Annotated in this window: 44 protein-coding genes, 1 tRNA gene, 2 pseudogenes and 1 other annotated feature (1 of these 48 running past the window's edge); of the genes and pseudogenes, 20 read left to right on the forward strand and 27 right to left on the reverse strand. The window is 55.6% G+C overall.

All coding sequences use genetic code 11. The features are described 5' to 3' along the window. Positions 1 to 1002 precede the first annotated feature (1002 nt). From OE750_RS15450 to OE750_RS15495, 10 genes are all read right to left on the reverse strand, one after another. A complete protein-coding gene (locus tag OE750_RS15450; protein WP_263765212.1) occupies positions 1003 to 1512 on the reverse strand; it encodes a hypothetical protein in 510 nt (169 codons plus the stop codon). Next, a complete protein-coding gene (locus OE750_RS15455) occupies positions 1509 to 2618 on the reverse strand; it encodes an ankyrin repeat domain-containing protein (protein ID WP_263765213.1) in 1110 nt (369 codons plus the stop codon). Before OE750_RS15455 ends, OE750_RS15450 begins: the two co-directional genes overlap by 4 nt. Before the next feature lie 98 nt (positions 2619 to 2716). After that, positions 2717 to 5413 carry an ATP-binding domain-containing protein gene (locus tag OE750_RS15460; protein ID WP_263765214.1) on the reverse strand — a complete coding sequence of 899 codons (2697 nt, stop codon included), beginning with the start codon at positions 5411 to 5413 and terminating at the stop codon, positions 2717 to 2719. Positions 5414 to 5567: 154 nt separating this feature from the next. Beyond that, positions 5568 to 7649: a BREX system Lon protease-like protein BrxL gene (brxL, locus tag OE750_RS15465; RefSeq protein WP_412176235.1), complete on the reverse strand. Its 2082-nt coding sequence runs from the start codon at positions 7647 to 7649 to the stop codon at positions 5568 to 5570. Positions 7650 to 7656: 7 nt separating this feature from the next. Continuing rightward, positions 7657 to 10167 carry a BREX-1 system phosphatase PglZ type A gene (gene pglZ, locus OE750_RS15470; RefSeq protein WP_263765216.1) on the reverse strand — a complete coding sequence of 837 codons (2511 nt, stop codon included), beginning with the start codon at positions 10165 to 10167 and terminating at the stop codon, positions 7657 to 7659. Continuing rightward, positions 10167 to 13619 (reverse strand): BREX-1 system adenine-specific DNA-methyltransferase PglX, encoded by a 3453-nt coding sequence (pglX, locus tag OE750_RS15475; protein ID WP_263765217.1) that lies wholly within the window; start codon positions 13617 to 13619, stop codon positions 10167 to 10169. Before pglX ends, pglZ begins: the two co-directional genes overlap by 1 nt. Continuing rightward, positions 13619 to 17122: a BREX system P-loop protein BrxC gene (gene brxC, locus OE750_RS15480; protein WP_263765218.1), complete on the reverse strand. Its 3504-nt coding sequence runs from the start codon at positions 17120 to 17122 to the stop codon at positions 13619 to 13621. The genes pglX and brxC overlap by 1 nt, the downstream gene beginning before the upstream one ends. A 3-nt stretch (positions 17123 to 17125) precedes the next feature. Next, the gene (locus OE750_RS15485; protein ID WP_263765219.1) at positions 17126 to 17728 is read right to left on the reverse strand and encodes a DUF1788 domain-containing protein; all 603 of its coding nucleotides are present in this window, start codon (positions 17726 to 17728) and stop codon (positions 17126 to 17128) included. Continuing rightward, the gene (locus tag OE750_RS15490; protein WP_263765220.1) at positions 17725 to 18345 is read right to left on the reverse strand and encodes a DUF1819 family protein; all 621 of its coding nucleotides are present in this window, start codon (positions 18343 to 18345) and stop codon (positions 17725 to 17727) included. The genes OE750_RS15485 and OE750_RS15490 overlap by 4 nt, the downstream gene beginning before the upstream one ends. A gap of 124 nt (positions 18346 to 18469) precedes the next feature. Beyond that, positions 18470 to 19390 carry a helix-turn-helix transcriptional regulator gene (locus OE750_RS15495; RefSeq protein ID WP_263765221.1) on the reverse strand — a complete coding sequence of 307 codons (921 nt, stop codon included), beginning with the start codon at positions 19388 to 19390 and terminating at the stop codon, positions 18470 to 18472. A gap of 127 nt (positions 19391 to 19517) precedes the next feature. Here OE750_RS15495 and OE750_RS15500 point away from each other — a divergent pair, with 127 nt between their 5' ends. From OE750_RS15500 to OE750_RS15515, 4 genes are all read left to right on the forward strand, one after another. After that, positions 19518 to 20735 (forward strand): exonuclease SbcCD subunit D, encoded by a 1218-nt coding sequence (locus tag OE750_RS15500; protein ID WP_263765222.1) that lies wholly within the window; start codon positions 19518 to 19520, stop codon positions 20733 to 20735. Positions 20736 to 20739: 4 nt separating this feature from the next. Then, positions 20740 to 24489, forward strand: a complete 3750-nt coding sequence (locus tag OE750_RS15505; RefSeq protein ID WP_263765223.1) for an AAA family ATPase — start codon at positions 20740 to 20742, stop codon at positions 24487 to 24489. A gap of 834 nt (positions 24490 to 25323) precedes the next feature. Continuing rightward, the gene (locus OE750_RS15510) at positions 25324 to 25677 is read left to right on the forward strand and encodes a hypothetical protein (protein WP_263765224.1); all 354 of its coding nucleotides are present in this window, start codon (positions 25324 to 25326) and stop codon (positions 25675 to 25677) included. 338 nt (positions 25678 to 26015) lie between these two features. Further along, a complete protein-coding gene (locus OE750_RS15515) occupies positions 26016 to 28322 on the forward strand; it encodes a DUF927 domain-containing protein (RefSeq protein WP_263765225.1) in 2307 nt (768 codons plus the stop codon). A gap of 296 nt (positions 28323 to 28618) precedes the next feature. Here OE750_RS15515 and OE750_RS15520 read toward each other — a convergent pair whose 3' ends face one another. After that, the gene (locus OE750_RS15520) at positions 28619 to 29701 is read right to left on the reverse strand and encodes a plasmid recombination protein (protein WP_263765226.1); all 1083 of its coding nucleotides are present in this window, start codon (positions 29699 to 29701) and stop codon (positions 28619 to 28621) included. A 415-nt stretch (positions 29702 to 30116) separates the two neighbouring features. On the opposite strand from OE750_RS15520, the gene OE750_RS15525 reads away from it, so the two are divergent. Continuing rightward, positions 30117 to 31250, forward strand: coding sequence for an AAA family ATPase (locus OE750_RS15525; RefSeq protein WP_263765227.1), 1134 nt, complete (start codon positions 30117 to 30119; stop codon positions 31248 to 31250). Between the two features lie 136 nt (positions 31251 to 31386). Here OE750_RS15525 and OE750_RS18210 read toward each other — a convergent pair whose 3' ends face one another. Next, complete coding sequence (locus OE750_RS18210) at positions 31387 to 31758, reverse strand: HNH endonuclease family protein (protein ID WP_412176234.1); 372 nt, start codon at positions 31756 to 31758, stop codon at positions 31387 to 31389. Here OE750_RS18210 and OE750_RS15530 point away from each other — a divergent pair. Both OE750_RS15530 and OE750_RS15535 read left to right on the forward strand, forming a co-directional pair. Further along, positions 31672 to 32981: pseudogene (locus OE750_RS15530) on the forward strand (IS3 family transposase). The gene OE750_RS18210 and the pseudogene OE750_RS15530 overlap by 87 nt on opposite strands. Then, positions 31959 to 32075: a sequence feature (AL1L pseudoknot), on the forward strand. Its footprint overlaps the pseudogene before it by 117 nt. A 531-nt stretch (positions 32982 to 33512) precedes the next feature. Beyond that, positions 33513 to 33785, forward strand: a complete 273-nt coding sequence (locus OE750_RS15535) for a hypothetical protein (protein WP_263765228.1) — start codon at positions 33513 to 33515, stop codon at positions 33783 to 33785. A 6-nt stretch (positions 33786 to 33791) separates the two neighbouring features. Here OE750_RS15535 and OE750_RS15540 read toward each other — a convergent pair whose 3' ends face one another. From OE750_RS15540 to ychF, 6 genes and pseudogenes are all read right to left on the reverse strand, one after another. Continuing rightward, on the reverse strand, positions 33792 to 34946 hold the full coding sequence (locus OE750_RS15540) for a hypothetical protein (protein ID WP_263765229.1): 1155 nt from the start codon (positions 34944 to 34946) through the stop codon (positions 33792 to 33794). Between the two features lie 12 nt (positions 34947 to 34958). Next, positions 34959 to 35126: pseudogene (locus tag OE750_RS18215) on the reverse strand (DUF6538 domain-containing protein); the annotation flags it as partial. Positions 35127 to 35273: 147 nt separating this feature from the next. After that, positions 35274 to 35363: transfer RNA gene (locus tag OE750_RS15545), tRNA-Ser, on the reverse strand. Between the two features lie 151 nt (positions 35364 to 35514). Next, a complete protein-coding gene (locus OE750_RS15550; RefSeq protein WP_263765230.1) occupies positions 35515 to 35760 on the reverse strand; it encodes a helix-turn-helix domain-containing protein in 246 nt (81 codons plus the stop codon). A 250-nt stretch (positions 35761 to 36010) separates the two neighbouring features. After that, positions 36011 to 36406, reverse strand: a complete 396-nt coding sequence (locus OE750_RS15555; protein WP_263765231.1) for a hypothetical protein — start codon at positions 36404 to 36406, stop codon at positions 36011 to 36013. A gap of 9 nt (positions 36407 to 36415) precedes the next feature. After that, entirely contained in the window at positions 36416 to 37513 is a 1098-nt protein-coding gene (ychF, locus tag OE750_RS15560; protein ID WP_263765232.1) for a redox-regulated ATPase YchF, read from the reverse strand. A gap of 262 nt (positions 37514 to 37775) precedes the next feature. Between ychF and trpA the strand changes: the two genes are divergently transcribed. From trpA to OE750_RS15580, 4 genes are all read left to right on the forward strand, one after another. Further along, positions 37776 to 38567 (forward strand): tryptophan synthase subunit alpha, encoded by a 792-nt coding sequence (gene trpA, locus OE750_RS15565; RefSeq protein WP_263765233.1) that lies wholly within the window; start codon positions 37776 to 37778, stop codon positions 38565 to 38567. Positions 38568 to 38679: 112 nt separating this feature from the next. Then, complete coding sequence (locus OE750_RS15570; RefSeq protein WP_263765234.1) at positions 38680 to 39846, forward strand: alpha-hydroxy acid oxidase; 1167 nt, start codon at positions 38680 to 38682, stop codon at positions 39844 to 39846. Positions 39847 to 39901: 55 nt separating this feature from the next. Next, positions 39902 to 40522: a hypothetical protein gene (locus OE750_RS15575; RefSeq protein WP_263765235.1), complete on the forward strand. Its 621-nt coding sequence runs from the start codon at positions 39902 to 39904 to the stop codon at positions 40520 to 40522. A gap of 107 nt (positions 40523 to 40629) precedes the next feature. After that, a complete protein-coding gene (locus tag OE750_RS15580; RefSeq protein ID WP_263765236.1) occupies positions 40630 to 41277 on the forward strand; it encodes a 50S ribosomal protein L25/general stress protein Ctc in 648 nt (215 codons plus the stop codon). Between the two features lie 60 nt (positions 41278 to 41337). Here the strand turns inward: OE750_RS15580 and OE750_RS15585 are convergent, their stop codons facing one another. Continuing rightward, complete coding sequence (locus tag OE750_RS15585) at positions 41338 to 42012, reverse strand: FkbM family methyltransferase (RefSeq protein WP_263765237.1); 675 nt, start codon at positions 42010 to 42012, stop codon at positions 41338 to 41340. A gap of 82 nt (positions 42013 to 42094) precedes the next feature. Here OE750_RS15585 and pth point away from each other — a divergent pair, with 82 nt between their 5' ends. The 6 genes from pth to OE750_RS15615 all read left to right on the forward strand — a co-directional run bounded on the left by pth (position 42095) and on the right by OE750_RS15615 (position 45982). Further along, on the forward strand, positions 42095 to 42775 hold the full coding sequence (pth, locus tag OE750_RS15590; protein WP_263765321.1) for an aminoacyl-tRNA hydrolase: 681 nt from the start codon (positions 42095 to 42097) through the stop codon (positions 42773 to 42775). Between the two features lie 60 nt (positions 42776 to 42835). After that, positions 42836 to 44002 (forward strand): serine hydrolase domain-containing protein, encoded by a 1167-nt coding sequence (locus tag OE750_RS15595; protein ID WP_263765238.1) that lies wholly within the window; start codon positions 42836 to 42838, stop codon positions 44000 to 44002. Beyond that, a complete protein-coding gene (locus OE750_RS15600; protein WP_263765239.1) occupies positions 43999 to 44370 on the forward strand; it encodes a DUF2237 family protein in 372 nt (123 codons plus the stop codon). The genes OE750_RS15595 and OE750_RS15600 overlap by 4 nt, the downstream gene beginning before the upstream one ends. Positions 44371 to 44579: 209 nt before the next feature. Further along, positions 44580 to 44819 (forward strand): hypothetical protein, encoded by a 240-nt coding sequence (locus OE750_RS15605; RefSeq protein WP_263765240.1) that lies wholly within the window; start codon positions 44580 to 44582, stop codon positions 44817 to 44819. A gap of 201 nt (positions 44820 to 45020) precedes the next feature. Then, entirely contained in the window at positions 45021 to 45536 is a 516-nt protein-coding gene (locus tag OE750_RS15610) for a helix-turn-helix transcriptional regulator (RefSeq protein WP_263765241.1), read from the forward strand. Positions 45537 to 45661: 125 nt separating this feature from the next. Next, positions 45662 to 45982, forward strand: a complete 321-nt coding sequence (locus OE750_RS15615) for an antibiotic biosynthesis monooxygenase family protein (protein ID WP_263765242.1) — start codon at positions 45662 to 45664, stop codon at positions 45980 to 45982. A gap of 17 nt (positions 45983 to 45999) precedes the next feature. Here the strand turns inward: OE750_RS15615 and trpB are convergent, their stop codons facing one another. The 5 genes from trpB to rpsA all read right to left on the reverse strand — a co-directional run bounded on the left by trpB (position 46000) and on the right by rpsA (position 50752). After that, positions 46000 to 47253: a tryptophan synthase subunit beta gene (gene trpB, locus OE750_RS15620; RefSeq protein ID WP_263765243.1), complete on the reverse strand. Its 1254-nt coding sequence runs from the start codon at positions 47251 to 47253 to the stop codon at positions 46000 to 46002. Positions 47254 to 47418: 165 nt separating this feature from the next. Continuing rightward, entirely contained in the window at positions 47419 to 48057 is a 639-nt protein-coding gene (locus tag OE750_RS15625) for a phosphoribosylanthranilate isomerase (protein ID WP_263765244.1), read from the reverse strand. A 72-nt stretch (positions 48058 to 48129) separates the two neighbouring features. Beyond that, positions 48130 to 48489 (reverse strand): LapA family protein, encoded by a 360-nt coding sequence (locus OE750_RS15630; RefSeq protein ID WP_263765245.1) that lies wholly within the window; start codon positions 48487 to 48489, stop codon positions 48130 to 48132. A gap of 3 nt (positions 48490 to 48492) precedes the next feature. Next, positions 48493 to 48774: an integration host factor subunit beta gene (gene ihfB, locus OE750_RS15635; RefSeq protein ID WP_263765246.1), complete on the reverse strand. Its 282-nt coding sequence runs from the start codon at positions 48772 to 48774 to the stop codon at positions 48493 to 48495. A 286-nt stretch (positions 48775 to 49060) separates the two neighbouring features. Further along, the gene (rpsA, locus tag OE750_RS15640) at positions 49061 to 50752 is read right to left on the reverse strand and encodes a 30S ribosomal protein S1 (protein WP_263765247.1); all 1692 of its coding nucleotides are present in this window, start codon (positions 50750 to 50752) and stop codon (positions 49061 to 49063) included. Positions 50753 to 51193: 441 nt separating this feature from the next. Here rpsA and OE750_RS15645 point away from each other — a divergent pair, with 441 nt between their 5' ends. Beyond that, on the forward strand, positions 51194 to 52918 hold the full coding sequence (locus OE750_RS15645; RefSeq protein WP_263765248.1) for a carbamoyltransferase: 1725 nt from the start codon (positions 51194 to 51196) through the stop codon (positions 52916 to 52918). Continuing rightward, a complete protein-coding gene (locus OE750_RS15650; RefSeq protein WP_263765249.1) occupies positions 52915 to 53775 on the forward strand; it encodes a polysaccharide deacetylase family protein in 861 nt (286 codons plus the stop codon). The genes OE750_RS15645 and OE750_RS15650 overlap by 4 nt, the downstream gene beginning before the upstream one ends. Before the next feature lie 47 nt (positions 53776 to 53822). Here the strand turns inward: OE750_RS15650 and cmk are convergent, their stop codons facing one another. The 3 genes from cmk to OE750_RS15665 all read right to left on the reverse strand — a co-directional run bounded on the left by cmk (position 53823) and on the right by OE750_RS15665 (position 56720). Further along, the gene (gene cmk / locus OE750_RS15655; protein ID WP_263765322.1) at positions 53823 to 54431 is read right to left on the reverse strand and encodes a (d)CMP kinase; all 609 of its coding nucleotides are present in this window, start codon (positions 54429 to 54431) and stop codon (positions 53823 to 53825) included. Between the two features lies 1 nt (position 54432). Then, positions 54433 to 55779 carry a 3-phosphoshikimate 1-carboxyvinyltransferase gene (gene aroA, locus OE750_RS15660; RefSeq protein WP_263765250.1) on the reverse strand — a complete coding sequence of 449 codons (1347 nt, stop codon included), beginning with the start codon at positions 55777 to 55779 and terminating at the stop codon, positions 54433 to 54435. 71 nt (positions 55780 to 55850) lie between these two features. Continuing rightward, positions 55851 to 56720 carry a hypothetical protein gene (locus tag OE750_RS15665; protein WP_412176236.1) on the reverse strand — a complete coding sequence of 290 codons (870 nt, stop codon included), beginning with the start codon at positions 56718 to 56720 and terminating at the stop codon, positions 55851 to 55853. Positions 56721 to 56835: 115 nt separating this feature from the next. Between OE750_RS15665 and miaB the strand changes: the two genes are divergently transcribed. Beyond that, positions 56836 to 57671, forward strand: the 5' portion of a protein-coding gene (gene miaB / locus OE750_RS15670; RefSeq protein ID WP_263765252.1) for a tRNA (N6-isopentenyl adenosine(37)-C2)-methylthiotransferase MiaB. 487 nt of this gene lie beyond the right edge of the window; 836 of the gene's 1323 nt are visible here — the first part of the coding sequence; its start codon is at positions 56836 to 56838; the stop codon falls past the right edge of the window.

A 57671-nucleotide genomic window follows, 5' to 3' on the forward strand; every position in this document is an offset into this window, starting at 1 on the left:
CGCCGCCGGTGAAGTGGGTTCTAAGGTTAGTAGCCAATACCCGCAACCCCTTTTTTCATAAATCTGTCTTTTTTTTAATAATCCCCGAATTGACCGGAGAGATACCTTTATTCACAAGGCACTTCCCCCTCTCAGCGCACACGAAAAAGGAGAGGCTCACACGCAATGATAAACGAAAATCGTTGCAGATATTGCGATACGAGAAAGGAATCGGCCCCGTGACCAGTATTTGTCGGTATTTCAGATTCGATCATACCAATCACCACATCTCATACAAAGCCTACATAGGGCGCGGCGAACCCGACAAAGCAACACCCCCATATCCATACATCTGGAACCGGCCACTCCAGCCGAAGAGGCCGCGCAATCCAATTATTCAGACATTAGGAGCGTCTGGTCTGTTCACGCGAGGCACTGCGCCAGAGCGAAGCCGATAAGAATTGCTCCCGCCGCAGAGCCTCCACTGATATGAGTTGCGCCCAGATACCCCCCTCGCCTTTTGCTCCCTCTCGGCGCTGCGGGTGCCCAGCGCAAACCCGCGCCTTCAGCGATCCATTGCAGGTGGTTGTAAAAATCTTGCGAGTTTCGGCCCAAAAATACGGTGACGGAGCACGCTTGCTCAAACGCTAAGTCTTCCCACATTTCATCACAGCCACCTAGCCCATCCAAAAAGCGCCGCTGTGTAGCGGAAGGCATAGCGATCCAGAAGAGCTATGGCTGAGCCTCACAACCACTCTCCAAGATTTGGCTCTAACAGCCATGTAACTTACTGTGCGGCTTTTGGTGGCGGAGACGAAGTCTGCCACCACTTAATCGGGTGCAGTATAATTTTGTTATAAATCAATAACTTAAGTTAAACCCACACGCCAGAATGTGTAGCGCAATGTGTAGCAAATTATCTCTTGAACTGTTGGTTGCGGGAGTGCGCAACCGCCGTTGTCCACCCCGACTTCGGTGCATGATTTAAAAGAACGCCTGCAGGCCATCTGCCTAACAAACCCTCTAAAACGGAATTCCGATGAGAAACCTCAGTAAGGAGAATGCACCAATTGGGTTAACAGTTTCGCCAAATAGTGTCTCCCCGACAGCCAGTTCGAGAGTGGCATTCTCGATACCGGCGTCGATTACCACGCCAGTTCCAAGCTCAGCGGCAATCTCTGATGTTACGGCGAAGAGAACTTCCGGATCTTCTGCCATTGCTGCCGTTACATAACTTAACGAATCCGTTGCTTTCAGCTGTATCTCGGAGACACCGTCAAGACCGCCGAACACCATGATGTCCGTGACCGGGTGGTTGGTTGCTTCAAACATCGCAGCCTCAATACCTTGGACTGCCAGAGCTTCAACATACTCCTGCTCGAACAGGATGCCTTTTATGTTGCTCATGTGGCCAACTGTCGAAGCCGGATCAACAGTAGCGAAATAGTCGATGATCTCGTCGTTCGAAGCGGTTTCGAGGGAGTTATACCCGCGACGCACCGCTTCAAAAACGTCGTGATCGACGATGTTCAAGAAACAGCTCCGTAGCGCTTCAAAAGTTCAGTGCAGTTTGTATTCACCCGCGTAATCCCCTGACGGTCATAAGAAAAATCGAGCGCCGATTTGCTTTCTGTATCGCTAAGGTTCGGGTCGGCACCGTTTTCAAGAAGTAACTCAACAACAGCCGTATGTTTCCGCTCCGACGCCTGCATCAACGCACTGCGTTTCTTAGCAGCCAGATGATCCACCGATGCATCTGCCTCTAGCAACGCTTTGCACAAGTCCACGCGGCCACGGTCTGCAGCTGCATGAATCGGTGCCCATTTTGGTCCTTTTACATTCACCGACGCACCACGTTCGATGAGGCGCATTGCGCATTCATCTTGGGCGACCATTATTGCGTTTAGAAGCGCTGGATTTCCTTCTTTGTCACGGATGTTGATGTCTGCTCCGGCATCAAGCATCAGATCTAGAATATCATCGTCACCCCTTCCGATCACCGAGATCAACAATGGCTGCGCGTCAGCAGCACCGACATTGACGTTCACGCCATCCGCGATCAGGAATCGAACAGTATCAAGCGAACCGTGCTCGTAAGCCGACAACAAGGCTGCTTCCTTAAATTTCCGGCCGAAGTTTGCGCCGTTCTCCGTCAAAAAGTCCACAATCGCGGTATGTTGTTTGAAAAACGCGCCAGTCACGGCGTTCCACCCGTCGTCTGAACAAATGTGAAGGTCTGCACCGTTTTCGATCAGATATTCTACGATATGCTTATAGCCCTTGATCGAAGCCCAAATTAATGGTGTCCAACCCCGATGATCTCGCGCGGAGATTTCAGCGCCATGCTGAAGCATCAGATCAGCAAGTTCAAAATGTTCGTTCTCAAGTGCAAGAACGAGTGCGCCCTTGCGGCAATCTGCACCAAGGTTCGGGTTCGCTCCCAAAGTGACAAGTCGGGTTGCAATACCTAGATATCCTAACTCGACAGCGACAGTGAGAGAAATTCCTGTTTGCGCATTAGGGTCGAACTCCGGATTGGCGGCTATCTTCGAGGCCTCGTTCGCAAATCCCTTCTTCAAGGCTTCGATAAATTGATCGGCCAGGCTCTCGCCGCCGTCGCTGTGTTTACCGTCTTTCATAGTCGCTAGACCCTCCGCAAATTTTCGTTTCAAATATTATGAAGTTTCTATAAGTGGCTGTTTTGGGTTCCACTGGAGCTGTTCTAATATTTCAGTTTTCAGACAACAAACCTGTTGCTAAACAGGGGTTCAATTGGTGCGAGTTTGGCAGGCAATGTTTCTCCATGACATGTCAGCCCTAAATAGGTAGCTGCCCTAGTGGTTCCAACGTAAAGGTATTTATCAAACAATTCAGGAAGTTGCTTGGCCAAGTCGTCAACACTAACAAAAAACACGGCTTCAAACTCCAAGCCTTTGATGTGTTGAACATCAAAAACTCGGATATCGTTATTTTGCCCCGCGAATTGGCCCTCATGGCACGGAACGACATTCATGTTATGTATTTCGACTCGTTCACGCAGCATCTCGGCAAGAGGGCCGACTTCTTGTTCGTTGTTGACCAGAATAGCAACAGAGGGAAGCGGTGCAGTAAGGCTTTCGATTTCCACCAAGCGTTTGGTAAGCCAATCTGCGATGGCAGTCCGGTCACTTAGATTCATGGCAAGCACTGGCTCAATACCGTCGCTATTGACGTCCTTGGGCAGGGTAACTTCCACCATTTGGCCGGAACACAGGCGCACGATTTCTGTCGCCAAGTGGCTGAGCTGCCGACTGTGGCGATAGGTAACCTCGATAGGTCGGACGTCAATACCGGGGACAGCCCAGTTTATGTCATCATTCGACCGACTACCCCATTCAGTAATGCGTTGATTGAAATCTCCGCAAGCGAAGAATGACTGGATTGCCGGGTTCGAAAGCGCGGCCATGCTACGCAACTGAAGCGGCGAGAAATCCGTCGCTTCATCAACCATAATCTGATTGCGGACAAGCTCAAGATATTGCCGGACTGGCTGAAGAGAGGCGTCATCTTGAAGCCGCGCCGCCGAGGGGTGCGCTACTACCTCTGCCAAAACGCTGAGTGCGCTCGCAAGCATCAGATCAACTTCCAAAGGATGCGCATCCGTCGCAGATGCGGCTCCGACATCATACCAATGAGACTCAGCCAATCTAGTCCGACGGAAACGCCTATATCTCGTGGGCAACCCATTGATATAGCGTCGTATAGGACTGACAAATCTCCGAAAAGCAGTTTGAAGTTGGAGGCTGCCGCCTATCTCGCTCAGTTCGCCTCGTTCCATTGTTCGATCGCCAATCCAAGCAGCGATTTTTCCAGTGCGTCCACCTTTTGGCACCTGCCGCCCAGACGCGGCAGCGAGTGCCTGGCTCCGGATATTCGCGGTAAATGCTACCAGTGCTTTTGCGACCGGTGTCGGTGCAGTCGCGAGTTCCTCATCCTCATCTCCGTCTCCCTCCTCAGAATCTTCCTCAGAAGCAAGCGTGTCGAGGAACCGCGCAAAATCTTTAAGGAGCTCGCGATCATGATTTAGACGTAAAGTGATGTGTCGACGAATTCGATCATCGGTTTCCGACCGCAAAGTAGCCAGAGGCACTTGCACGTCGTTGGAAAAGCGGACCAGCTCAAGAAGAGCGCTAGCTGTGGTCGATCGACGTAGCTTTTTTAATACTTTATCAGCGTCAACACCAAATCGCGAAATCTCTTTGCGCACAGATTTTTTTAAAGTTTCAGCAGCGGTGTTTAAGCCGGACCAGAAATCTTCAACCTGCCATTCATCAAAATCCTCAAACCAAATAGCTTGCCCAGTAATTGTGTCAGAAAGTAATATTTGGGCAGCACGTTGTTGGACGAAGGCACCACTTCCTCCGCTTGATTTCAGAATTCGGAAATGGTTGCGTGCAAGCTCCAGACGATATCGCTCCCAAGTAGATATCCTTTGGTCCGGGGCCGCTATGCCCTCGCGCGCAAAGGCCTCTTTCAGATACTGCTTCAACAGTTCTGTCGGAGTAAACATCATCCAACTGTCCCTATGCGGGAGCATGGTTTCAGCTTCCGTGCCTGACACAATGCGTCTCTCATCGTCTTCGAGGTAGACTACATCCAACTTCTGACCGAGTCGGCGAATAAGTGTTGTGGTCTTTCCAGTTCCTGGCGGGCCGATAATCAATAGTTGCTTCTGTAGTGGCAGACGAAATATTTCGTCTTGGTAGCGGTCTAGGATCGGCTGATCCCGCAGGCCCATTTTTGTGATGACGGTGCGCTTTATACCTTCGATGATTTTATCAGCGTGCTGAGCCTCTGAAAGGATATGGCTAAGAATATCCTCATCGATCAGGGATCCGGTGCCAGCATCATCCAAAAGTTGACGCATCGATGGAATCGTGATCGTGCCATAGGAGTCTGCCGACAATACTGAGTCACGCGAATCCCAAGTTTCGTGCGCAAAAAGCGGATACAGAATCCCTTTTTCCTGCACCGTTACGGAAAGTTCGCCGTTTGGGAGGCGCAATTCAAAGTCATCGCCGACAGCAAGAGACGCCAAGCGACCAGCGGGGGAATTGCGACCGGCAAGACGGTAATTCGAGTTGCCAAAGCTTTCGGCTGTATTTCTGCAGATGTAATAGGTAACCGTTTCACCATCATCACGTAGAACAACGACTCTTGCGATTGCAGGTTCTCGAGCGAATGAGATCAAGCTACGCATGCGCTCATCGTCGATGTTGTCGAGTGATCTTAATGCTCCACCCGAAGTGAATGTATTGATGCTTGCGAAAGCCTCCGCGCCCGATGAACGGTTTCCTTCAAGTCGCGTTCGAGCGGCTGCTGCCAATTCGGTCAATGTGCTTAAAGTATCGCTTGATATCCGAACAACATCATCTTTCTGGCTGGCATCGATCATTTATTTCTCTTTTTTCATTAAACTCTCAACGCCGAACGGTAATTTAGAGAAACCTGCAGCATTGACCAAATCTATTTACGTCATTTCAAAAGTATTGTTGGCGGGGTCTGTCAATTTCAGCAAGGCCGAATGGCGAGACAGTTTTCCATAAACACTAAGAACTGACATACGTCACATAAAACCCCTTGATCATCCTGTGTTCCTGCATCCTTTCGCCCAAAGAGAAGCCGTTCGTTTTGCGCGGGGTCGGTTGGAAGATGTCCAACCCGCGGTCAAGCACCATCTTCCAGCCAGTATCCGTGCTGATGTCACGAGCATGCATGGATCCCGTGCCATCAAAGGCCCAGGTAAAATCAACCCCTGTATCTGTGCAGGCTTCGGCAACACCGTCCAGACATTCACGTTGTTCCTGAATATTACCATCGTCCGGTGCAGTCATCAGATGCACGGCGACCTGATCTTCAGGTGCCTTGCGGCGGATTAGCATTTCGATGAACTCCATAACGTTCCGCGCTTGGTGGAACTTTCGGATATAGGGATCAGTGATCGTGATCCGGCTGGCGCCATCCGTCCATGGGCCAAATATCTTGTCGAAACTAATTCCCTTGCGATTTTCATTAAACACGATGTGTCCAGGTTTCGGGGCGAAGGCTTTGGGCTGTGCGTCAGGCGCCGTTACCGTATCGCCTTCTAAGCCTGTATCTGTTCGCTCTGTCGGCGCCTCGGCGTCCTCGTGCAAGATGACCTCTTCATCTTCACCAGTAGGCCTTCGATGATAGAACTGGGGATACTCTTCTTCCTCTAAGGTAGTGACTTTCCGCTTTGCACCATCCGCACCAACATAGTAAAAGTCTGCCTTCTCAAAGGTGTTATCGATACGAAGCAACTGGTCTTTCACCCGCTTGCGGCTTTCAATGGCCAAGCGCAGAAGCTCTTCGACCTCGTCTTCCGTTTCTCCGCCATTTGGAAAAATCAGCTTCAAAAGACCGGACATGGTCTTGTCGATCGCGGCACGGTCGCGGATATGGGTCTGGACTGGCACGGAAAAAAAGCGATTAGGCCTGTTTGAAAAGTCTTCGGCACGTAAATGACGTAGTATCTCGGCCAAGTAATCAACGATGAAGCCGTAGCCTGACGTGAACATTTGCCCTCGGATAATGTCGACTTCCCATCCCGGCAAATAGGCATGCAAGCGGTCGATAAATGCGCTGTCGTGGAACTGGGGCGGCAAGGCTTCGAACAGATCGCTGTTCTTGAGCATCCAAGGAACGTTGTGATCGGTATTGCCTACGAAGGCGAAACTGGCCTCGGCGCCCATGGGATTGACCCCACGTGAAAACTGCTTGTTCGCCATATAGTTCTTCATGATGTCGACCAGCGCCTTGTTGGCCGTCTTTTCACGTCCGGCAAACTCGTCAAAGGCCACAACATCCCAATATCCAACGAGACCTATCCGTCCGTTCGAATTGTTGACGAACAACTTCGGCACCGTGATTTCCCCGCCCGAGATCAGCTGACCATGAGGTGAGAATTCCGAATAGATGTGCGACTTACCCGTCCCCTTGGGGCCCAGCTCGATGATGTTGTAATTGCGCTCCACAAAAGGGATCAGGCGCATTAGCTGCAACAGCTTGGAGCGCCGGCCAAAGGCTTCCGGATCGAAACCGATGCTCTGCATCAGAAGATCAATCCATTCCTCGGTAGTGAATTGATCGCGCGTCTGACGGTAAGCGTCATAGTCGACACGCGCAATCTGGATCGGCTTCAACGTATCAACGATCCATGGTGAGATCCGGTTATCCTCGGAAAATTCATATTGCACATCGGCAATGCACCAGACGCCCGTAACCAGTAGCTTAGGATGTGCCTTAACAGTGGCAGCATCAATGGCGACACGCTTGACCCCAAGGCTTTCGAACACCGCCTCATAGGCGTCAGTCTTCTCATTCAAAGCCACGCTAACCTGATCAATAACTTTGTAGCGCCCTTTTTCCTTGATCGTAGACTGAACCAGCCCGGCCTCGGAACGGTGAACGTAATGCTTCCGCAGGATGTCTTTTACCGTCTCAATGCCGGTGGCGATGGAAGCTTCATCATCGGTCGCGCAATATTGACCAAGGAGATATTCCAGAACGTAGGTGGGCACGATTGCATTGCCCTTTACGGCTTTCACCAGATCCTTGCGGACCACATAGCCTGCGAAATGTTCATTGATTTTGTCATCTAATATGCTCATCGGGGCCTCAAAAATCCAGTTCAGCGCCACTCGCGCGCTTTAATTGCAAGGGTTGGCTGGCGTGGTCATCATAGTGGCTGGTCTTGCCGATACGCGCACGCAATTTTAAAAAGACCGTCTGGTTGTTATAGCCCTCGGCCTCGCGGGTCAGCAGGAAGCTGCGTGGCATTTCCCGTTCGCGGGAATTGTCCGATGTGAAATCAAAGTCGAGGTCGACCTCATCGGAAATCGCGGTGCCATCTGCCGCGTAGATGCCCGCGCGCAAAGTGCGCGCTTGCAACTTTTCAGTAACCGGATTGTCTTGCCAGAACGTAATCTGGATTTGCCCCGTGGTAATCTGCGCTTTTTGTGGGGGGATGATCTGAACCGAGACCTGCGCGACATCTTCTTTTCGCTGTTTTCCGACCCGCAAGATCGGAATAACAATTTCTTGCAGACTCGCCCCCCCATGCACAAAACGGCTGCCAGATCCTTTCACCCGCAGGCGATTGATTGAATTCGGGATCAGAATCTCCTGATCCCCGTCCATTCCCAATTGTTCGGCGGTGAAGGTTTTCATACCCGAACTCACCCCAAGACCACGCCCGATAACGAACCGCCGGTTACGGAAGGTAATGCTGTCTCCAGCAGGTTCCGCCAAAGAAAAATCACTCTCATCCAACGCACGGTGTTGCCAGAGGAAACCGTGATCGGCGGTAATCAGGATGTTCGAGAAATTGGCCGAAGTCAGCTTGCGAACCAGTTTTACCAAGTATTCAACAGTCGCTTGCGCTGCTGCGGGCACATTTTCTTCGGTGGCGATCTTGTCACCGACCGCGTCAATTTGGTTGTGGTAGAGGTAGACGATATCATGATCGCGAAACATATCTTTGGCGTCGCTACCAGGCATGTTCATGAACTCATCCGCCTTAATGACCTTCGCGCGGTCACCGGCACGCCCCGTGCTCAGCACCTTCTCGCGCGCAGCGGCCCCTTGCGTGCTTTCGCTGTCAGCCAGCACGAGATCGCTCTCGTCCTTGAAGGACAGCGACTTATGCGGCAACAGCGCCGCCATTCCCAACTGGGTGTAGCTGGGTAAGGATGAAATCATCGGTTTTAGATCCGCGTCGAACCGGTTTTGCTTGCGAATTTCGCGCAGCGTTTCCTCCGCCACCTCATATCGCAGAGCGTCCGAGATGATGACGACAACCTTCTGATCCTTGCGCCGATATTCGGCGGCTTGCTGGGTGTAGAACTCAGCTTGGCGCGGGAAACCGGGGATATTCCAATCGGTTAGTCGGTTCACCTGATCCTGCCACGCATCGTTGAGGGCCAAGACAAAATTAGTCGTGTAGCGGTTCTCGACGGCCTCGTAGAGCGCTGCCAACAGGCCCGCCTGGCCGCTCTTTTGCATGTGATAGATAAAGTTGCGGTAGAGTTGATCGATGCGGAACCAACTGGCGGCATATCGTTTCACGCCGTCCGATACGCTGGTGATCGTCAGGGTCGCCTCGGCCAGCGCCTGTTGAAACTCCGTGGCAAAGCCGATGGCCTGATAGATGTCGGCGTAACGGTCATACCAGTGGCTTTGCTTGCGTGCGCGGACCCATTTTAGCACATCGCCAGCCGGAACTGTCTGTTTTGCCATGGCGTCCACGATAGAGACGATGATCTGGCGGTCGATGGCCTCAAAGTGGTCATGCGGCATCAGGCTGCGGAAGTCGCGGGCGGTCAGATCATCTCTGATGCTCAACACGTCTTGATATTCAGCGGACAGCACCTCGAACGCCTCGCCGGACCGTCGCGCATTGGTCCAGCGTTTGAACATCAGGGCTGCGTGGGCGGTCAGCCGGGCGGGGTCGCCCATTGCGCGGGTCCAAGCGCTGTCGAACAAGGCGATGGCGAAGTCTTGGAAGTCCGGTTCAGACGCGGTGTAGCCATAGTGTGCGGCGACTTCCTTCCAGAAAAATTCAGTCAGATGAGCGCGCTCTATCAGGCGCAGGGTGTCGTCGGCCTTTTCAGCCAACTCCCCCAGCATCGCCTCGATCACCGTGTCCAGATCACCATCGGCCCCGGCGCAGACGGCCAGCATTTTCCGGCGGATCTCGTTGGCGCTTTGCGAGGGCTTCTCTTGCTCCAACGCACGCAGGGCGGCCAAACGCTTGCCGGATTTGTAGAAATCGGCGTGGTCGCGCACTGCGGCTTCGTATTGCGCGGGGATGCCCAGCTCGGCGACCCAAATCGCGGCCTGATCGGCGCGGAAGACAGCGGTGGCGAGTTGCAAATCAAGCAGCCAGTTGTCCGCCATTTCGGGTTCCGGCCCGTCGTGGAACACCAGAAACCGCGCCTTGGGTTCTTGGCGCAGCATCCGGTATTTCAACCCGAACTCATTGTTGGCGATCTCGACCTTCTCGACACCCTCCAACTCAACAGCCTCGAACGCCTCGCGCAACTCGCGCTGCGTGTCATACCAGAACACAATCCGGTGGCCCTGATCCTCATAGAGGCGCAGCAGGCCCGCTTTGATGCGGTCATTCATCATAGGCCCACGATCTTCTTCACAGCACCGGCGAACTTGGGGTAATTCGCCTTTACCCCGTCATCCAGATCAATGTCGATCTTGGCCTGCGCCATCGGGAACACCACATCGCGTTCCCAGTCGGTCAACTCGTCGATCTGCTTGATCACTGCGCCCACGGCCTTCATCGCCTTGGTGCGCTGGCTTTGCGTGGCGGTTGGATCATCGGCCAGCTTTTCCAGCGATGCGCGTTCTGCCGTCAGCTTGGTGATGAATTCGCGCAGGTATTCGTTCAGCACAACCGACACCGTGTCGGGACGATAGCGGTGCAGATAGACCAGTGCGTTGAAACTGCCCTTGGGCGAGGAGAACATCCAATAGATCGGGCGCTTCTTATAGCGCTTCACATGGTCGGTATAGAAATCCTTGGTGAAATACTTGCGGATGTCCTTGCCCAAGGCGTCTTCGATAAAGCTGAGGTTTTCGCGGAATTTGTCATCGCCAAACGTCACGCGCAGGAAGGTGCGGAAGCGTTCGGTGATGTCATCGGGGAACCAATCGCCATCCAGCACAGGGATCACGTTATCCTCGTCCGGCATGAATTGCGGTTCGGGCACGCGGGCGAGGTAGTCTTGCAGCGTCTCGCCTTGATTGGCGAGGATCAGGCCCGGCGCGTCGAGGCTGTAACGCCCGAACATGCAGCCCACCGCGTAGGAGAGGAACTCGGCCATGGTGTCGGCGCGCAGGCGGGTTTCACGGTCGTCCTCGGTGCCCTTCACGCCATAGCGATAGGCGGGGTTGCAGGTGAGGGTGATCTCGTTGAGCGGCACCTCTGGGGTCAGCTCGTCTTGCAGACCATAGGCGTCGATGAAGATGCGGTTGTTCTCTTCCTCCAGCCGCTGCATCTCGTCCGTCATGGATTGCCAATGGGTGCGGAGGGTGGCGTAACTGTCTTCCAGCGTCTCGCCCCGGTGATTGGGCGAGAGCAGCGGGAGCGTGGTGAAATCCCAGGAGGTTTCGTAGGCGTCCCAGTCCCCACGCGACAAACTGACAAGGCTTCGTGCTGTTTCCTCGGCGACTACGTCAATCAAAGGGATTCGACCAATATCACTTGTCTGAAAATTCAGCGTTGGGTTGAGAGAATTTAAGAAGTGAGTAGCAACCTTTGAGTTGGCAAGTGCAATCACGCGCTGACAATCCCCTTCTGCAAATATTCCAGGCCCTGCATCTGAAAACAAAACCCCAGTTGGATTAAACCTGAAGCCAACATTGCTCGATGTTATCCGCGACCAAGTCACGAAAGGGCGGAAGTAAAGCCGATCATCGCGTAAAGCAAAGTTCAACCCTGAAGATTTAATGTCTTCCGCATTGTTCCAAAGGTTGATGACGTGACTTTGATTTCCAAACCAACGACGGAAACTGCCTCCTTTGCTCATTGGGAAGAATCTTCTGGTCATCTGTGAGCTATGGCTCAAGCCAAACTCGATCTCCGATAGAGCCACTTCATGCCAAGTTCGAAGAAATTCGGAGTCGTTGCCGGTCATTATGCCCGAACGCACCTCATAAGAGGCTTTCAGGTCTGGTTGATCTCTGAATGCCGCGATTGTTTTGTCGCCAACCCAGTAAGCAACCGGAGCCCCAGGAATCGTTCGGATTTCACGAGAAGTTTTCGAGAAACGACCATCTTTCAAATGGCCCTTTTTTGCTTTCTTAAAGCGCTCAGGTTGCTCCGTCGCGTTTCCCAAATAGCCGAGATCGAAGTATGTTGCCTTGAAATCTGGAGAGTTCGATCTTTTGGCGATGTAAGCACAAATTGGCACGATAGCGGACTGAAAGAACGCTGTGTAGGATGGTCGCACCAGAGTCAGCAACGTATTCTCTTTATAAAGAAGATCTCTCAGCTTGGAGTGAGCGGAAATAAACATCCAGACAAAAGGTGTCATTTGCCCACAAATTCCCTTCTCCACCAGAAGCTCTGTTGAGCGCGAAACGAAAGCAGAAAAAAGATCGGACTTATAGTCAGAATACTCTTCGTAAACAAACCTCTTGAGCAGTTTGTTGGCACCAGTCACGCCCATATACGGCGGGTTGGCCACCACCACGTGATACTTCGACGACAGCGCCTCGGCCATGCGCAGCACGGCGACAACGCGCGCCTGCACCTCCTTCAGCAGCAGATCGCCGCCAAAGTCCCGTGCCTCGACCACCCGCAGAGTCTCTGCCGGGTCGCGCAGTTTAGGCACGATCAGCGAGCCGAAGTTCTTGGCCTGCTCGAACTGGCCCAGCGTCTCGCGCAGCTCATCGGTGAACAGATCCTTGCCCACCACGGCGGCAACGTCTTGCATCTCGGCAGGCGTAAAGCTCACGTTCTGCAACACGCAGATGTCGGGCTTGGCCGCCATCCGCAGGAACCGCCGCCGCCCCAACTTGGCCGCTGCCTTCATCGCCAGCGCAAAGGCCGCCAGCGCGCCCGCGCGGTCGTCAATCTCTACCCCCGTCAGGTTGTGCGTCAGGATCAGTTCGGGGATCGCGGCGGGTTCATAGCCTTCTTCGGCGTAAATCTCATACAGCAGATCAAAGGCATAGGTCAGCATATGCCCCGACCCGGCGGCGGGATCGCAGATGCGGATATCCTCGGGGCGCTCAATGCGCAGAAAATCCGTCTCGGGCTCTTCCGGCGCGATGTAATACTCCATCCTGGACGCAAGATCGCTATCGGGCCGGTTCAGCAGCCAGAGCCGCCCAAGCGAGTTCTCCACCAGATAGCGGACGATCCAATGAGGGGTGAACAGCTGCGTCGCGGCGGGGATATTCTCGGCCGTGATTTTGACGTTCTTCTTGAGGCCCGCGAAGACCTGGTCCTTCTTCTCAGAGATGTAGAACTGGTAGAGCCAGCCGATGATCTCGACATCCTCACAGGCTTCTTCGGTCATCACATCGCGCAGGCGGGCAAGGATAGAGGTTTGCGAAAGAAGATCATCGGGCATCAGCAGTTCGGTGTAGTCATCCAGCGTCTCGAACAGCCAAGGCATCACGTTGTGCCAGTCGTGGCAGGCGTGGATCAGCAGCAGGCGATATGCCTCGGCCTGTGGATCATGGGCCTGACGCGTGCCTTGCAGCAGTTCGGTGATGTGGGGCGTGGCATTGTCCGGCAGGTTGCCTGCCATCGCCTCAGACAAGATCTCGGGCCGTGTGGCGCCATCGGCGGGGGAGACAACGCGCGGATTGGTCAGCCCGCTGGCATCCATAAAGCGCAGCGCGGTAAAGCGGTTGAACCACGTATAGGCGACCTGTTCGATGACCTGCTGCTGGCTGCTGGTGGGAATGGCCCCTTCCAGCGCTTTGATCGCAGCGGGGTGTTCACGGCGCGCAGGGGCGGCCTCGTCCAGCACCAGATCCAGTTTGGCGGTGACCTGATCAATCAGCAGATTGCGAGCGCCTTGGGCGAACTTTTTGAGCGCGTTGGTATCCATCAGACAAGCACCTTTTTGCCCGAGCCGATTTCAGCCAGCAGGGTCTTTTTCATTTCATCGAGATAGCGATCCACGTCGGCGGCATCCTCAAGGTAGGATTTGTCGAAGGAGACGGGAATGGTCTGCGCCTTTATGAAGGTCGCAGCGGGCTCTTGCAGGTCGCCCTTGATCGAGTCGGGTTCAGGGTAAGGATCAGACGGATTTTGCAACGCACCGATCCGGTTCAGCGTATCGGCCAACAGATTGTTGCGCACACCAGTGCCACGATCCCTTAATACAGCAATATGGGTTTGGCTTTCCAGCCGCGCCTTATGCGCCTCAAGGCCTTGGCGGATGCTGTCCTGCTGTTCAGGAGTTAGGGCTGCGAATTCCGAGGTCTGGAAAACCTTTTTCGCCACATCGTCAATCGCCGTGATCACGCTATTGCGTTCGGTTAGGACGGCCTGTTCGATCCCCTCTTTCAGCGTATAGAAATCGGCCTTGAGGTTCTGGATGACCGTGCCTTTGTAGCAATCGGGATCAGTTAGGGCGGCATGAAGTTTTTCTGCGGCTTTCGGATCGGCATATGGCAGGTTCACCTCCTGCGCCGCTACGAAGCCGCGCACATCGTCATAAATCATACGCTGTTTGCCACCCATAAAGCTGCGAATTTTGTCGAGGATATCCTGTTTGGCATCCAGCAAAGCATCTTCCTGGTCCAACGGCCCGGTGATGAACCAAGTCGGCGATTGATCCCGCATCCCTGTGATTTTCTGGTGTAACGGCTCCAATGCCGCCACAAATGGGTATTGCGCGGTTTGACGTGTGAGGGTGTCGAGTTCAACAGCCAGCTTACGCACGGCTTGGATCCATTCTGCACCAAGCGTGCGGGCATCTGACCCCGATGACGGAATGTCGAACAGTTCCTGAAATATCTCGCGGGATTTGCGGATTTGAGGCGGCGTGAATTCAGCTTGCGGTGACAACAGGATGTTAGCGAGCTTATTACTGTTGCGCAGAGCTTGCAAAAGAGCGTCGCCTTCAAGCGGCGTGCTGTCAGCGCGGGCCTCGATTTTGCCACGAGCCGCAAGACTGGCCGTCAGGCAAAGCACTGCAATAGACGGCCAACCATAAGGTTTGCCACCGAACTTCTCGATCATGGCCTTGACGGACACCTTCAGCCCAAGCCGCATTTGGGACTGGGCGTGGCTGAACACTTCCTGCTCGGCCTCGGTTAGACCGTCACCCTCACCGCCGAACAATCCACCGTCCACGCGACCAGCCTTGGCAAGATCGGCTTCGGTATAAGCCACGCCGCGCAGCATCGGCAGGCTGGTGTAGACCTTGTCGACCAGAATCTGAAAACCTTTGACCAACCGTTCCTGTGGATCATCACCACCAATTTCCAACTCGCTGCCGCGCACGAACAGACGGGCCTGCGCCATTAGTGAGCGCATGCGAGATTCCAACTCCTTGCCTCGACGGCTGTTTTGTTCGCCTTTTTCCGCGATTATCCGGTCACGGCCGGGCTCTTCCGATCCACTGCGGGCCTGTTTTACGAATTTGATCGTCTGTATCCAGAGGTTCATATCCCGGGTAAATCGGGCATCCCGGACAAGCAGAACCGTCATTTCATCACGAGACATGCTGTTCATTCGCACGGTCTCCGGCGCGTCGGCCTCATCGTTAAAGGGCGAGATGATATTGACCGCCAGTTCATATTCGCGGTTCAGACTGTGGCCGTCCAGCTTACGGGTGAAGGCATAATCAAACCCTGTGCCGCCATGCCGGATCTTGGAGTGGCGCAGGATCGTGGAATAGGCGAGTTCATCAAGATGTTTCTCGATCTCGGAGGGATCAACCGGGATATTCTTGATTTCTGCCTCGACGTCTTTTTCCTCATTGGTAAGGAATTCATAGACCTCGCCGTTGCGCTGGATCAGCGTTTGGCGTTCCAAAAGCGAAAGAGCAGCCTCGATTTTGCGGCGCTGTTCGGTCTGGTCAGTATCGAAGCGCGACAACAGCAGGATCGAGATGTTTCTGACGGTCGGTTTGAATTCCTTGACGTATTTCACAAGAAATAGGGATTTCAGCACGCGAACGGCAAACTCATCGCCGAGATTGCGTTCTGCCATCTGGATGGATTGCTGAACCGTCGACTTTAGCGCGGTGCGAATGCCCTCAAACATCAGATCAAAGGTTGCCAGTCCGCCCACAGTTGCATCCGCCAGCTTTTTTGCGACCTCTTGGAACACGCCCAGCATAGAACGTTCCCCGACCGAACTATGCTTACCCTCAAACGCGTTATGCTGCGACAGCCCCATGATCGACCGCTGAAACAGATCATACTGATAGTTTGGAAAGGGGTAGCTATAGACGAATTGTTCTTTGCTGGAAAAATTCTTGAACCGGTATGAGCCATCGCCAAAATCAAACAAGGTGCGCAGGTTGTTCTCTTCTTGGTCATGCAGGTTGCCCAGCGTGATCTGCCCTGCGTCTGTTTTGGCCAACAGCCGTTTTTGGATCACCTCCGCCACATCTTGAGAATTCAGCGGCATCCGATGCGCAAACCGTGCCTGAATCTTGGAAAAGTCGTTCTCCTGCTGCGCGGTCATATCTCCGATGACCGATCCCATGTCCTGCTGTGCGGTCACGATAATCCATGCCTGACCTTTGCATTTGGTATTCAGGCTCTCTGCAATGGTCTGCATGTTGGTCATCAGTTTGACGTTGTCAGCAATATACTGACCCACCTCGTCTACAAAGAAATTCAAACGGAATTTCGGCCCCTGAGTGTCAATCCAGTCTTTGACCTTCGTCGCAAAGTCTTCGATCGAAATTTTCGTGTCCTTGCGATACTGCCCAAGGATATCCTGCGCCGCATCACCAGTAGCCTCGGCAAAAGCCGCCGATATGTGCTTGCCCTCCATCAGCGCCTGCTCGCGGCCTCGCTCCCATGCCTTGCCTGCCGAGGCCTCGAAGGACGCTTTGAACGCATCGAATTTGCCACGGCTGTCAAGATCACGTTCAAATTGCGCGATATGCGGCAGTTTTCCGTAGTAGCCGCACATGTCGTCGAAAACCTTCTGGAACACCGACAAAAGCGCATCGACATCCGTCTTGGAAATGACGTCCGCCTTTTGATCAATATTGAACAGGATCGATTTCGAAGGAATTGCCACGGCTTTGCGCAGCGCTCCAGAAAGCATTGGTCGGTCACCCAGCTTGCCTTCAAAGATATCGAACGGGCTTTTCCCCTCCACGGGATCATTTTCAAGCAGAAGCGCGAGCATCTTCAGGAGGTGAGATTTACCTGACCCAAAAAAACCAGAAATCCAGACGCCATTTGCAGTCTCATAGTTGTTGTAGGCCTCAAGGAATTGCTCAAGCCGTGCGCCGATTTCGTTGGTGATGACGTATTCATCCAATTCCGTCAGCAGGCTTGCCATGTCGTCCGCCTTGATAACCCCATCAATCGAGCGATCGACAGGCTTGGCAAAAATTTCACGCAGTTGAGTAGCCATGGGTCAAACCTCGTAGTTCATGATGTTAAAGGCGCGGTAGTATTTATCGTCGTGCAGGAGGCCAAACAGGTCCAAAGAGGCCCCGGTCGCCAGCGCATGGGTGTAATTACCTGGAAAAAACAGGACGGTCGGCTTGTCCTTTGCCGTGCTTTGCAGGTTATTCAGCACGTTATGCGATCGTAGAAATGGGTAAACTTCACCCACACCTGATAGAAAGATCACCTCATGGGCGGTCGCTGCGATCCGGTCACCAATCTTCGGTATGAGGTGATCTTGCGGGTCAAGCACCCCTTGTAGCATTTCCTTCAGTTCGGATTTGTCGGTTTCAGGTTCGACCTCAATCAACTGGTCGAGGACGTCACGTTCCGCGAGTATTTCCAGCGACAGGTCATACAGATCAACATCCAATACCCTGATGCCTTCATGCCCGAGGCGGGCTATCAGATCCTTGCGATCCTCAACCATCGCAAGGCCATCCTCTGCGCCGAAAGGGCAGATAAAAAACGGAACTTCGTTGCCAAGCCCTTCCTTGGCCAGAAACCGTTCACCGGAAACTACTTTGAAAAGATGTTCAGCGCGGGCACGGCGGTCCAGTTGTTGGTTCATGCCATTTTTCCAGGCAGTTTCGCCCCAGGGAACACCAGAAGGTCCTGTGGATCCACCTCCGAGATCAGTGTTTTCAATCCTGGCGATAGCCATATCGCCTGAATATTGTCATCTTCATTCAAAACGCCCGCCTCCCGCATGATCCGAAACATAACCTGGCGCAACTTCGCGCAGGTAGATGGCGATAATTGGGCAAGATGTTCATTCCATTCGGCCTTATCTGCGAGAAACCGGTCGAAGGTTTCATGTCCCAATTCCAGCCGCCAGGATTGATAGCGGTCTTGGATCACTTCGACAGCAAATTCTCGGATAAACCGATAGGTTCGACAAACGCCAAGCCAAAGGATTGCCTGTTGCTCCTGTCGGTCCGCCTTCTCCACAAGGAAAACGCGTTCCGCCTCAGACAGATAGGTAATGCGAGTGTAGATCTCCCTCAGGGAGCGGGCCTGTGAGGAGAGCTTTGGCAGTGCGGTGATGCCCATTTCAAGCAAGCGTTCTTGGGATTTAGCCCAACTTTCGCCAGATCGATAATGCTCAGCCAGCGCGATGCTTTCATTCACAAACAGGCCTCCGGTGGAGAACGACATGCGGTATTTTTCAGTTTTCGTCGTGCTCATCGCGATGCCTCATCGGCTCGCCAGAGCTTCAAACACTCTACAGCGACGACCAGCCTGACAACAGCATTCGGACCTCCAGCAAAGATGTGATCCGGAGCGATATCGTGTTGCTTGCAAGCCGCCATCATGCAGCACCTGCGGGTGTTGAATTGCCTTCGTCGATTTCAAACTCCAAACGCCGCAACGCCGTTTCGACTTCAGGCGCATTTACCGCGACAATATGCTGGGTCCGGGGGTCTTGCTGTGCGGCATCGCCAAGCAAACCAAGCCGTTTGAGGACATAGAACAGCATGGCGTAGCGCACGTTCAAAACAACCCGCCCGTCAACCATGCCGTAATCCTTGGCAACAACCGCCTGCTGTGATGCCGCGAGGTCGGGGTGCGGCGCGATTTGAAGTTCAAAAAAATCCTGCCACAGCACGTCCCGATCACCAGTGCTTTCGGGCAACCCCATCTCGCGCACGCCAAGAATCCGCGGCAAGAGGAAATCCTTGAAGCGCTCATTCAGATGACAAAACGCCCGAACATGCCAACGAAACCCGTCAAAGCCAAACGCATGTGGGGTTATTCGACGCCAGATCGGATCGGGACGGGCTTTGCTCATTGACTGATAATGAACCTCAAGTGACTTGTTTTCTCGCACCGCGTCTAGCACAGCCCGCAGCACACCGAGATCGACCTCACGCCTTGGCGTCAGCGCGATGTCCACCATCGGCGGCTTTGCAATCCAGGACTCCACTGGGCCAGATATCTCTTCCGCAAGAGACCTCAACCGAGAAAGGTAGCTATCAGGATCGGGCTTCAAGAACTTGGGCGAAAACTTCGGGCCGGCGACATAGCGTTTCGCACTCTTGTCATAGATCGCGTTCTTGGGTGCCCGCTCCTGATACAATGTGAGATCCTTGGACGCTTGCGGGACGGAAACAGCAAACATATCAATGATATCAGCGCGATTTACGCCACCTTCCCAGAACAACCTGAACTCAATGAACTCAAGCCTCTGCTCAACACCCCACTTCAATGCTGTAGTGCGATCCGCGTTCATCCTCACTTCACCTCAAATTAGTATATAAAGTATATGGACATCTATCAAGCATCCGTATATTAAGTATATCGGTATAAATTTAATGTCAATCACATCTTAAAAATGAATATCATCTAGGAGGATACCGATGCGCATCTTGCACACCGCCGATTGGCATCTTGGACAAACGCTGAATGGCTGGTCGCGCGAGCATGAGCATCGCACCTTCTTTAACGACCTGAACGGTGTGATCCAGAATGAGGCAGTCGATGTTTTGCTGGTCGCGGGCGATGTGTTTGACGGCATCAATCCCTCCGGTGATACACAGCAATTACTCTACTCCACACTCGCGCGTTTTCTAAAATCGCGCCCCGGGCTGCAAATCATTCTGATCGCTGGCAATCATGACCCGGCCCAGCGTTTGGAGGCGCCCGAGGCGGTTCTGCGCGAACTTGGCGTTCATGTCGTGGGCACGTTGCAACGCGATGGAAACGGCGTGGATATGGATCGTCACCTGATCCCGATGCGTGATGCGCAGGGTGTGGTCAAGGCCCACCTTTTGGCTGTGCCTTTCCTTCGGCAGGCAGATTTGCCCGGGCTGACATTAAGCGCGGAAAATGGCGCGGAACCTGCGATTGTTGCGGCCGCGCGGCGCCTGCATGCCGATATGACAAACGCCGCCGCCGCGCGTGCAGGCGGCCTGCCCATTGTCGCGATGGGGCATTTGACCTGCAATGGCGCGCTGGAAAGCGAAGGCGCAGAGCGGCGTATCATGATCGGCGGCGAACATGCCGTGCCCCCCGATATTTTCCCTGAAAAATTGGCCTATGTCGCGCTTGGTCACCTGCATCGCCCACAATCGCTGGACGGCGGGCGGGTGCGCTATTCCGGTTCACCCTTCCCACTGTCAGCGACAGAAATCCCCTATGATCATGGCGTCACGCTGCTGGACCTTAACGAAGGGCTGGTTCCGTGCCATATTCCCTTGCAGCGCCCGATTGAAGTTTTGCGCTTTCCAACCACCGGTGCCGCCCCCTTGCAAGCGGTAGAAGCCGCATTGAGCGCGTTAAACCTTGATCCCGAGGTGCCGCGCGATGCCCGACCATTCGTCTATATTACCTTGACCGCCGATCGGCCCGCATCCTCGCTCATGGCCGAAGCCGAAGCACTGATTGAACGGACTCCGGTGCGTTTGGCCGGTCTGTCCATTGCGCGCACAGAACTGGCCGCGCCCACGGCACCACCGCCTACGTTGGCCGAAACCTCGCCCGAGGATTTGTTCTTGACTGCCTTTCGTCAAGCGCACGCACTTGACGCAGACCCCCGCCACATCGCCGCATTCCGCGACGCATTCTCGGAGGTTTAATCCCATGCGCATCCTGTCCATATCGGGTCAAAATATCGCCAGCCTCGCCGATACTTTTGTCATTGATTTCACCGCACCGCCGCTACTTGGGGCCGGGCTTTTTGCCATTACGGGCGAAACCGGTGCGGGCAAATCCTCCATTCTTGATGCGATGTGTCTGGCGCTTTATGGCGATGCGCCCCGTCTTTCGGGCGGTGCTGCCTCCGATGAGGTGCCCGACCCTTCGGGTGATACGATCAAAGCCAAGGATTCCCGCGCCATTCTGCGCCGTGGCGCTGTGCAAGGGTGGGCCGAGGTGCGATTCACCGCGCTGGACGGCGAAGATTACATCGCCCGTTGGCAGGCCCGCCGCGCACGTGACAAGGTGGATGGGCGTTTGCAAAGCGTCGCCCGGTCCATCGCCCGCGCGGCTGATGACCAGATCCTTGCAGGGCAAACCAGCGCCGTCGCCGAACAGATGCAGCATTTGACCGGCCTGACCTATGACGAATTTCGCCGCACGGTCTTGCTGGCACAGGGGGATTTTGACGCTTTTTTGCGGGCCGACACCAATGATCGGGCTGGGCTATTGGAAAAGGTCACCGGGTCTGGCCTTTACCGCGCGATCTCAACCCGCGTTTATGAACGCACCCACGCGTCGCGCGATGCTCATAACGCGCTAATGCTGCGACACGCCGAACACAAACTGTTGAGCGACGAAGCACGAACTGAGTTGAAGGCCGAACAAGACGCATTGATTGCTGCAAATGTTACGGATCGCACCGAAGGCAAATCCCTGACTGCCAGCCTTGATCTGCACCGCCAGTTCGACGCCGCAAAGGTAAGATTAACCGAGGCCGAAACACAGGAAAAAATTGCAGCACAAGCGGTTCTTGATGCGGCCAAGGACAAGGCACTCCTTGCGCAGATTGATCGCGCAGAGCCTCTGCGTTTGCCGTGGCAAGCGAAAGTTTATGCCGAAAAACGCAAAGTAGACGCGACTTCCGCAGTAAAAGAGGCCGAAGAAGCCGCACGAAACGCCGCTGCAGCCGCTAAAAACTTACAAAATGACGCTGAGGACAAAAGCAAGGCCTTCGACGCCAAAGAAGTAGAGTTCAAGGCGTTTGGCCGTGTTTGGGACCAAGCAGCAAACCTCGACGCGCAGATCGAAACCGCGCATGCCGAGACCAAACGCGCAAGTGATGAAACGCAAACCAAAGCGCAAGCCGCTACAGATTTTAGAACTGCGCTCGACGCGTTGAAAAGAGCCGAGAGCGAGACCAAGGCGAACCAAACCACCGCAGAAAACGCACTATCCGCCCTCGCCGAGGCCATTCCAATTGCGGACCATTGGCCGCAGGTGTGCCAGAACCTTACCGACTATTCAGACGCAAATGCTTCGCTGGAAAAGGCGCAAAACCTTGTGTCGGGTTGTGCAAAGCAGCTTGGAGAAGTGACCACCCGTCAGACCGAGATTGACGAGAGTGACAAGGTTGACCGCACGTCCGAAACAGAACTGACGGCAGAACTGAAAGAGCTTGAGAAAGCGATCAACCGTTCGGAAACAGACCACCCGCCCGAAAAGGCCGAATCTCTATCATCATTGGCGCAAAGCCTGGCAAACCTGACCCGAATTCAGGAGGCCCATGCCGACGCAGAAACCGCGTTGGCAACCGCCACTGATGCCCAAGACAACGCAAAAACGCAGGCCCAAAAGGCAATCGACCAAAGAGCCGTGGCCGAGGCCGCTCTGCACAATGCAGAGGCGCAAATTACCGCACTTGTTGCACCAGTGGAACAGGCTGATCTGGCATTGTCTGACAAAGCCCGCGACCTGCGGTTGCGGCTGGAACCTGATCAACCCTGCCCCGTGTGCGGTGCCAAAGATCACCCCGTTCACGCCGATGAAGACCTGCTGAAGCTTGCCGAAACCCTGCGGAACAACCTCAGCACAGCAAAGGGCGGCGCAGAAACCGCGCGCAATCAGCGAACCACCGCAGAGGGGCAACTGGCCGCGGCCCAAGCACGCGAAAAACAAGCGCAGGGTGAAATTTTAATGGCAACACAGCGCAAATCAAAGGCTTTAACTCAATGGTCGGAAAACCTACGGGCCGCGCAGGCCAACCCGCTTTACCCGACATTGCCCGCGCAACCTGCCGATCCGGAAAAGACGCTTCTGGCGGCAGTCAAAACGCTCACCACCCAACAACGGGCAGAGCAAGCAGCGGCGCGCGAACTGGTCGCGCTCCGCAAAACGCTAACAGCGAAGAATACGAGCCGCGAAAGCTTGCGCGCGACCATTTCGACCCGCAGCACAGAACGCGACGCGTTGGCCACCACGGCGGCCGAGATACGGCAGGCGCAGGCCCTTGCGAAACAAGAGCTTTCAGGCACAACCACACGCATCGAAAAGCTGACCGCCGGCTTGCGCCCCACACTTACGGCGGCACAGGAACCGATGTCGGCCCTGAGCGATATCCCCGCCCTGCAGTCCCGTCTTGCCGCGCTGGTCGATCGCATCGCCAGCGCCCGTGCCGCACAACAATCCGCCAGCGATCAACTTGCCGCCCTTGGCCCGCAAATCGCAACGGCGACCAGCAAAGCAGAAAGCGCTGCGGATCAGGCAAAACATGCTGCCGAGACAGAGACGTCACGTAAAAAGGCTCTGTCAGACCTTCGCACGGCACGCGCACCGCTTTTGGATGGGGAAGACACGAAAGCCCATCGCTCACGGCATAACGAGGCCCGCAAAACTGCGCTCAAAACCAAAGAGGAAGCGCAGAACGCATTGGGCGTCAGCATGCAGAAATCTGCGACCGCCAAGGCCCGATATGACAACGCGCAGAATACCGAGAGCAACGCCGCCGCCGCATTGGAAAAGGCCACCATCGGGCTGGCGCAGGCCCTGACCGAAACAGGTTTGGAGACGGAGGAGCTTGCGCCGCTCTTTGCCACCTCACGCGATGACGTTGAAAAGCTCCGCCATCGCCTGCGGCAACTGGATGACACGGTAACAGCCGCACGGTCGGCCACTGCCTCGCGTCGCGCCGATCTGGACAAATTGCAATCGACAGGATTGCCCGAAACATCCGCTGCAGACCTGTCCGTGGCGCTAAACGTGATAGACGCGGCAATGGGCAAACGACAAGAACGTATCGGCACAATCAGTGGCGATCTGGCGCGTGACGATGCGACGCGTAAGACTCTGGTAGGGCTGGAGGCGGAAACCGCAAAGGCAAAGGCCGAACTCGAGGTTTGGCAGGCGGTCAACGATGCCATTGGCTCCAGAAACGGCGATCGTTTTGCGCGCGTTGCACAGTCCATCACGCTTGATGTCTTGGTCGATCGCGCCAACCATCATCTTGCCGACCTGAACCCGCGCTATCTTTTGCGCCGCGCCGACGATCTTGCGCTTCAGGTGGAGGATCGCGATATGGCGGGTGAGGCTCGCGCGACCCGTAGCCTGTCAGGCGGTGAGAGATTTTTAGTCTCTCTAGCACTTGCATTGGCGCTTTCGCGCATGGGCAGCCAAGGCGGGCTTGCGGCAACGCTATTCATCGACGAAGGCTTCGGGTCCCTGGATGCAACCAGTCTCGATCTTGCGATTGATGCGCTGGAAACCCTGCAATCCCAAGGCCGTCAGGTCGGTGTCATCAGCCATGTTGAAGCTATGAAGGACCGCATCCCGACCCGTATCGCCGTGCGTAAACAGGGTGGCGGGAAAAGTGCAGTCTCCATTTCGGGGCTATGTGGGCCTGGTGGCGCCACAGGTTGATTTGCATCTCAACATGCTTAGCGCGAGATTCAGGCTATAGTGCAATATATACTACCTAACTCTAATTGTCGTCGCGGTCGGGTAGCCTGGATGATGGACATCCCAAGTCCTCACTCAACAGGCCAAAAATCTTCGGCATTAATGCCTTACCAAAACATATTCCAATATCTCCGTAAATCGTGCCTTCATTTGTCCGACCTTTTTGTTGGGCGGAATCTACACAAATTTGGAGGAATTTTAGGGGCTCAGGTCACTATCAATCGCACCGACAACCGCCCTCTTCGCTATCCGGTTAGTTCTTGACGGTTTGCTTTGCTCCATCAGGCCTCGGATTCGCGCAGGCCCATTTTCATCAAAACCAACCGCGGCAATCAGCAGTGTTCCCATGTTCCCACTCATACAGCGGTTATATAGAGGACGAGAAATCATCGTAAGGAGCGGAGTGTCACGGTTTTCATTCAAAGATATTTGTAGCTACAGGAAGTGGGAACATGGGAACATGTTTCGTTACTTTTGAAAAATACGGATTTTTGCTGTCACGTCAATTTTCAGATTGAAGCCATTTCGCGTCTTGTCCAAAGGCGAAATGCTGACGCTCTCGAGTTGAAGAGCCGGTTATCCACAGAATAGCGACAACCCACTAATCAAACCCTATTGCGAATTTTCAGAGATTACCTGACGTTTATAGCACGATCCAAGCCGAGCCGACGCTGGAAGAAACGATCGGGTGGCGCAATGCCAATCACAACCACCCGATCATCAGGTCTTCTTCCTGAACCGTCTCACATCTTTGTCCCGCAGGCAATATCTGTCTGTGAATAATGGAGTATGTTCATGAAACATTCTTTGAACCAAAATACCAAGGCGCATGTGGCGAAAAAGCCCCGCATCTTCGATCGCAACATCTTTCAGGAGGTCAACGCCGCAGCTTTGCCCCAGCTGGAGAGCCTGTGCTCTCACTGGCTGGGACAAGGGCGCAAAGAAGGGCGCGAATATGTCGCCCTCAATCCCACCCGTGCCGACAACCGCTTGGGTTCATTCCGGATCAATCTGATCTCCGGAAAGTGGGCAGATTTTGCTACCGGCGATCGCGGCGGCGATGCAATCAGCTTTTATGCCTACATCGAGGGTATGTCGCAGATCGAAGCCGCCCGTGCGCTGGCAATTGATCTGGGGGTGGCGTCATGAACGATATGTCTCCCACCCGCCCCGCGCGCATTGTTAAGGAACTTGCCCCGGATGCGAAGATCGTAGCAAATATTCCGCCTGAAACCCCTTGGCCCGATATTTCCAACGAGCGCTCACTTGTGGCCCGCTACCCGTATTTTGGGGAAGACGGCACGAAAGCGTTTCTGATCGCGCGTTATGAGCGGCCTGACGACCAAAAGCCAGGCGAGATGAAGAAAAGCATGTTTCCTTACACATTCTGGCTGAATTCGGATGGCACCGCTGTCTGGGCGCGGAAGGGCGCCGAGGGGCTGCTGCCGGTTTATAATCTGCCCGAACTCATTCAGCGCCCCAAGGCTTTGGTCATCATTTCCGAGGGCGAAAAATGCGCCGATGCAGTGAAAGCTGCATTTCCTGAATGTGTCAGCATCACGTGGGCGGGCGGCACCAATGCTGTGAAGAAAACAGACTTTTCGTTCATGGAAGGCCGCGATGTTGTAATTTTCCCGGATAATGACGATCCGGGCCGTGCAGTTGTGAACTCATTGACGGACATCTTGATGGATAATGGCGCAAAAGGCGTCCGTGTCCTTGATATTGCGGCTATGGGTGTGTGTATTTCGGAAGATGTGCCGCAGGGCTACGACATCGCCGATGCAATCAACAACGGTCTTACCTTTGAGCGATTCAAGACCGTTTTGAAAGCGCATCCGGAAATGATGGTAGACGTGTTCAAGAGCGAACCCGTTACAGAGAAGCATGTCGATGGAATCGAGGAAGGATCCGCGCCGACTGAGCCAGAGACAGGCTCCGTTTCAGAACCGGACGGTGACGCCTCAACCGAAGAAGAACACTCCGCGTCGGATAAGCCTGAAACTAAGAATGACCGCTTTCTCGAGTATTTGAAAAAAGAATGGAGCTGGAAGCAGAATTTTCCTGACGGCTATGAACTGACCAGCAAGGGTCTTTATAAAAATGGTCAGAACGCGCGCGGAAATCCGGTCACGACCTTTGTCGGCTCACCCATTGCAGTAGTCGGCAAAAGCCGTGAGGCGAACGGCAAGGCTGGCTCGGGGCGCATCATCGTGTTCCCAGACGACAGCGGCGGCTATGTGACGCTCATTTTGCCTAACATCCTTTGGGTCGGTGACGGCAAGGAAGCACGCGCCTCGCTTGTCCCCTACGGGTTTATTTGCCCGAATGATCGCAGCGGCCGTCTCGCGCTGGCTGACTTTATCAATCAGTCTGATACACCCGACACTTTGGAGATTACCTCCCGCCCGGGATGGATTGGAGACAGTTTTGCGCTCCCGCAGGGTGTCATCTCGCCGCCAGGTGACACGCGTCACATCAAGATCGACATGAGCGATAAAGAGCATTTCTTTGCAACTGCCGGGTCCTTCGAAGACTGGCGCGCCCTTGCCGAATTGGTAGGCAAGTCCTCGCGCGCGGCATTTGCGCTTTCGGTTGCCTTTGCCGCCGTATTGCTGAAACCGATGGGCGAAAGTGGCGGCGGGTTTCATTTTTACGGCCCTTCGTCCCGCAGCAAGACAACATTCTTGGTCTGTGCCGGATCCACCTTCGGGGGTGGTGGCGTCGACGGGTTCGTCCAAAGCTGGCTAAGAACAACCAACAGCGCGGAAGCGGAAGCCAACAATCATAACGACTGTCCGTTCATGCTCGACGAGTTGGGCTTGTCCGACCCTGAGAAGGGCGCAGACCTTTTTTACATGCTGGCCAACGGTCAAGGCAAAGGTCGCGCAACAGTCCTGGGAACGGCCGCTCCGGGTGCTCAGTGGCGCTCCATCACGCTGTCTTCGGGTGAAGATTCCAGCGCTGTGCATATGCGCTCGTGCGTCCGGGGCGCCAAAAAACGTTCGGTGGGCGGCGCTGCCGTGCGAATGATCGATATTCCCATTCAGGTGTCTCCGGATCAGAGTTTCGAGGATATCGGAGAGTTCGAGAGTGAACGCATGATGGCCGAACACATCGGGCGCGAGGCGCGCCGTGTGTATGGTCATGCCGGTCCCGAATTCGTCAAACAGCTTGTTGCAGACCGCGAAACGCACTTGGCAACCGCGCAGGAGATCAAAGAGCGCTTCCTTGCAGCAGTGTTCGAGCCGGAGGATGACAAGCAAGTGGAACGCATCGCCGGCCGTTTCGGTGTGGTTGCAGCGGCGGGTGAGCTCGCTGTGCTGTGCGGGGTATTGCCTTGGGAAACGGATGACGCGTTTAACGCTGCGGTGACCTGCTACCGCGCGTGGAAAGATGCACGTGGGACGTCAAAATCCGAAGAAGAGCGTAACGCGTTGAGTGCCTTGCGGGTGTTTTTTGAGCTTTATGGCCGTTCCCGTTTCGAAGCGATTACGCCACCGCAAAACCTCACACCCGAACAAGAAGTCCAGCGAGAGGATGACAAGTTTGTTCGTGACCGGTGCGGCTATCGCACGGTGGATGATGATGGCAACGCGTTGGTCTATGTCACGCCCGAAGCATTTCGTTCCGAAGTCTGTGATGGGCATAGTCCTGACATCATGTTGCGTGTCGCCCGTGAATGTGGAGCGTTGATTGTGGGGGATGGCGCCCATCTTCAGAAAAACGTGCGCCTGCCGGATCGCAGCGGCACCACTCGCGTTTATGCGTTCAAACCCCATAAATTCGATTGATGGATACACTATCAGACCTGCCACTTCTGGGTAGCAGGTCTGATCTACTGTAGAAGGCCTGAAAGGCTTGCCGGCAGCCTCATACAATCATGCTAATATGTTCTCATCGCCTTACCCCGCGAAAACATGCTGTCCTCCGTGAACGACAGAAGCGGACTACACCCTGCAAGGGGTGCCAGAGAGCCACCTTACAGCTTGCACGGCCCTACTCGCCATTTTCAAAGAATAGCGCACATGGCTGCTGTTTCAGGCTCCCTACCCCCATAAGAAACCTGTCGCCACACCATCATCGGAGATTAAATGCGAGGACCCGCCCCATGGTCAGACTTTGAGGCGCCAACAGCAGTGAGGTCAGCAACTTTTTGCTGCAGGTTTTCCATTGCGTCATCGACATCCGGTGACAACACAAGGGCCAGCTCATCACCTATGCAACCGACAGCCTTTTCCAGAGCAATGAAGCCTTCCGACAAAATGCGCCGTTCATCTTCCGACGATAACTTCGCGTCGATCACGATTTCAAAGGCTTCGTTTTTCGCCCTCATCATCATCCTGCTGATCTCAAGTCTGGCGCGTCCCAATTCCTTTTTCGCCCGTTCTTGTTCAAGATCAAAAGCGGAGCGGTCAGCCACAATTTGTCGACGCTCTTCAGCAAGCCTGGCAGTCTCTTCACGCACCCACATACCTGTCGGTTTGCGTTTGGGAGACGGCTCTCCTTCAGCCACAAAATCCCTACCATAGCCAATTCCGAGAGGTTCAACAGCTGCATGATATGATTGCCGAGCACGACGCAGCACTGACATCTGCGACCAGTATTTATTGCTCGATCGACCCGCTGTTCTTTGAGTTTTAGTGTTTCTCGCAACGGCTACACGGGCATCAAATTCTTGTGGTGTTTCATCTTTAAATGGCTTTCCGGGCCTGCGTGCTTTTTTGTCATAAGTAGGGACGACAAGGATGTGAAGGTGCGGTGTGTCTTCATCCAGATGCAGCGCCACATGAACCAAATCCTGACCAAATTCAGCTGCCAGCCATGCCATCGTAGTAGTTAACCATGCTTCAAGGCGCTGAGAATGCCACTCCCCCGGACCGTGATGTTCGTCACGAAAATAGGTCGTTGAAGCACTAATCACGGTCTGAACATAGGGCCGCTCGGCTTGCGCGGCAGGGCGTTTAACCCCCGCTTCCCATAGCTTCTCCAGAGCTTCTTGTTGTGTGGAAGGGCCGTGAAGAATTTTATTCAAATGGGTCCGCATGGGATCTATGGCTGACGATCCGTCAGGTGTTCTATGTTTTTCGTGATCGGTTAGCTGGCGAATTTCTGACGCGCCAACGTATCGGCTTGTCATCACAAGGTCCGGTCCATCTCGTTCATGTGCCATATCTATCTCCCGCTACATTCTATGAAAGATAAACGGAATCCATGAAAAAATCTCCATGCATAGATGGATACTTTGTTATCAAAGTCTGGTTTCATGTTTCGGCACTTTGCACAGCTTTGTTTTACGAACATTTCGTGGCCCTTGTTCGTAAAACAGAGTTCGGCATCCACAATTGTTCGTAAAACAAAAATGGTTCAGCAACACCTTTCTGAGCCGGAGCCGCTCTCTAGTTGACGGAAGTCTTGAATGAGCTTGTGCAGATTTATGCATCCGTTTATAACTCGCATATGATGAAAAACCTTTTCCGAATTATGTGCTCACGCGCCTGACCCCCTCCGGTTCTCGGGTCTGAGCTGCGTTCTCACTTATAATTCGAAACGCGTCCGTTGAGGACGGATGAAAAGGAAGACCTCCCATGAACACGACTATCCCCGTCCGATTTATCGGTGTCCATTTGCCGACAACACTCGAAGAATCAGAACTGCAAGTTCGGGACCGCCTGGCACGTAGCTTGCGGAAACGTCGGATAGATCATTATGGCAAATCGGACGGCTTTGGTAGTTTTTTAGGGTCGGAGGAAGAGATGGATGACTGGCTTGAGACAGGCCAGATTTCTGGGGCGGATCACTGCCGTGTTCTGAATCGTGCGCGCCGATTTTTTCAAGCGAAAATGAAAGCGATCAATGCAATTAATCATATCAAAGGCGATGACCGCAAAGCTCTCATCGCTGCTGGTCGCGGAAGTCATTCGCGCGGAGTTGTTGATCGTCATGGCATGGAGGAGCGGATCGCAGCATTGCACAGCGATTTTCCTTGGCTTGCACCTGCGTCCACGGCTGTGATGCAACATATGCGTGGCCGGACTATAGACGGCTCTGCCCCGATGCATACCCCGCCTCTCATCTTGTTAGGTCCGCCTGGGATTGCCAAATCTTCCTGGGCGCGGGCTGTAGCGCGGATTTTTGGTGTGGCCTCCGCTGAGGTGGATATTGGTGCGAGCCAAGGTGCTACTTTTTCCATTGCTGGAATGGAACGTGGATGGAGCAGTGCGGCGCCTGGTCGCGTAGTCCAAACAATGCTGCGTGAACGAACAGCCAATCCAGTTATCATCATTGACGAAATCGACAAGATTCCTGAGCAGATTGCGACAAGCAAAGGCAGCATGCTTCCAGGTGCATATGAGGCACTCAAGAGTATGCTTGAGCCTACAAGTGCGCGAACTTGGAGCTGTCCATTTTATCAAATTCCATTCGATTTGAGTGCGGTAAGCTGGATAATGACGAGCAATTCGCTCGACGGTATTCCAGCGTCTTTTTTGGATCGCTGCAAAGTTGTTAGACTGGGTGATCCAACGCCGGAGCAGCTTATGGTTATCGGTCGGAACATGATTTCCAGACGTTTGCCTGAATCGTTAAGAGATGCGGGTCAGGAAGCTATCGAAACCGGTCTGAGGCGATGGTCTTCACAGGGCACCCGAATTTCATTGAGGATGTTAGAGCGTATGGCTGATAGCATTTCGGAAATTTTGAACCGGCCACGCCTGATCTGATCAGTTTTATGTAGGCAGAAAAGTGGGCTAACTTCTGCTTAGAACTGTATCATTCCATTTTACGGATACTTGCACCAAGAAGTCCGTAAAATGGAATGGCTTGCGTTTGGCCGTTGGTTGGTAAGTTCATCGTTGATTAGCAAGGCCAGATATCTTTGGCATCAGAGAACATCTGTTCAGCTCGCGCACCGATAGCTTTATCGGACCAATTATCATTATGATCATCCAACAATTTTCGGTTGATCATGAGCATTGTATGGGCATGTAATCCTGACCGCTTGCCAGGTTTGTCAGCGTCGAGATCAGACCATGGGCCATTGGAAAGACTCGGGTTCAGCTTTTTGCTCACAAGTGTGAGGTTTCCGATCCCTTGAACCGCCCCGGGTTTACCGGAGAGTAAAACACTCCGAAGGTGAACCCTATGACGAAGAGAAAACATACCCCCGCCTATCCTGCCGAACTGCGTGAACGTGGTGTTCGGCTTTTTCAAGAGAACCGCGCGGATCATGCGAGTGATAACGCTGCCTATAAAGCAATTGCGCCCAAGCTGGGGTGTTCACCTGATAGCCTGCGCGGTTGGTGCCAGCAGGCGGAGCGCGATTGTGGCCGACGTGAAGGGCTGACAACGGCTGAGAAGGATCGCATCAAAGAACTTGAGCGAGAAGTTCGAGAGTTGCGAACCGCGAATGAGATCCTCAAGAAGGCATCGGCTTATTTTGCACAGGCGGAACTCGACCGCCCGTTCAGGAAATGATTACATTCATTGAAGCGTATCGCGCGGACTTTGGTGTCGGGTCGATCTGCAAGGTACTGCCGGTCGCACAATCGTCCTACTATGCCCACTTGGCCGTCAAACGAGACCCTCATCGGGGGTCTAACCGGGTCAAGAGGGATGTTATTGATCGCGGTAAAATCCAAGAGGCTTTTGATGACAGCGGCAAAAGATATGGTGCGCGTAAAATTTGGCATGAACTGTGCCGTAAAAAACATGACATCGCGCGTTGCACGGTGGAACGCCTGATGAAAGTCATGGGGTTACAGGGTGTTGTTCGTGGTAAACAGATCATAACGACAAACCCCGACACCTCCCAACCGTGCCCGGACGATAAGGTGAACAGGGAATTCAAAGCGCAATCCCCGAACCAACTTTGGGGTCGTCCATTGATGCGCCATTGGTTCAAGCCCAATGGACGACGACTTCACTTACGTATCGACCTGGCAGGGCGTCCGGCATGGTCCTCGGACCGATGGCGGCCTCATGCCGAACTCTATGTTGCTTTCGTCGTCGACGTCTTCTCTCGCAGGATCGTTGGCTGGCGCGTATCGACATCTATGACAACAGCCTTCGTGCTTGATGCTTTGAACCAAGCGATCTGTCAGCGCAGCCCTGAAAAAGGTGGCGGGTTGGTACATCATTCCGACCGCGGCTCTCAATATCTGTCCATAAAATACACCGAGCGATTGGCCGATGCTGGGATTGATCCATCCGTGGGAACAGTGGGGGATTCCTACGATAATGCCCTCGCTGAAAGCGTCATTGGCCTATTCAAAACCGAGGTCACAAAGCTGATGGGGCCATGGAAATCAATGGACCAGCTTGAATGGGAAACGCTGAAATGGGTCGATTGGTACAACACCAAGCGCCTGCACAGCTCCATCAGATATGTCACGCCGCACGAAGCAGAGGAGATGTTCTATGAAACCTTGAATGCGCATGAAAAAGCAGCCTAACATTTGAACCAAACGACCTCCGGTAAACCCGGGGCGGTTCACCTTGCAGGTTGGCCCTTCGTTCATCGCGCCATGAGTGACAGTAACGGTAACGTTATTTTTCGTTATGCTTTGATCGTATTCTAAAGAGAATTCACAATCACTTGCAACTGCTGAGATGGTTGCGCAGACAGCGGAGGCTCTGTTTGAAAGGGGTGAGGCCGCCACGGTCCGGAAGCTGTAGCTGTTTGGCGTCAGCACACCGATACTCTGGGTCGCTGAAAATACGGATTTTGGAGTTTCCCGGATTTGTTCATTTCCAAACTGATTATTGTGCCTCCCTTGCGTGTCAAAGGATTTGAATAACTTTTTCGGCACGCCCGTAATCCACATAAATGAAACATTCCGACGGTCTTTTCAAACATTCAAAGCAACGCGGTCGGTCGTCATTGCCCTATATTGATGCACGGAACGTCGGACCAATTCACGGCGTCATAAACATCAATTTAAACCGTTTGGCACTGCGCTGGAACGGGCGAGAGACTTCGGCCAATGGCACGAGACCGAAAGAGGCATGCAAGCGACAAGAAGGTGCCGCCCGCACCGCCTGTTGCAGTCGTCGTATCACCCGACGCGTTGACATCATCCCTGTTCGACGCGAAACACCAGCGCATCCAATCATGCCTTCAAACCGTCGCCATTCTGCTCGAAACGAACGACGCGTATTTGCCCATCTTCCTGCGTCTGGAGCGGGAGCTTGAGGCCGAGCAAAGGAAACGCGACACCATTGCACGCGCGCGGAAGTATTTGCCTCACCGGAATTGATAGACTTCATTTAAGATGATCGGGCACGGCAAACATGATCTCCTCAGCAACGGACAGGCGCTCGGAGAGGCTCAGGCTGTCGCCATAAGTCTCGCGCCCGCGACGGCCCTTAAGGGAATGCCCCATCAGTTCCCCACGATCATCCGTCTGATAGCCCGCTTTCTTCATCCGGCTTTCCCAACTGTGACGCGTGCCGCCGATAGTCACTCCTTCCGGCAACAATTCATGCTTGCGCAAATATTTGTTAACTGCGGCGCTATAACTGGCCTTGTTTCTGTATCTGGGAAAACCGGTCGGATGCCGCCTGGCCGCCGCCAACGCCACCCCGACCAAAGGTATCTCCCGATGCGATGAAAGGTTCTTGACCTCACGCCGCTCCTCGGGGTTGTCGGAAAGTTCATGGGCAATACACAAGTGCGGGATCGGATCATCCAGGCGGATCGCTGAACTCGGCAAGTTGTAGATTTCATTCTGACGGCAGCCGGTTTCAATCGACATCAACAGAATATCTCGTGCCTCGTCGTTGAGGCCATCCAACGCACATGGCGCAAACCACTTATCGACAATCCAGTCGACAGGCACTTCTGCCTTCTGGCTGGGCTGTGAATGGCGGTCTTTGATTGAAATTCCGGCATAGGGTCGCGGCGGGTCTTCATGCTCAAGGTCTTCGTAGAAGCGTGAGAGCATGCCGGACAGGTAGTTGAAATCCTTGTTCGCGGTATCCGCGGACTGCCCTTCCGTTGTCATGCGCGCCTGCCACCAACGCTTGTGTTTACGCGCTTCTGCTGTGCCAACAGAGATAACATCCGAGTCTTTACCAAGGGCCTTTATCAAATTGTTTACCGCCCGAAGACGCGGCGACCGCCACAAACGCATTTGTTCGCTGTTTTTGAACCGGTTGTCATGCGCCGCAAGCCCCTCGACGTGTTCCACCAGTCCAGACAAAAGCAATTTTGGCGCATCGGTGATGCCAAGAACAGCTGATGCGATGACCTCGTTGGGCATACCGTCCGTCCCACGAGACGCCTCGACCCGTTCCAACACCTCCTCCAAAGCGGCGTTCTCCACTTTGTCGATCGCCAGAAACTGAAATCCACGCGTCGCTGCCAATTGCTGCGCGGCGCGAAACCTATCGGCTGCGTCACCATCCCGTCCGGCCAAAAGGGCTTCCCAACCCTCAACATAGGCATTCCAAACGCCAGCCGATTTTTGCATGGCAACACTATAGGAATCAGTCTTTAGGCTTTCCCAAACAACGGGACGCGCCTCAACAGCCGCATAACGCTTCGGGACACGCCGTTTCAAATACCAGGTCTTTCCCCGCAGGACAGGCTTTGACATATCCACACCTCACTACAACCAACCACGTGTAGCAAAATGTGGTGCAGAAAGGGTAGCAAATCAAGTATATAAGCGCTACTCGATCACAGCATTTACTTCTAAGTTACGGATATGATTATAAAATAAAGAACAGCGCGCAAGGCGAGGTGGCGGAGACGAAGGGATTCGAACCCTCGAGACCCTTCCGGGCCTACTCCCTTAGCAGGGGAGCGCCTTCGACCACTCGGCCACGTCTCCGCCGACGGGTATAGCCGCGCGGCGATCAGGTTTACAAGGGTAAATTTCAAAGAAATGGACGAAGCAGGAGCTTCATCGCAAAACCTTGTTTTAAAATAACAAAAAATGCTTTAGCCACTTTGCGGCAGCCAGGTATTTACCCTTTTTACGTTTAAACTTTTCGCAAGGCAGCGATCATTTCAGGTACATCGGTAGCGATCAACGCCAGAAGCTTTAACGCAGGTCCACCCGGCTTGCGTGCACCGCGCTCCCAAGCGCTGTGGCCATAGTCTCCCATCCCGAACAACGCCGCCATTTCTTCCTGGCTCAAGCCAGCGGTCTCCCGCACGGCACGTGGATCAGTACTCATATCGCTGGCGGGGGTTCCAGTCATGGGGGTGCGATCTTGCTTGGTCATTCTAAAGTCCTGCTCTGATTGGCCGCGTCCGATACGGCAGATATGAAAACTCCAAACCATGGAGTCTTTTTCCGCACGGGCGGAACATTACTTACAAATCAAAGAGGAAGCACCGCGCAGATCGTGTTTGTGGATAACTCCACAACCACTGTAAAATGATATGCTTATAGCGTGTTCTTCATTCTGGTAAGCTAGCAGGCTTGGTCGCAAATTTCAAATCAGGCGCAAAACGCCCCGTTGCGTAAATGCATCAGAACCGCGTTGGAAGCCACTCTTTTGCATCGAAAAACAGGCACTGATAGCGCTGCTCTGTCTCATCCGAAAGCTTTATGGCCGCCGCTTCAAGCTGCTTCATTTCCTGCTGAACCGCTGTCTCACCTTTGCCCGCGTCATACCCCGACATCACCCGCTCGGCAAATCGCTCGGCAATCGCATCAAGCCGCTTGTCAAAAAACTGATGCGCCTTGCCAGCACGCGCCTTGGTCTCGGCCTCACTCGGCCCCGCCTCACAGGCATAGGAATTGAGATCGCCCTCCATCGAACGGAAGCGGAAAATCTCGCGGTCAGGATAAGCCGTCTGAATGAGGCTGTCCGCAGTGCAACCCGTCACCATAAGACCGATCACAAAAGCATAGACACCACGCATGACTAAAACTCACTTGCTGAACAGGAAGTGCAAAACGTCTCCGTCTTTCACAATATAGGACTTGCCCTCGGCGCGCATTTTGCCCGCTTCCTTCGCACCCTGTTCCCCTTTGTGCGCAACAAACTCGTCAAAAGCGATGGTCTCGGCCCGAATAAAGCCTTTCTCGAAGTCGCCATGGATCACACCCGCCGCTTGCGGCGCGGCTGTGCCTTCGCGAATGGTCCAGGCACGCGCCTCTTTGGGCCCGACTGTAAAGTAGGTCTCAAGATGCAAAAGATCATAACCCGCACGGATAAGACGGTCGAGCCCCGCTTCCGCAAGGCCCATTTCCTCCAGAAACATTGCAGCTTCGTCGTCTTCCAGCTGGCTGATCTCTTCTTCAATCTGCGCCGAGATAATCACATGGCCCGCACCCTGCTCTGCCGCCATCGCCGCAACGGCCTCCGAGTGCGCATTGCCGGTGGCCGAGCTGGCCTCATCAACATTGCAGACATACAGAATCTTTTTAGAGGTCAAAAGTTGCAAGCCTCTCCAGGCTTTCGCATCTTCGGCATCGACATCGACCATCCGCGCAGGCTTACCCTGCTCCAGCATGGCCTGAGCCGCCGCCAGCAAACGGTCCTGCTGCGCGGCATCCTTGTCATTGCCCTTAAGCTTGCGCACAAGCCCTTGGCGGCGCTTTTCAACACTCTCGAGGTCGGCAAGCATCAGTTCCGTCTCGATCACTTCGGCGTCTTCAACAGGGTTCACGCGCCCTTCAACGTGGGTCACATCCCCGTCTTCAAAGCAACGCAGCACATGGGCAATCGCGTCGGTTTCGCGGATATTGGCCAGAAACTGGTTGCCCAGCCCCTCACCCTTGCTCGCACCCTTTACGAGGCCCGCAATGTCCACGAAAGTCATCCGCGTCGGAATAATAGCCTTGGATCCGGCAATCGCGGCCAAAGTATCAAGCCGCGCGTCCGGCACGTTGACCTCGCCCACATTGGGCTCGATCGTGCAAAACGGAAAGTTCGCCGCCTGCGCCGCAGCTGTCTTTGTCAGCGCATTAAACAAGGTTGATTTGCCCACATTCGGCAAACCCACAATTCCCATCTTAAAGCCCATGGCTTTTCTCCCGCATATGCTGTTGAGCGCCTCATAAGCCCTCCCCCGCCCCGCTGCAACACCTGCGAGCAGTTCAAACACCGCAGCTCTTTCTTATTGCCTCAAATATCCCGGGGGGAGGATGCAAAACCACAGGTTTTGCATCAGGGGGGCTGGCCCCCCGCTTTGGTCCGATGGTGCGCAGCGCCATTGGAACTCTCTTTCTATTGATTTCCCCCCCATTTTCGGGGCACATCACTCCCGACACATAAAGGAATGCCCCATGAGCCGCATCGACGCCAAATTCGCCGCCCTCCGCTCGGAAGGCAAAAAAGCCTTCGTCGCATATATCATGGCGGGCGATCCCGACGAGGCCGCCTCCTTTGAGGTGATGAAAGGTCTGCCTGCCGCAGGCGTCGATATCATCGAACTTGGCGTGCCCTTCACCGATCCGATGGCCGACGGCCCCACCATCCAGCTCGCAGGCCAGCGCGCTCTTGCGGCAGGCATGACGCTCTCCAAAACCCTCGCAATGGCCACCGAGTTCCGCAAAACCGATGACACAACCCCGATTGTTCTCATGGGATATTACAACCCGATCTACTCTCGCGGCGTAGAAACCTTCCTGAAAGATGCCCAAGCTGCAGGTATCGACGGGCTCATCGTGGTTGATCTACCGCCCGAAGAAGACGCCGAGCTCTGCATCCCGGCCCAAGCCGCCGGCCTCAACTTCATCCGCCTCGCCACACCGACAACCGACGACGCCCGCCTGCCCAAAGTGCTGCAAAACACCTCGGGCTTCGTCTATTATGTTTCCATCACAGGCATCACAGGCGCCGCCGAAGCGCAGGCTGTTGATGTTGCGCCCGAAGTGGCGCGCATCAAATCCAAGACCGACCTGCCCGTTATCGTCGGCTTCGGCATCAAAACCCCCGCACAGTCCGAAGCCATCGCAGGTGTGGCCGATGGTGCGGTTGTAGGCTCCGCGATCGTTGACCGTATCAGCAAAGGCGAAAGCGCCGCCGATGTTCTGACCTTCGTCAAGACACTGTCCGACGGTGCGCACCGCGCATAGGTCAGATCGTCAGGGCAAAGCAGCCTGCACCCCAAAATGCGTTGCAGGCACTGGGAATTGTTCGTAAGCATTTACAACAATTCTCAGGACTTCTCAGGATAAAGGGGCCATCATGCCCGTCATCACAAACATTGACGATCTCAAGCGCATCTACCAGCGGCGCACCCCTCGCATGTTTTATGACTACTGCGAAAGCGGCAGCTGGACCGAGCAGACCTTCCGCGAAAACACCTCTGATTTTGACAAGCTCTACCTGCGCCAACGCGTGGCGATTGACATGGCAGGCCGCACCACCAAAACCCAAATGATCGGGCAGGACGTTTCCATGCCTGTGGCCCTCGCACCTGTCGGTCTCACGGGTATGCAAAGCGCCGATGGCGAGATCAAGGCCGCCCGCGCCGCCGAAAAATTCGGTGTGCCCTTCACGCTGTCGACCATGTCGATCTGCTCGATCGAAGATGTGGCCGAGAACACCGAAAATCCCTTCTGGATGCAGGTCTATACCCTCAAGGACGACGACTTTATGCAGCGGCTCTTTGACCGCGCCAAAGCCGCCAAATGCTCGGCTGCCGTGATCACGGTAGACCTTCAACTCCTCGGCCAGCGCCACAAAGACTTGAAGAACGGCCTCTCTGCCCCGCCCAAGCTCACGATGAAATCCATCGCAAACATGATGACCAAAGCACATTGGGGCCTTGGAATGCTAGGCACAAAGCGGCGCTTCTTCGGTAATATCGTTGGTCATGCCAAAGGTGTGGAAGATGCAAGCTCGCTCACCACATGGACAGCGGAATCTTTTGACCAATCTCTTGATTGGGACCGCATCCGCCAGTTTCGCAAGATGTGGGATGGGCCGCTCATCATCAAAGGTATAATGGATGCACGCGACGCCCTTGAAGCCCTCAACGTGGGCGCAGATGCGATCATCGTCTCCAATCACGGTGGCCGCCAGCTTGACGGCGCGCTGAGTTCCATCCGCGCCCTGCCGGCCATTCTCGATGCGGTGGGCGACAAAATCGAAGTGCATCTCGACAGCGGCATCCGCTCGGGGCAGGACGTGCTCAAAGCCATGGCCATGGGCGCGAAAGGAACCTACATCGGCCGCGCCTTTGTCTACGGTCTCGGCGCAATGGGCGAAGCAGGTGTCACGAAGGCGCTCGAGGTCATGCACAAAGAGCTCGATGTCTCGATGGCGCTCTGTGGCAAGACCGATATCAACCAAGTTGATCGCGACATCCTGATGATCCCCAAAGGTTTTGAAGGCGACTGGCAGGACTGATTGACGCTACTGACGGTTTTCCACTAAACTTCCGTTACCCATATCAGGCAGGCCCGTGCAGATATTCTTCAAACAAAACCTTGCGATGCTGGCCGTGCCCAAGACGGGCACCACGGCATTGGAAACAGCGTTGCGCAGCAAAGCGGACATCCAGTTCAAAGGCCGGCGCAAGCATATGTCTGCCGCCGCGTTTGACAAATTTTGCGCACCTTTTTTGGCCAAAGCCTACGATCTGACACCCGAGCGCATCGCTGTCATGCGCGACCCGCTTGATCACCTGCGCAGCTGGTATAAATACCGCACGCGGCAGGTGCTTCTGGGAACAAACAAATCCACCGCAGGCATATCATTTGAGGCCTACGTGCAAGACACGCTGGACAATCCGAAGCTCCCGCATGTCAACGTTGGCACGCAATTCAGGTTTCTCACCCTCAAAAACGGCACACCGCCCCTACATCATATCTTCGCCTACGAAGAAATGCCCGTGCTCCTGAGCTTCCTCAGCGCGCGGTTCGGCCGCGACATCACCCTGCCAACAGCCAATGCATCTCCCTCCGCTGAGGTTGCGATCAGCCCCGAAACAGAAGCCCTTTTCAAGCAAGCCCGCGCTGCGGATTATGCGCTCTATTCCCGTGTGCGTGAGGCCGGCGGGCATTTGCAACTGGAATACAGTTAAAACAGCCCCAAACCTCTTGCCAACATGGCTAAACTCGGCTATCGCCCAGCCTTCACGCGGGGATACAGCCTTGGAGGATCCCCGCCCTAACTTATGGAGTATTCAACATGGCTGGACAGATCCCAGATCTTCACGCCGAGGCACGCACGGGGACAGGCAAGGGCGCCGCTCGTCAGGCACGCCGCGACGGTATGGTTCCCGGAATCGTTTATGGTGGTGAAGCAGACCCGCTGCCCATCAACATTCCCTTCAACAAGCTTCTGAAAAAGCTGAAAGAAGGCCGTTTCCTTTCGACCCTTTTCAACCTTAAAGTTGAAGGTCAGGAAGACGTGCGCGTCATCTGCCGCAGCGTCCAGCGCGACGTTGTCAAAGACCTGCCGACACACATCGACTTGCTGCGCCTGCGCCGCACATCGCAAATCGCCCTCTTCATCCACGTGAACTTTATCAATGAAGAAGAAGCACCCGGCATCAAAAAAGGCGGCGTTCTGACAGTTGTGCGCCCTGAAGTCGAGCTTGTCGTGACAGCTGGCGATATCCCTGAAAGCATCACAGTCGATCTGGCAGGCCTCAATGTCGGCGACATTGTTCACATCTCCGATGTGACACTGCCCGCTGGCGCGAAGCCAACAACAGACCGTGACTTTGTCATCGCCAACATCTCCGCGCCTTCAAGCCTTCGTTCCGAAGAAGATGAAGACGAAGAAGTGGCAGCAGACGAAGTGCCAGCCGCAGGCGACGACGCAGAAGAGTAATGTCTGCTCGATACCATTCAGAAAAGCCCGCCTCATTCGGCGGGCTTTTTTGTGCGCGCCCTACACCCGCCGCAGCGCCAGAAGCGTGCCGCGCGAGGCAACAGGGTCATACGTCAGCCCCGAGCGTGAAAGCACATCAACCATATGCTTGATCACCTTGCCGCTCTCGTATTGCTTGGGGTGCAGCTCTATCACCACATGCTTTACAAAGCGCGGCCACTTGGCGGCAAAGAGATATTGCTCCGCCCCCTCGATATCCATGATCACAAAGTTGGGCTTCACCTCGCCAAGCAGCGCATCAATGCGTAACGCGGGCACCTCGACAACGCCTGCCCCCGTGTCACCCGCTCCTGCAATCCGCGAGGCCCAGAACTGCTTGGCCCGTGCAAAGGCCAGCGTGTCGCCCTCATAGTCCTGCCCAACAGCCGCGCCGTGGCGCAAATCAATCCCCCCGGCCCCATTCCTCGCATAATTGGCCGTAATCGCCCCGATCATGTCTGGGTTCGCCTCAACCGATGTCACATGACTTGCGCCCACAATCTGCGCCGCCAGCGCACCGATATATCCCAGCCCCGCGCCCAGCTCGAGCACACGATGCCCCGCCTTCACGCGCATTTTCACAGCGCGCGCCTCAGATCCCTCATATTCGCCCGAAGCAAGCTTGCTACGGATCTTCTCTGTCAGCTGCGCCTCGGGGCACACCAGCGTCACACCGTTGATCTCGAAACTCTCCAAGTGCTTCCTCCATCGCTCTTTGGTTGAAACTTAGGCCGCGCATCCCTAAACCACAATGACAAGCAGCGTGAGAAAGAACCCCATGCAACTCTTCGTCGGCCTCGGAAATCCGGGCGCAAAATACGCGCAGAACCGCCACAACATCGGCTTCATGGCACTGGATGAAATCGCCAGCGCCCATGGCTTCGGCCCGTGGAAGTCACGCTTTCAAGCCAGCGTCAGCGAAGGCCGTTTCGGATCTGATAAAGTTGTGCTCATCAAGCCCGAAACCTTCATGAACCTCTCGGGCCAGTCGGTTGGCGAGGCCATGCGCTTTTACAAACTCACGCCCGATGACGTGACGGTGTTTCACGACGAACTCGACCTGGCCCCTGGCAAATGCCGCGTGAAGCTCGGCGGAGGCCACGCGGGCCACAACGGCTTGCGCTCCATCCATGCCCACATCGGCCCCGACTATCACCGCATCCGCCTTGGCATCGGCCATCCGGGCCACAAAGACGCCGTGGCGCGCTATGTTCTCAACGACTTTGCCAAAGCAGAAGCCGGCTGGCTCGATGACCTTCTGCGCGGCATTGCCGACGGTGCCCCCGATCTGGCCCGGGGCGACAGCTCCCGCTTCATGAACGCGGTTGCCCTGCGCGTGAACCCGCCGCGCGAAAAGCCAGCCAAAGCGAAACAGGCAGAAAAAACCGACGCGGCAGCACAGGAGCCGGCTGAAGACACCCGCTCTGCCATGCAAAAACTCATGGATAAATTCAAATAAGCGACCGTTGCTTTGCAGCACGCACTCATGCATCCTAGCGTCAACACAACAGGAGGCATCATGCGCACATTCGGAAAATGGCTCGGCCGCACTCTTCTCTTCCTCGTGCTCTCAGGCGTGCTCCTCTATGTCTGGAAGCGCGAAGAAATCACACGCGTGATGGCCGTCAACTCTCTCTTTGCCGGCGAAAAAATCGTCAACAACTTCTCGCATATGAACAGCCTGTTCCTCTCCACGCCCATGCCGCGCGGTGATGGCCCTGTCTCACCCATTGTGATTGGCCAGCCGATCGAGTTGCCCGATAGCTTTGAAACATGGGCCATTGAACGCGCAGTCACAGGGGTCGTTGTTCTCAAAGACGGCCTCCTGCGCCATGAAGCCTACTACCTCGGCACAGGCCCCGATGATCTGCGCATCTCGTGGTCCGTGGCCAAATCCTTTCTCTCCGCCCTCATGGGCGTGATGCTCGATCAGGGCAAAATCGCTTCGCTTCAAGATCCTGTCACAAAATACGCGCCCACCCTCATCGGCACGGCCTATGACGGTGCAACCATCGAAGATGTGCTGCAAATGGAAAGCGGCGTAAAGTTCAACGAGGACTATTTCGACTTCTGGTCTGACATCAACAAAATGGGCCGTGTCCTTGCCCTCGGTCAGTCCATGGACAGCTTCGCCGCTGGCATTGACGAGAGTATCTCCGAACCGGGCGAGGCTTGGAAGTATGTCTCGATTGACACTCACGTCCTCTCCATGGTTATCCGTGGTGCAACCGACACCCCCATCGCCACGCTCCTCTCTGAGCACATCATCGCCCCCTTGGGCCTTGAGAAAGAGCCCTACTACGTTACCGATGGCCACGAGACAGCCTTCGTGCTCGGCGGGCTCAACCTCACAACACGCGATTATGCCCGCTTTGGCCAGATGGTTGCCCAGAACGGCCTCTGGGACGGCACACAAGTTGTCCCCGCCGCGTGGATTGCCGAAAGCACCCGCCCCTCCGCCAAAACAGCCGAAGGCAACACGCAATACGGCTACCAATGGTGGATGCCTGCCGATGCCCGCCAAGGTGAGTTCTTCGCGCGCGGCGTTTATGGCCAGTATATCTACATCAACCAGCCCCTTGGCGTGGTTATTGCAATCAACTCGGCCGACAAGAACTTCCGCGATGCGGGCGTAACCCTGAGCAACATCGCCATGTTCCGTGCACTGGCGGAGGCCACCCAATGACACCTGACGCCTCTGTCAATGTTCTGGGCGGCGTGCTTGCGCCCTGCTCGTCCGATCCGCTCACAGGCTACTTTCGCGATGGCGCCTGCAACACCTGCCAAGCCGATACAGGCAGTCACACCGTCTGCGCAGTCATGACAGCAGAGTTTCTCGCGTTCTCCAAATACGTCGGCAACGATCTTTCCACACCGCGCCCCGAATTCGGTTTTGCAGGACTCAAGGCAGGCGACAGCTGGTGCCTCTGCGCCGCGCGCTTCCTGCAAGCACATGATGAAGGCTGCGCGCCCAAAGTATCTTTAGAGGCCACTCACATCCGCGCACTCGAAATAATCCCGTTGCGTGTGTTGCAAGAGCACGTTCGCGCCTAGCCCCAAGAGAAAACGCGGCCCTAAGCCGCCACGTCACAAAACACGGCGCATGAACCTTTCGTTTATGCGCCTATACCCTTCGTTTGCGCCTGCAAAAATAAACGATCTGCCAATAGAGACCTCAACCCAAAAACCCTTTCTCCAGTCCACAAGCCGCGTTCAACACCGGATGCGGCAAAGACAAATCAAACACCTTGAAAGGGTAAACAATGAAAAATCTCATCGTAACAACAGTCGCGGCAGCAACTCTTATCGCGGGTTCCGCCGCATTCGCCGAAGGCGATTACTCGGGCGACAAAGACTATGTCAGCGCGCGCATTTCTCAACAGCAAGCCAACGCAACCCAAGTTCAAGTCGAAGTGGAAGAGCACGGGAACATCGAACAAATGACACTCACCATTTATCCCACTGTTCCTTCGCAACAAGCCGACGCAAACCGCGGCAGATAAGCCGGCGTCTCTCCACGCGCTGTGACCTATGGCGCTTTGCCCGTCCGGCTTTGGCCGGGCGGGCCAAACCAAGTAAACGTTTCCGTTACCAACCTGAAATCCCCCTAGAACCTCCGCTCGTGCAGGCCTAAGTAAGTCTTTCGCAACGGCTCGAACACCAGATCAATACCGCTGCATCAACCAAAAAGAGGAGCGGCGGTTTTGGGCAAGCTTTCAGTCACACAACTTCGGATCATTTTTTATATTCAGGTTGTCTGCGTTGCACTGTTCTTTTTGGGAACTTACGTCGAATACAATCAGAGCACGGCGCAATCTCCCGGATGGGACTTCAAGACACTTGTGCGGCTGGGAATCGGATTGGGCCTGGTCATAGGAACTTTCGTTGGCTGGCGCGAATTGCGCTTCAGCCGGCACCGCTCGGCCGAAACCGAGCTCAAACTCCGCGCAGCTTCAAATGCATTCATGGAAGTCATGGCAGAGCATTTCGAGCAGTGGGGCCTGACCCCCGCCGAAAGCGATGTGGCGCTGTTCTCCCTCAAGGGCATGAAAGTGAACGAGATCGCCGAGCTACGCGGCACCTCGCAAGGGACAGTAAAAGCGCAAACCAACGCAATCTATAGAAAGTCGGGCGTAAGTGGACGGCCACAGCTTTTGAGCATCTTTATTGAAGATCTCATTCAGGACGAATTGCCGGCACATATGTCGCAAGCAGCATAACGGCTCTCCCGCCGCCCACCGGTTGCTGCGCACTGTCTATGCAGCTAAGCTGCACTCAGCCCGCCCGACAGCCTCCCGGCCTGTCCAGCCAGTAAACCATCCAACATCACATAAAAGAGACAGACATGAGCTATATCGCTATGAACCGTTTCCGCGTTGCCCTTGGCCGCGAGGATGATTTTGAAGCCATCTGGAAAAACCGCGAGGGCCGCCTCTCGGAAATGAAAGGTTTTCGCGAGTTCCGCTTGCTGAAAGGCCCCACAGCCGATGACCACCAGCTTTACTCAAGCCACACGCTCTGGGAGAGCAAAGATGACTTTGACGCATGGACCAAGTCACAACAATTCCGCGACGCCCACAAAAACGCAGGCAACGGGCGCACCGAGGGTGTGATGGTCGGCCACCCGCAGTTTGAAGGCTTCGAAACCGTTCTGATTGAAACCTGAGCTTTGCGCGCGGGGCCTTAGTCGGCCTCGCGCCCTTCCGTATCCGACATGTCAAATCCGAGATGTTTGGCAACAGTGAAGATATCCTTGTCGCCACGGCCGCACATGTTCATCACAAGGATATGCTCGCGCGGCAACTTCGGCGCAATCTTCATCACATGCGCCAGCGCATGAGACGGCTCGAGTGCCGGGATAATCCCCTCCAAAGCGCATGACAGCTGGAACGCCTCCAGCGCTTCCTTGTCAGTGATGCTCACATACTCGGCGCGCTTCGTATCATGCAGCCAGGCGTGCTCGGGCCCGATCCCGGGATAGTCCAGCCCGGCCGAAATAGAGAAGCCTTCCAGAATCTGCCCGTCATCATCCTGCAAAAGATAGGTGCGGTTGCCGTGCAAAACCCCGGGCCGCCCGCCGGTGAGGCTCGCGCAATGCTCCATCTTGGCGTTCACACCCTTACCGCCGGCTTCCACGCCGATAATATTCACCGAAGGGTCATCAAGGAACGGATAAAACAAGCCCATCGCATTGGAACCGCCACCAATCGCCGCAATCAGCGTATCGGGCAAGCGCCCTTCGCCCTCCTGCTCGGCCAACTGCCAGCGCACTTCCTTGCCGATGATGCTCTGGAAATCGCGCACCATCGCAGGGTAAGGGTGCGGCCCCGCCACCGTGCCAATGCAATAAAACGTATCACGCACATTGGTCACCCAGTCACGCAAAGCATCGTTCATCGCGTCCTTGAGCGTGCCGCGCCCGCTCGTCACAGGTATGACCTCTGCCCCCAAAAGGCGCATGCGGAAAACATTGGGCGCTTGCCGCTCAACATCGTGTTTCCCCATATAAACAACGCATTTCAGGCCGAATTTCGCACAAACCGTCGCCGTAGCCACCCCATGCTGCCCCGCGCCCGTCTCCGCAATGATCCGCTTCTTGCCCATGCGCCGCGCAAGCAGAATCTGCCCCAACACATTGTTGATCTTATGCGCGCCCGTGTGGTTAAGCTCGTCACGCTTGAAATAAATCTTCGCGCCGCCAAGATGCTCTGTCATCCGCTCCGCATAATAGAGCGGGCTCGGACGGCCCACATAATTGGCCCAAAGATCATCCATCTCCGCCCAGAAAGCATCATCCGTCTTCGCCTTCTCATATTCGGCCTCAAGCTCGAGGATCAGTGGCATCAGTGTCTCGGAAACAAACCGCCCACCAAAGTCACCGAAACGGCCGTTTTCGTCAGGCCCGTTCATGAAAGAATTGAAAAGATCGTCGGCCATAAGATGCCCTCTCTATCAGCGTTACCCTGTCCTAAATTGCGACGCCTCCAAGAGCAAGCAAAACGCGCCGACAAGCTCTCCCGTGGCTTCTTCTGTTCACAAATACCTCGGGGGGTCCGGGGGGCTGGCCCCCCGCCGGGTCGGATTTGCGAAGCAAATTCGAAATCAACGCAGAGCCGCCACAAAAGCCGCAATCCGCGCCGCATCCTTCACACCGGCACGGGCCTCAACGCCCGATGATACATCCACCTGTCGCGCGCCCGTCATCTGCACAGCCTGGCGCACATTCTCAGGCGTCAATCCGCCCGCAAGCATCCAAGGCTTGCGCCAGTATTTACGTCCCGACAAAAGCCGCCAGTCAAAAGCCAGCCCGTTTCCGCCGGGCAACTCGGCCCCCGTTGGCGGCTTGGCGTCAATCAACAACTGGTCGGCAACTTCTTCATATAACCCGATCTGCGCCATATCTCCCGCATCGGCCACGCCCACAGCTTTCATCACAGGCAGGCCATAGCGCGCACGGATTCCGCTCACCCGCTCGGGGCTCTCGGCGCCGTGAAGCTGAAGCATATCCAAAGGCACAGCTTCCACAATCGCGTCCAGATCCGCGTCCGTGGCATTCACCACAAGCGCCACCTTGGCCAAGCCCACTGGCGCATCCAGCGCCAGAGCGCGCGCGGTTTCAACGCTCACATGGCGCGGTGATTTCTCAAAAAAAACAAACCCCGCATAATGGGCGCCCGCTTTTGCAACCGCGGCCACATCCTCGGGCCGCGTCAGCCCGCATATTTTCACCCGCGTGTCCATATTTGTCCCCCGGAAATCAAAAGCGCGGAGCTGTCGCACCCGCGCCTGATATCTCATAGTTGTCTGTCGACTTCAGCCCGCTTTTTCAAGCAGTGCCAAAACTTCGTCGCCGGTCTTTGCCGTCTCGGCTGTCGCACCTTTTACGCGCTTAAGCTCGTTCTCCAGCTTTTTCACTTCGCCACGGCGCCGCGCGGCCTCGGCACGGTGTTTGTGTTCGCGCATCCACTCCCAGACGAAGCCCATAAGCAGGCCCGCTAGAATACCGATAAACACCACCACAAACAGCGGCAACTCGATCGCCCAGCTGTAGCCTGTCGCCTGTGCAAGAGCTTCTGGCAGAAGTTTCAGGCTAACCATCTGTGCATTCGCCAGCGCAATGGTCACCAAACATACCGCCAAGGCAGCCAAAAAAACGTACCTGATAAAGCGCATCTTTTACTTTCCGTTCAGTCTGTCTCTCAAAAGCTTGCCCGTCTTGAAAAACGGGACGTACTTTTCTTCCACGTCAACCGCTTCGCCCGTTCGCGGGTTGCGGCCCGTGCGGGCGTCGCGTTTTTTGACAGAGAAAGCACCGAAACCGCGAAGCTCGACACGGTCGCCCCGCGCCATAGCATCAATGATCTCTTCAAAAATGGTATTCACTATGCGTTCTACGTCACGCTGAAAAAGATGCGGATTTTCTTCCGCAATTTTCTGAACAAGCTCCGAGCGGATCATACGAGTCTGTCTCCCCAGGCAGAATTATTATTTTTATCTTCACCTGACTATAGAAGAAAATTTGCTATGAGAAACCATTAAGCTTGCCTCAATCACGGAAAAATAGAAGCGAAATCAGGGGTTTTGCTGCAAATGGCGGCTAGAATGCGCCTGCCGCAGCGCGGCACAGGCAAAGAAGCCTCACGCACCCAGTCTTTCCGTGCCCCCGATTCGCACAGAGATTTGCGCAAAAGAAAAGGCCCCGCAACTTGCGCTGCGAGGCCTCTCCAAAGCGTTAAAGCTGGTCTCAGTCGTCCGACTTGAGCGCCGCGCCGAGGATATCCCCAAGCGATGCACCGCTGTCTGATGAGCCATACTGCTCCACAGCTTCTTTCTCTTCGGCAATTTCACGTGCCTTGATCGAGAGGCCAAGACGGCGTGTTTTGCTGTCTACGTTTGTAACGCGCACATCAACCTTGTCACCAACCGAGAAGCGCTCAGGGCGCTGCTCTGCACGGTCACGTGACAGATCGCTGCGGCGGATGAAGCTCTTCATGCCTTCATAGACAACTTCAATGCCACCGTCTTCGATTGATGTAACCTCAACCGTGATGATCGAGCCGCGCTTCGTGCCGCCAACGGCTTCGGCAAACTTGTCGCCGCCAAGGCCTTTGATAGAGAGCGAAATGCGCTCTTTCTCGACGTCAACTTCCGAGACAACGGCCTGAACCATATCGCCTTTGCGGTAGTTCTGGATCGCGTCTTCGCCACGTTCGTCCCAGCTGATGTCGCTGAGGTGCACCATGCCGTCGATGTCGCCTTCGAGACCGATGAACAGGCCGAATTCGGTGATGTTCTTGACTTCACCTTCAACTTCCGTGCCCTCAGGGTGCGTTTCCGCAAAGACTTCCCATGGGTTGCGCTGTGTCTGCTTGAGGCCAAGTGAAACGCGGCGCTTCGCACCATCGATCTCCAGAACCATAACTTCGACTTCTTGCGATGTAGACACGATCTTGCCGGGGTGAACGTTCTTCTTCGTCCATGACATTTCCGAAACGTGCACAAGGCCTTCAACACCGGCTTCCAGCTCAACAAATGCGCCGTAATCGGTGATGTTGGTCACGCGGCCCATGTGAACGCTTTCCAGCGGATACTTGGCAGCCACGAGATCCCATGGATCGTCTTGCAGCTGCTTCATGCCGAGGCTGATGCGGTGCGTCTCTTTGTTGATCTTGATGACCTGAACCTTCACAGTTTCCCCGATTGAGAGGATCTCTGATGGGTGGTTCACACGGCGCCATGCCATGTCGGTCACGTGGAGAAGGCCGTCTACGCCGCCAAGGTCCACAAACGCACCGTATTCGGTGATGTTCTTGACCACACCGTCAACAGAATCGCCTTCAGCAAGGTTGCCGATAACTTCTGCACGCTGTTCGGCACGTGATTCTTCAAGGATCGCACGGCGCGACACAACGATGTTGCCACGGCGACGGTCCATCTTGAGGATCTGGAATGGCTGCTTGAGGCCCATAAGCGGGCCCGCGTCGCGCACGGGGCGCACATCAACTTGCGAGCCGGGCAGGAAGGCCACGGCGCCGCCGAGGTCAACCGTGAAGCCGCCTTTGACGCGGCCAAAGATCGCGCCATCGACACGCTCTTCGTCGGCATATGCTTTTTCCAGACGGTCCCATGCTTCTTCGCGGCGCGCCATCTCACGTGAGATAACAGCTTCGCCACGGGCGTTTTCAGCCGAGCGCAGGAAGACTTCAACTTCGTCGCCGACAGCGAGTTCAGCTTCTTCACCTGGGTTTGCGAATTCTTTAAGATCAACGCGGCCTTCCATTTTGTAGCCGACGTCGATGATGGCTTGGCCCGCTTCAATCGCGATTACCTTGCCTTTGACAACAGAGCCCTCTTCGGGCGTGTCCATTTCGAAGCTTTCATTCAGAAGGGCTTCAAAGTCTTCCATAGATACGGTGTTAGCCATGTGGCGTTTCATTCCTTTTAAGTGTTGCTGGCCGTGCGGTTGTCTCCGCCGGTCTCTCGGGTTTCGTCCCGCCAATGGCAGGCACTCTCTAGTTGGTCAGGCAGTTGGCGCAGGGTTTTCAAAACAAAGAGGGCCGGAGTTTCCGACCCTGCTCTCTTCATGCCCTGCGGTTGCCCCGCCTTGTTCGACAGGCGCGCGTATATAACGGGCCTGCCCAATGTGCAAGTCCCATGCACGCACAAGCGCCAAGCCCGGCATTCATCCGCTAGACTTTGACCAGACACAGAAACAAAATCTGTTCCCCGACATTCCGGCAAACTGCGCGGCCGAACGCGCACGGCACTCTTCTCTGCGCCCCCCTTTGCCCGTTGAACCGTCAAATCGCGGGTGCTACCCTTGCCGCTCATCGCCCCATAGGAAAGCGCCCCATTGTATACTCTCGGCCTCGCAACAATGGACAACTCCGCCGCAGCACTCATGAAAAACGGTGTGCTCATAGCCGCCGTTGAAAACGAGCGTCTCACACGGGTCAAGAATGATGGCAGCTTTCCCTTCGAGGCCATCGACGAAGTGCTGCGCATCGCAAACGTTAAAGCGCAGGAGATCGGCCTTATCGCGGTCTACTGGCAGCCGTGGCGGCTGCGTGGCCGCTCTTTTGGCACCCTCGCCAAAATGCTGCGCGCCCCCTCGCAAGCCGCCGCCCCTGCCGCCCGCGCGCTCACGCTCTTCCGCCGTTCAGGCGGCGAAGATGCCGCCCCCTCCGGTTCCTGGGCCGATCTCTTCCGCCTGCGCCGCAAGCTTACAGGCCGTTACGGCGATATCCCCGCCGCTATCCGCTACTACGATCATCACCTCACCCATCAGCTCTACGCCGAGGCCATGCAGGACTGGGACACATACCTCTCGCTCAGCTATGATGGCGGCGGGGAAGATGCTTCAACCGTGCTCACTGCTGTGCAAAACGGCACCCGCACCGAGCTGTCCCGCCACCGCTGGCCCAACTCTCTGGGGCATTTCTATTCTGTATTCACAGGCTATCTCGGCTTCCGGATGCTTGAGGGCGAATACAAAATGATGGGCCTCGCCCCTTACGGCGAGCCGCTCTGGAAAGACGATATTCTCAATCACATCCTGCGCCTGCGCTCACACGGCCGCTACCAGCTCAACACCCGCCTCTGCGACTATCACGGCGCGCGCAAAGGCCGCTTTCACCCACGGCTTGAGGCGCTCTTTTGCCCGCAACGCCAGCCCGATGAAGCCCCCACGCAAGATCACATCAACCTCGCCGCCTCTGTGCAAGCCGCCTATGAAGAAGCGCTTGCACATATGCTTGCACCGGCGCGCGCAAACTTCCCCGAAATCACCCGCCTCGCGCTTTCCGGTGGCTGCGCCCTCAATGTCACAGCCAATGGCAAACTGCTCGAGCGTGGCGCGGTGGCCGAGGTCTCCATCCCTCCCGCACCGCATGATGCAGGCTGCGCCATCGGCGCCTGCCTCGCGGCATTGCTGGATACCCCCGTCAAACCTGACTCTGCTTCGCTGCGCACGCCCTACCTCGGCGCCTCTTTTGATGATGCCGATATCGCCGCCGCCCTTGAGGCCCATGTCACAGACCTCCCCGTGCCGCTCTCCGATACCGCTCTCACAAAGCAAACCGCCGATCTGCTCGCAAACGGCCAGATCATCGCGTGGTTTCAAGGTGCTGCCGAGTTCGGCCCAAGGGCTCTGGGCACGCGCAGTTTCCTCGCCGATCCGCGCAATGATGCCATCCGCGACGCGCTCAACGACAAGATCAAAAAGCGCGAGCTTTTCCGCCCCTTTGCCCCCTCGGTCACAGAAAGCGCGGCGCAAGACTTCTTCGCGCTGAACCAGCCCAGCCCTTACATGAATATCGTCGCTCAAGTGCTCGATGACAAACGCAGCATTATCCCCGCGGTAACCCACACCGATGGAACCGCCCGCGTTCACACCGTCAGCCACGAAGCCGACCCCCTCTACCACGCACTGCTCACCGCTTTTGGCAAGCTCACAGGCGTGCCCGTCCTGCTCAACACCAGCTTCAACATCCAGGAACCCATCGTCTATTCCCCCGCTGATGCCGTCGCGACCTTCCGCGCCAGCGGCGTCGATGCTCTGGTCATCGGTCCCTACATCTTCACACGTGACTTACTCACATGAGCCTGCTCTTCCTCAGCATTGATTTTGAGGATTTTTCCCATGACCTCGGCCGCGACCTTGGCCTGTGGAAAACCCGCCCCCTGCGCCTTGAAGCCCTCACTCGCGCCTACGAGGCCATCGAGCGCTTCCTGCAAGCCCACGGTGGCGCGCGCGCCACGTTCTTCTGCACAGGTATCATCGCCGAGCAAACCCCCGGCCTCATCGCGCGCATCGCCGCCGAAGGCCACGAAATCGCCTGCCACTATCACTTCCACGACCACATTGACGAGGAAACGCCCGAAGCTTTCGGGGCCAACCTGCTCACCGCGCTCAAAGCCCTGCGCGCCGCCTCTGGCCAGTCGGTCACAGGCTTTCGCGCGCCAAAGTTCCGCATCCCGCAAACCAGCCCCGCGCATTACAACATCCTCGCGCAGTATGTGGATTACGATAGCTCCTTCCTCGCCGCACACCCGCATCAGGCCAAAGCCTTTGCCGCCAGTCTTGCCACCCCGCTCAAGCTCCTGCCCGTCTACGCCGCCCGGCCCGCAGCCCTCTCCCCAAAAATGCGCCTCGGCGGAACCTATATGAAGCTCTTCCCCCGCGCGGCCACAACACGTCTCATAGCAAGCAGCGAGGCCGCAGGCCTGCCCCCGCATATCTACCTGCACCCTTACGAATTCCTAAGCGATGGCAGCTTCACGCTTTCCCGAAAAGAGCTCGCCCCTCTCGGCCCCGCGAAAGCGGCCTACTGGCGCGTCCGACAGGCCCAATGGCACACAGTCGGCAACCGCTCCCTGCCGCAAAAGCTCTCTCACTTCGCACAGCACCACGGACTCGGCGGAAGGCTTGATCAAAACCTGCAAACTCTCGCCTTCTAAGCCTTTTTCTTTCTAGAAATGTCTTGGGACGTTTCCGCGCATCAAGCCTACGCCCGCGCTGCCTCTACAGCCGCAATCGCCCCGGCAACTGCCGCTTCAATGCTCATCTCCGAGGTGTCAATCAGCACCGCATCCCCGGCCGCGACCATAGGCGCTTCAGCCCGTGAGGCATCCCGCGCATCACGCTCTTTCACGTCGGCCAGGACCTCTTCCAATGTCGCCTCCGCCCCGCGCTCCAGCAGCTCCGCATGCCTGCGCGCCGCGCGCACTTCAGCGCTGGCCGTCACAAACAGCTTCGCCTCCGCATCGGGACAAATCACCGTGCCAATGTCGCGCCCGTCCAGAACGGCTCCACCTGCGCGCCGCGCAAAGGCGCGCTGGAAATCCACCAAAGCCGCGCGCACCTCGCCAATCACAGCCACACGGCTCGCCGCCTGCGCCACATCCGCTGTGCGCAAGCTCGCATCCTCCAGATCTTCCGCCACAAGCGCCTGCGCCGCCTCAACAGGGTCAACCCCCGCCAGCACCTTCGCTCCAACGGCCCGATACAAAAGCCCCGTGTCCAGATGAGCAAAACCGAAATGCGCTGCCACGGCCTTGGAGATCGTCCCCTTCCCCGCAGCAGCCGGCCCGTCTATCGCAATCGCAAAGCTCATCTCAAACCCGTTCAATCGTGGCACCAAGCCCGCCCATCAGGCTCTCGAATATGGGGAAAGACGTGGCAATCGGCCCGCCGTCATCCACCTGCATGAGCTTCTCGGAAGCCATCCCCAAAATAAGAAACGACATCGCAATCCGGTGATCAAGACGGCTCTCTACCGTTGCACCGCCCTGCACATTGCCATGCCCGCGGCCCTCAACAGCCCACCAGTCCTCGCCCTCGTCTACTGTCACACCCGCCGCACGCAAGCCCTTGGCCATCGCGTCAATACGGTCGCTTTCCTTCACCCGCAGTTCTTTCACGCCATGCATCTCGGTGCGTCCTTCAGCGAAGGCCGCCACAACAGAGAGCACAGGGTATTCATCAATCATGCTCGCTGCCCGCGCGGGCGGAACTTCTATCCCCCTGAGATCAGGCGAAAACTTCGCCCGCAAATCAGCCACAGGCTCGCCACCCTCTTCACGCAGGTTCTCGTAAGTCAGCTCCGCGCCCATCTCGACCAGCGTTGTAAACAGCCCCGCGCGCGTCGGGTTCAGCCCGATATTGGGCACAAGCACATCAGAACCCTCGGTGATAAGCGCCGCACACACAGGAAAAGCCGCAGAGCTCGGATCACGCGGCACTGTGATATTCTGCGCCTTGAGTTCCGGCTGTCCCTGAAGGCGGATCACGCGGCCCTCCGCTGTCTCTTCCGTCTCGATCAGCGCGCCAAAGCCTGCCAGCATCCGCTCGGTATGGTCCCGCGTCGCTTCACGCTCAATCACAACACTCTCGCCGCGCGCATTCAGCGCCGCCAGAAGCACCGCCGATTTCACCTGCGCACTCGGCACAGGCACTTCATAGTGCACGGGTGCTGCATCACGCGTACCGACAATAGTCATCGGCAAACGCCCGCCCCGCCGCCCGTAAGCCCGTGTGCCAAACAGCGCCAGCGGGTCTGTAACCCGCGCCATAGGCCGCGAGTTAAGAGAGGCATCGCCCGTAAATGTCGCCGTCATATCCGTGGTTGCCATCGCGCCCATGATGAGGCGCACGCCCGTGCCCGAATTGCCGCAATCAATCACATTTTCAGGCTCCGCAAAGCCGCCCACGCCCACACCGTAAACCCGCCAGTTGCCTTGCCCGAGGTCTTCCACCTCCGCGCCAAAGGCCCGCATCGCGCGGCCCGTATCAAGCACATCCTGGCCCTCAAGCAGCCCGGTAATACGGGTCTCGCCCACAGACAATGCGCCCAATATCAAGGCCCGATGCGAGATCGATTTATCGCCAGGCACATGCGCCTCGCCTTTAAGCGGGCCACATTTACGTGACACCATCGGAATTGCTGCGCCATGTGATGACATATCGGTCCCCGCGAAATTATCTCATCGCGTTTTAGACGAGCCGCACTCCGAGGTCTATGTCTAACCTGCCCTTAAAACCACTGCCCCGGCTCCATCAGCCCCAAGTCGAGCAACTGCCGCGAGTGCCATTCAAACGGCACCGAGTTGTGCCACTTGAACGTATGGATATCAAAGGTCGAGCCCGGGTTGCGCTTGAGCGCTTTGGCGGTGCGAAACGAGCAGACAGAGGCCGTGAGGTTGTTGTGCCACGGGCAGGCAAAGGTGTTATATTCCTCGTCGTTAAACGTGTGATCCTCGCGCAGCTTCAAGCCCGACTTGGCCCGAAACAGCGAGACACGGTCAATCTTGCGGCGCGGCAGCGGCACGTGCTCCTCATAACGCCAGCGCAAGCCTCCGAAAAAGTCGAGTTGCCGCTCCTTGGGGTGATTGTGATTTGCCGCATCTGGCCGCGCCAGCGCATAATATCCAGTGCGGTCAATGAAAGCACTGTCCAGCGACACCGCGTTCGGATAGCTGTTCAGATCGCCCGCATAAAGGTCAATCACATAAGACAGCATCGCATCGCGGCGCTCTTCGGTGTGAAAGGCCAGCATCTCGCCCACAGTGCGCGTCTCGCAAAACGGATAAAAGAGGTATTCCGCATTAAAACAATAATAGAGCCACTGCCCTTCTGCCGTCTCGATCACCGCATTCACTGCCCTTGAGAGCGCCGACTCACCACGCAAATCGTAGCCCACCCGCACAACCGTATCGGCCAGATCGGCCGCCAGAGAGAACTCCTTGGGCATAAAACCGATCACCCGATGAAACCCGAGTTGCTGATGGTGGCGCAGCGTGGTGTCAAGCTCGGCCTCGTCTTCCGCAAAGACAAGTGCAACCGGCCCCTTGGCCAGAAAGCCCGCCCCGTCTTTGATAAATGTCTCAAGATCGGAAAATGAAATCTTCATACTCATGCGCCCGTATTTTGGAGCAGAATCGGTTAATTCATCGTGCATTGCAAGTGGGCAAGGTTTTCGATACCCAGCGCCCAAACCCGCACACTCAGGAAACACGCTCATGACCAGCCCCAAAAAGCTCTTCATCAAGACCTATGGTTGCCAGATGAATGTTTATGATTCCGAGCGTATGGCCGAGGCCTTGAAGGGCTATGAGCAAACCGACACGCCCGATGACGCAGACATGATCCTGCTCAACACCTGCCACATCCGCGAGAAGGCAGCGGAGAAAATCTACTCCGAGTTGGGCCGCTACAAACCCCTGAAAGACGCCCGCCCCGACCTTAAGATCGGTGTCGCCGGCTGCGTCGCGCAGGCCGAGGGCGGTGAAATCATGCGCCGCCAACCGATGGTTGATCTTGTCGTCGGCCCGCAAAGCTATCACCGCTTGCCCGAAATGGAAGCCAGACTGCAAGCTGGTGAAAAAGCGCTCGACACAGACTTCCCCGAGGAAGACAAATTCGAGCACCTCGCCGCCCGCCCCAAGGCCGCGCGCGGCCCCACCGCCTTTCTCACCGTTCAGGAAGGCTGCGACAAGTTCTGTGCCTTCTGCGTTGTGCCCTATACCCGCGGCGCAGAAGTTTCCCGCCCTGTTGACCGCATCCTCACCGAGGCCCGTGATCTGGTCGAGCGCGGCGTGCGTGAAATCACCCTCCTGGGCCAGAATGTGAATGCCTATCACGGTTTCGGCACAGATGGCTCCGAGGCCACCCTCGCCCAGCTTATCTGGCAGCTTGATAAAATCGACGGCCTGGAGCGCATCCGCTTCACCACATCACACCCCAACGACATGACAGACGAGCTCATCGAGGCCCACGGAACCTGCGACAAGCTCATGCCCTACCTGCACCTGCCCGTGCAATCAGGCTCCGACAAGATCCTCAAGCGCATGAACCG

This window comes from Lentibacter sp. XHP0401, from assembly GCF_025751535.1.
GTDB lineage: Bacteria > Pseudomonadota > Alphaproteobacteria > Rhodobacterales > Rhodobacteraceae > Lentibacter.

Bases quoted from the DNA above. Each gene is read 5' to 3' on its own strand.
- pglX (WP_263765217.1), bottom strand. From the start codon at position 13,619: ATGGATACCAACGCGCTCAAAAAGTTCGCCCAAGGCGCTCGCAATCTG.
- OE750_RS15580 (WP_263765236.1), top strand. From the start codon at position 40,630: ATGGCTGGACAGATCCCAGATCTTCACGCCGAGGCACGCACGGGGACA.
- rpsA (WP_263765247.1), bottom strand. From the start codon at position 50,752: ATGAAACGCCACATGGCTAACACCGTATCTATGGAAGACTTTGAAGCC.
- OE750_RS15630 (WP_263765245.1), bottom strand. From the start codon at position 48,489: ATGCGCTTTATCAGGTACGTTTTTTTGGCTGCCTTGGCGGTATGTTTG.
- aroA (WP_263765250.1), bottom strand. From the start codon at position 55,779: ATGTCATCACATGGCGCAGCAATTCCGATGGTGTCACGTAAATGTGGC.
- OE750_RS15550 (WP_263765230.1), bottom strand. From the start codon at position 35,760: ATGACCAAGCAAGATCGCACCCCCATGACTGGAACCCCCGCCAGCGAT.
- pglZ (WP_263765216.1), bottom strand. From the start codon at position 10,167: ATGAATGACCGCATCAAAGCGGGCCTGCTGCGCCTCTATGAGGATCAG.
- OE750_RS15645 (WP_263765248.1), top strand. From the start codon at position 51,194: ATGGACAACTCCGCCGCAGCACTCATGAAAAACGGTGTGCTCATAGCC.
- brxL (WP_412176235.1), bottom strand. From the start codon at position 7,649: ATGAGCATATTAGATGACAAAATCAATGAACATTTCGCAGGCTATGTG.
- OE750_RS15520 (WP_263765226.1), bottom strand. From the start codon at position 29,701: ATGGCACATGAACGAGATGGACCGGACCTTGTGATGACAAGCCGATAC.
- OE750_RS15605 (WP_263765240.1), top strand. From the start codon at position 44,580: ATGAAAAATCTCATCGTAACAACAGTCGCGGCAGCAACTCTTATCGCG.
- ychF (WP_263765232.1), bottom strand. From the start codon at position 37,513: ATGGGCTTTAAGATGGGAATTGTGGGTTTGCCGAATGTGGGCAAATCA.
- OE750_RS15490 (WP_263765220.1), bottom strand. From the start codon at position 18,345: ATGAGCACGACGAAAACTGAAAAATACCGCATGTCGTTCTCCACCGGA.
- cmk (WP_263765322.1), bottom strand. From the start codon at position 54,431: ATGAGCTTTGCGATTGCGATAGACGGGCCGGCTGCTGCGGGGAAGGGG.
- OE750_RS15535 (WP_263765228.1), top strand. From the start codon at position 33,513: ATGGCACGAGACCGAAAGAGGCATGCAAGCGACAAGAAGGTGCCGCCC.
- trpA (WP_263765233.1), top strand. From the start codon at position 37,776: ATGAGCCGCATCGACGCCAAATTCGCCGCCCTCCGCTCGGAAGGCAAA.
- pth (WP_263765321.1), top strand. From the start codon at position 42,095: ATGCAACTCTTCGTCGGCCTCGGAAATCCGGGCGCAAAATACGCGCAG.
- OE750_RS15600 (WP_263765239.1), top strand. From the start codon at position 43,999: ATGACACCTGACGCCTCTGTCAATGTTCTGGGCGGCGTGCTTGCGCCC.
- OE750_RS15510 (WP_263765224.1), top strand. From the start codon at position 25,324: ATGAAACATTCTTTGAACCAAAATACCAAGGCGCATGTGGCGAAAAAG.
- OE750_RS15570 (WP_263765234.1), top strand. From the start codon at position 38,680: ATGCCCGTCATCACAAACATTGACGATCTCAAGCGCATCTACCAGCGG.
- OE750_RS18210 (WP_412176234.1), bottom strand. From the start codon at position 31,758: ATGATCCGCGCGGTTCTCTTGAAAAAGCCGAACACCACGTTCACGCAG.
- OE750_RS15485 (WP_263765219.1), bottom strand. From the start codon at position 17,728: ATGAACCAACAACTGGACCGCCGTGCCCGCGCTGAACATCTTTTCAAA.
- OE750_RS15505 (WP_263765223.1), top strand. From the start codon at position 20,740: ATGCGCATCCTGTCCATATCGGGTCAAAATATCGCCAGCCTCGCCGAT.
- OE750_RS15615 (WP_263765242.1), top strand. From the start codon at position 45,662: ATGAGCTATATCGCTATGAACCGTTTCCGCGTTGCCCTTGGCCGCGAG.
- OE750_RS15460 (WP_263765214.1), bottom strand. From the start codon at position 5,413: ATGATCGATGCCAGCCAGAAAGATGATGTTGTTCGGATATCAAGCGAT.
- brxC (WP_263765218.1), bottom strand. From the start codon at position 17,122: ATGGCTACTCAACTGCGTGAAATTTTTGCCAAGCCTGTCGATCGCTCG.
- OE750_RS15495 (WP_263765221.1), bottom strand. From the start codon at position 19,390: ATGAACGCGGATCGCACTACAGCATTGAAGTGGGGTGTTGAGCAGAGG.
- OE750_RS15455 (WP_263765213.1), bottom strand. From the start codon at position 2,618: ATGAAAGACGGTAAACACAGCGACGGCGGCGAGAGCCTGGCCGATCAA.
- OE750_RS15555 (WP_263765231.1), bottom strand. From the start codon at position 36,406: ATGCGTGGTGTCTATGCTTTTGTGATCGGTCTTATGGTGACGGGTTGC.
- OE750_RS15500 (WP_263765222.1), top strand. From the start codon at position 19,518: ATGCGCATCTTGCACACCGCCGATTGGCATCTTGGACAAACGCTGAAT.
- ihfB (WP_263765246.1), bottom strand. From the start codon at position 48,774: ATGATCCGCTCGGAGCTTGTTCAGAAAATTGCGGAAGAAAATCCGCAT.
- OE750_RS15650 (WP_263765249.1), top strand. From the start codon at position 52,915: ATGAGCCTGCTCTTCCTCAGCATTGATTTTGAGGATTTTTCCCATGAC.
- OE750_RS15595 (WP_263765238.1), top strand. From the start codon at position 42,836: ATGCGCACATTCGGAAAATGGCTCGGCCGCACTCTTCTCTTCCTCGTG.
- trpB (WP_263765243.1), bottom strand. From the start codon at position 47,253: ATGGCCGACGATCTTTTCAATTCTTTCATGAACGGGCCTGACGAAAAC.
- OE750_RS15625 (WP_263765244.1), bottom strand. From the start codon at position 48,057: ATGGACACGCGGGTGAAAATATGCGGGCTGACGCGGCCCGAGGATGTG.
- OE750_RS15525 (WP_263765227.1), top strand. From the start codon at position 30,117: ATGAACACGACTATCCCCGTCCGATTTATCGGTGTCCATTTGCCGACA.